This is a genomic window from Spirillospora sp. NPDC000708 (assembly GCF_040299565.1).
Taxonomy (GTDB): domain Bacteria; phylum Actinomycetota; class Actinomycetes; order Streptosporangiales; family Streptosporangiaceae; genus Spirillospora.
In genome coordinates, this window is the sequence record NZ_JBEPCJ010000045.1 from 1 (window position 1) to 56,354 (window position 56,354).

General features: G+C 73.8%; 51 protein-coding genes (1 of these 51 running past the window's edge). 28 read left to right on the top strand and 23 right to left on the bottom strand.

Going from position 1 to position 56,354, the window contains the following annotated elements; translation table 11 throughout:
* Positions 1 to 176: 176 nt before the first annotated feature.
* Complete coding sequence (locus ABT299_RS28480) at positions 177 to 977, bottom strand: SAM-dependent methyltransferase (protein ID WP_500252579.1); 801 nt, start codon at positions 975 to 977, stop codon at positions 177 to 179.
* 207 nt (positions 978 to 1,184) lie between these two features.
* On the opposite strand from ABT299_RS28480, the gene ABT299_RS28485 reads away from it, so the two are divergent.
* The 7 genes from ABT299_RS28485 (at position 1,185) to ABT299_RS28515 (ending at position 12,265) form a co-directional block, all read left to right on the top strand.
* Positions 1,185 to 3,281, top strand: coding sequence for a vWA domain-containing protein (locus ABT299_RS28485; protein WP_500252580.1), 2,097 nt, complete (start codon positions 1,185 to 1,187; stop codon positions 3,279 to 3,281).
* Positions 3,281 to 4,606, top strand: coding sequence for an extracellular solute-binding protein (locus ABT299_RS28490; RefSeq protein WP_500252581.1), 1,326 nt, complete (start codon positions 3,281 to 3,283; stop codon positions 4,604 to 4,606). The genes ABT299_RS28485 and ABT299_RS28490 overlap by 1 nt, the downstream gene beginning before the upstream one ends.
* 85 nt (positions 4,607 to 4,691) lie before the next feature.
* The gene (locus ABT299_RS28495) at positions 4,692 to 5,069 is read left to right on the top strand and encodes a DUF3054 domain-containing protein (protein WP_433239392.1); all 378 of its coding nucleotides are present in this window, start codon (positions 4,692 to 4,694) and stop codon (positions 5,067 to 5,069) included.
* A 130-nt stretch (positions 5,070 to 5,199) separates the two neighbouring features.
* On the top strand, positions 5,200 to 6,849 hold the full coding sequence (locus ABT299_RS28500) for an AMP-binding protein (protein ID WP_500252582.1): 1,650 nt from the start codon (positions 5,200 to 5,202) through the stop codon (positions 6,847 to 6,849).
* Positions 6,850 to 6,963: 114 nt separating this feature from the next.
* Entirely contained in the window at positions 6,964 to 9,984 is a 3,021-nt protein-coding gene (locus ABT299_RS28505) for an AMP-binding protein (protein ID WP_500252583.1), read from the top strand.
* Between the two features lie 104 nt (positions 9,985 to 10,088).
* Positions 10,089 to 11,459, top strand: coding sequence for a cytochrome P450 (locus tag ABT299_RS28510; RefSeq protein WP_190852645.1), 1,371 nt, complete (start codon positions 10,089 to 10,091; stop codon positions 11,457 to 11,459).
* Positions 11,456 to 12,265, top strand: a complete 810-nt coding sequence (locus ABT299_RS28515) for an SDR family oxidoreductase (RefSeq protein ID WP_433239383.1) — start codon at positions 11,456 to 11,458, stop codon at positions 12,263 to 12,265. Before ABT299_RS28510 ends, ABT299_RS28515 begins: the two co-directional genes overlap by 4 nt.
* On the opposite strand, the gene ABT299_RS28520 is transcribed toward ABT299_RS28515, so the two are convergent.
* The gene (locus ABT299_RS28520; protein ID WP_500252584.1) at positions 12,235 to 13,110 is read right to left on the bottom strand and encodes an oxygenase MpaB family protein; all 876 of its coding nucleotides are present in this window, start codon (positions 13,108 to 13,110) and stop codon (positions 12,235 to 12,237) included. The two genes, ABT299_RS28515 and ABT299_RS28520, sit on opposite strands and share 31 nt — an antisense overlap.
* Positions 13,111 to 13,214: 104 nt before the next feature.
* On the opposite strand from ABT299_RS28520, the gene ABT299_RS28525 reads away from it, so the two are divergent.
* Together ABT299_RS28525 and ABT299_RS28530 are read left to right on the top strand one after the other, a co-directional pair.
* Positions 13,215 to 13,883, top strand: coding sequence for a TetR/AcrR family transcriptional regulator (locus ABT299_RS28525; protein ID WP_500252585.1), 669 nt, complete (start codon positions 13,215 to 13,217; stop codon positions 13,881 to 13,883).
* Between the two features lie 75 nt (positions 13,884 to 13,958).
* Positions 13,959 to 15,431: a carboxylesterase/lipase family protein gene (locus ABT299_RS28530; protein ID WP_500252586.1), complete on the top strand. Its 1,473-nt coding sequence runs from the start codon at positions 13,959 to 13,961 to the stop codon at positions 15,429 to 15,431.
* Here ABT299_RS28530 and lhgD read toward each other — a convergent pair.
* The 4 genes from lhgD to ABT299_RS28550 form a co-directional block, all read right to left on the bottom strand.
* On the bottom strand, positions 15,428 to 16,609 hold the full coding sequence (gene lhgD / locus ABT299_RS28535; RefSeq protein WP_500252613.1) for an L-2-hydroxyglutarate dehydrogenase: 1,182 nt from the start codon (positions 16,607 to 16,609) through the stop codon (positions 15,428 to 15,430). The genes ABT299_RS28530 and lhgD overlap by 4 nt on opposite strands.
* A gap of 63 nt (positions 16,610 to 16,672) precedes the next feature.
* Positions 16,673 to 16,864: a tail-anchor membrane protein gene (locus ABT299_RS28540; RefSeq protein ID WP_151541353.1), complete on the bottom strand. Its 192-nt coding sequence runs from the start codon at positions 16,862 to 16,864 to the stop codon at positions 16,673 to 16,675.
* A 94-nt stretch (positions 16,865 to 16,958) separates the two neighbouring features.
* Complete coding sequence (gene hisN, locus ABT299_RS28545) at positions 16,959 to 17,762, bottom strand: histidinol-phosphatase (protein WP_500252587.1); 804 nt, start codon at positions 17,760 to 17,762, stop codon at positions 16,959 to 16,961.
* 51 nt (positions 17,763 to 17,813) lie between these two features.
* Positions 17,814 to 19,472 (bottom strand): IS200/IS605 family accessory protein TnpB-related protein, encoded by a 1,659-nt coding sequence (locus ABT299_RS28550; RefSeq protein WP_500252588.1) that lies wholly within the window; start codon positions 19,470 to 19,472, stop codon positions 17,814 to 17,816.
* A 252-nt stretch (positions 19,473 to 19,724) separates the two neighbouring features.
* Between ABT299_RS28550 and ABT299_RS28555 the strand changes: the two genes are divergently transcribed.
* Positions 19,725 to 20,597 carry a hypothetical protein gene (locus ABT299_RS28555; RefSeq protein WP_500252589.1) on the top strand — a complete coding sequence of 291 codons (873 nt, stop codon included), beginning with the start codon at positions 19,725 to 19,727 and terminating at the stop codon, positions 20,595 to 20,597.
* A gap of 58 nt (positions 20,598 to 20,655) precedes the next feature.
* Here the strand turns inward: ABT299_RS28555 and ABT299_RS28560 are convergent, their stop codons facing one another.
* The 7 genes from ABT299_RS28560 to ABT299_RS28590 form a co-directional block, all read right to left on the bottom strand.
* Complete coding sequence (locus tag ABT299_RS28560) at positions 20,656 to 22,233, bottom strand: serine/threonine-protein kinase (RefSeq protein WP_500252590.1); 1,578 nt, start codon at positions 22,231 to 22,233, stop codon at positions 20,656 to 20,658.
* 68 nt (positions 22,234 to 22,301) lie between these two features.
* The gene (rsgA, locus tag ABT299_RS28565; protein WP_387026868.1) at positions 22,302 to 23,267 is read right to left on the bottom strand and encodes a ribosome small subunit-dependent GTPase A; all 966 of its coding nucleotides are present in this window, start codon (positions 23,265 to 23,267) and stop codon (positions 22,302 to 22,304) included.
* Between the two features lie 75 nt (positions 23,268 to 23,342).
* Positions 23,343 to 24,650, bottom strand: a complete 1,308-nt coding sequence (gene aroA, locus ABT299_RS28570) for a 3-phosphoshikimate 1-carboxyvinyltransferase (RefSeq protein ID WP_500252591.1) — start codon at positions 24,648 to 24,650, stop codon at positions 23,343 to 23,345.
* 72 nt (positions 24,651 to 24,722) lie between these two features.
* On the bottom strand, positions 24,723 to 25,424 hold the full coding sequence (locus tag ABT299_RS28575) for an anti-sigma factor family protein (RefSeq protein WP_190852623.1): 702 nt from the start codon (positions 25,422 to 25,424) through the stop codon (positions 24,723 to 24,725).
* On the bottom strand, positions 25,421 to 26,866 hold the full coding sequence (gene tnpB, locus ABT299_RS28580; protein WP_500252614.1) for an IS607 family element RNA-guided endonuclease TnpB: 1,446 nt from the start codon (positions 26,864 to 26,866) through the stop codon (positions 25,421 to 25,423). The genes ABT299_RS28575 and tnpB overlap by 4 nt, the downstream gene beginning before the upstream one ends.
* Before the next feature lie 5 nt (positions 26,867 to 26,871).
* A complete protein-coding gene (locus tag ABT299_RS28585) occupies positions 26,872 to 27,468 on the bottom strand; it encodes a sigma-70 family RNA polymerase sigma factor (protein ID WP_190852621.1) in 597 nt (198 codons plus the stop codon).
* A 192-nt stretch (positions 27,469 to 27,660) separates the two neighbouring features.
* The gene (locus ABT299_RS28590; protein WP_500252592.1) at positions 27,661 to 28,767 is read right to left on the bottom strand and encodes a DoxX family protein; all 1,107 of its coding nucleotides are present in this window, start codon (positions 28,765 to 28,767) and stop codon (positions 27,661 to 27,663) included.
* Between the two features lie 52 nt (positions 28,768 to 28,819).
* On the opposite strand from ABT299_RS28590, the gene ABT299_RS28595 reads away from it, so the two are divergent.
* Together ABT299_RS28595 and ABT299_RS28600 are read left to right on the top strand one after the other, a co-directional pair.
* A complete protein-coding gene (locus ABT299_RS28595) occupies positions 28,820 to 29,614 on the top strand; it encodes an SOS response-associated peptidase (protein WP_387026871.1) in 795 nt (264 codons plus the stop codon).
* 103 nt (positions 29,615 to 29,717) lie between these two features.
* Positions 29,718 to 30,050, top strand: coding sequence for a TraR/DksA C4-type zinc finger protein (locus ABT299_RS28600; protein ID WP_190852617.1), 333 nt, complete (start codon positions 29,718 to 29,720; stop codon positions 30,048 to 30,050).
* Between the two features lie 21 nt (positions 30,051 to 30,071).
* Here ABT299_RS28600 and ABT299_RS28605 read toward each other — a convergent pair whose 3' ends face one another.
* The gene (locus tag ABT299_RS28605) at positions 30,072 to 30,875 is read right to left on the bottom strand and encodes a methyltransferase domain-containing protein (RefSeq protein WP_190852615.1); all 804 of its coding nucleotides are present in this window, start codon (positions 30,873 to 30,875) and stop codon (positions 30,072 to 30,074) included.
* Between the two features lie 445 nt (positions 30,876 to 31,320).
* Between ABT299_RS28605 and ABT299_RS28610 the strand changes: the two genes are divergently transcribed.
* The 6 genes from ABT299_RS28610 to ABT299_RS28635 all read left to right on the top strand — a co-directional run bounded on the left by ABT299_RS28610 (position 31,321) and on the right by ABT299_RS28635 (position 38,129).
* Entirely contained in the window at positions 31,321 to 31,926 is a 606-nt protein-coding gene (locus tag ABT299_RS28610) for a sigma-70 family RNA polymerase sigma factor (protein ID WP_151541343.1), read from the top strand.
* An 89-nt stretch (positions 31,927 to 32,015) separates the two neighbouring features.
* A complete protein-coding gene (rsrA, locus tag ABT299_RS28615; RefSeq protein WP_151541342.1) occupies positions 32,016 to 32,327 on the top strand; it encodes a mycothiol system anti-sigma-R factor in 312 nt (103 codons plus the stop codon).
* Positions 32,328 to 32,405: 78 nt separating this feature from the next.
* Positions 32,406 to 33,323, top strand: coding sequence for an NAD-dependent epimerase/dehydratase family protein (locus ABT299_RS28620; protein ID WP_433140338.1), 918 nt, complete (start codon positions 32,406 to 32,408; stop codon positions 33,321 to 33,323).
* Between the two features lie 617 nt (positions 33,324 to 33,940).
* Positions 33,941 to 35,287: an HD-GYP domain-containing protein gene (locus ABT299_RS28625; RefSeq protein ID WP_500252593.1), complete on the top strand. Its 1,347-nt coding sequence runs from the start codon at positions 33,941 to 33,943 to the stop codon at positions 35,285 to 35,287.
* Positions 35,288 to 35,298: 11 nt separating this feature from the next.
* On the top strand, positions 35,299 to 36,645 hold the full coding sequence (locus ABT299_RS28630; RefSeq protein WP_500252594.1) for an HD-GYP domain-containing protein: 1,347 nt from the start codon (positions 35,299 to 35,301) through the stop codon (positions 36,643 to 36,645).
* A 146-nt stretch (positions 36,646 to 36,791) separates the two neighbouring features.
* Complete coding sequence (locus tag ABT299_RS28635) at positions 36,792 to 38,129, top strand: acetyl-CoA carboxylase biotin carboxylase subunit (RefSeq protein WP_387026873.1); 1,338 nt, start codon at positions 36,792 to 36,794, stop codon at positions 38,127 to 38,129.
* 87 nt (positions 38,130 to 38,216) lie between these two features.
* On the opposite strand, the gene ABT299_RS28640 is transcribed toward ABT299_RS28635, so the two are convergent.
* Entirely contained in the window at positions 38,217 to 38,708 is a 492-nt protein-coding gene (locus ABT299_RS28640; protein ID WP_190852604.1) for a GNAT family N-acetyltransferase, read from the bottom strand.
* A gap of 215 nt (positions 38,709 to 38,923) precedes the next feature.
* Here ABT299_RS28640 and ABT299_RS28645 point away from each other — a divergent pair, with 215 nt between their 5' ends.
* Positions 38,924 to 40,585 (top strand): carotenoid oxygenase family protein, encoded by a 1,662-nt coding sequence (locus ABT299_RS28645; protein ID WP_500252595.1) that lies wholly within the window; start codon positions 38,924 to 38,926, stop codon positions 40,583 to 40,585.
* A gap of 36 nt (positions 40,586 to 40,621) precedes the next feature.
* On the opposite strand, the gene ABT299_RS28650 is transcribed toward ABT299_RS28645, so the two are convergent.
* A complete protein-coding gene (locus ABT299_RS28650) occupies positions 40,622 to 41,368 on the bottom strand; it encodes a hypothetical protein (protein ID WP_190852600.1) in 747 nt (248 codons plus the stop codon).
* A gap of 141 nt (positions 41,369 to 41,509) precedes the next feature.
* On the opposite strand from ABT299_RS28650, the gene bioD reads away from it, so the two are divergent.
* Entirely contained in the window at positions 41,510 to 42,235 is a 726-nt protein-coding gene (gene bioD / locus ABT299_RS28655; RefSeq protein WP_500252596.1) for a dethiobiotin synthase, read from the top strand.
* Between the two features lie 22 nt (positions 42,236 to 42,257).
* On the opposite strand, the gene ABT299_RS28660 is transcribed toward bioD, so the two are convergent.
* On the bottom strand, positions 42,258 to 43,067 hold the full coding sequence (locus ABT299_RS28660; RefSeq protein ID WP_347256527.1) for a GntR family transcriptional regulator: 810 nt from the start codon (positions 43,065 to 43,067) through the stop codon (positions 42,258 to 42,260).
* A gap of 37 nt (positions 43,068 to 43,104) precedes the next feature.
* Positions 43,105 to 44,271 carry an 8-amino-7-oxononanoate synthase gene (locus ABT299_RS28665; RefSeq protein ID WP_500252597.1) on the bottom strand — a complete coding sequence of 389 codons (1,167 nt, stop codon included), beginning with the start codon at positions 44,269 to 44,271 and terminating at the stop codon, positions 43,105 to 43,107.
* A 73-nt stretch (positions 44,272 to 44,344) separates the two neighbouring features.
* Between ABT299_RS28665 and ABT299_RS28670 the strand changes: the two genes are divergently transcribed.
* Complete coding sequence (locus ABT299_RS28670; RefSeq protein ID WP_190852574.1) at positions 44,345 to 46,039, top strand: histidine kinase N-terminal domain-containing protein; 1,695 nt, start codon at positions 44,345 to 44,347, stop codon at positions 46,037 to 46,039.
* Positions 46,040 to 46,225: 186 nt separating this feature from the next.
* On the opposite strand, the gene ABT299_RS28675 is transcribed toward ABT299_RS28670, so the two are convergent.
* Positions 46,226 to 46,486, bottom strand: a complete 261-nt coding sequence (locus ABT299_RS28675) for a WhiB family transcriptional regulator (protein ID WP_151541468.1) — start codon at positions 46,484 to 46,486, stop codon at positions 46,226 to 46,228.
* 295 nt (positions 46,487 to 46,781) lie between these two features.
* A complete protein-coding gene (locus tag ABT299_RS28680; RefSeq protein WP_190852566.1) occupies positions 46,782 to 47,723 on the bottom strand; it encodes a diacylglycerol kinase family protein in 942 nt (313 codons plus the stop codon).
* A 75-nt stretch (positions 47,724 to 47,798) separates the two neighbouring features.
* On the opposite strand from ABT299_RS28680, the gene ABT299_RS28685 reads away from it, so the two are divergent.
* Positions 47,799 to 48,344, top strand: a complete 546-nt coding sequence (locus tag ABT299_RS28685; RefSeq protein ID WP_500252598.1) for a hypothetical protein — start codon at positions 47,799 to 47,801, stop codon at positions 48,342 to 48,344.
* An 89-nt stretch (positions 48,345 to 48,433) separates the two neighbouring features.
* Here ABT299_RS28685 and ABT299_RS28690 read toward each other — a convergent pair whose 3' ends face one another.
* The 3 genes from ABT299_RS28690 to ABT299_RS28700 form a co-directional block, all read right to left on the bottom strand.
* On the bottom strand, positions 48,434 to 49,246 hold the full coding sequence (locus ABT299_RS28690) for an RNA polymerase sigma factor SigF (protein ID WP_190852562.1): 813 nt from the start codon (positions 49,244 to 49,246) through the stop codon (positions 48,434 to 48,436).
* Positions 49,243 to 49,671 (bottom strand): ATP-binding protein, encoded by a 429-nt coding sequence (locus ABT299_RS28695; RefSeq protein ID WP_151598884.1) that lies wholly within the window; start codon positions 49,669 to 49,671, stop codon positions 49,243 to 49,245. The genes ABT299_RS28690 and ABT299_RS28695 overlap by 4 nt, the downstream gene beginning before the upstream one ends.
* Positions 49,672 to 49,826: 155 nt before the next feature.
* On the bottom strand, positions 49,827 to 50,762 hold the full coding sequence (locus tag ABT299_RS28700) for a sugar kinase (RefSeq protein WP_500252599.1): 936 nt from the start codon (positions 50,760 to 50,762) through the stop codon (positions 49,827 to 49,829).
* Between the two features lie 53 nt (positions 50,763 to 50,815).
* Between ABT299_RS28700 and ABT299_RS28705 the strand changes: the two genes are divergently transcribed.
* The 6 genes in view from ABT299_RS28705 to ABT299_RS28730 are tightly spaced (at most 19 nt apart) and all read left to right on the top strand, a layout consistent with a single transcriptional unit that may run on beyond the window.
* On the top strand, positions 50,816 to 51,985 hold the full coding sequence (locus ABT299_RS28705; RefSeq protein ID WP_500252600.1) for a DUF5005 domain-containing protein: 1,170 nt from the start codon (positions 50,816 to 50,818) through the stop codon (positions 51,983 to 51,985).
* A 2-nt stretch (positions 51,986 to 51,987) separates the two neighbouring features.
* The gene (locus tag ABT299_RS28710) at positions 51,988 to 52,950 is read left to right on the top strand and encodes a DUF4432 family protein (protein ID WP_500252601.1); all 963 of its coding nucleotides are present in this window, start codon (positions 51,988 to 51,990) and stop codon (positions 52,948 to 52,950) included.
* Positions 52,947 to 53,756 (top strand): SDR family NAD(P)-dependent oxidoreductase, encoded by an 810-nt coding sequence (locus ABT299_RS28715; protein ID WP_190852555.1) that lies wholly within the window; start codon positions 52,947 to 52,949, stop codon positions 53,754 to 53,756. The genes ABT299_RS28710 and ABT299_RS28715 overlap by 4 nt, the downstream gene beginning before the upstream one ends.
* Positions 53,757 to 54,569, top strand: a complete 813-nt coding sequence (locus tag ABT299_RS28720) for an SMP-30/gluconolactonase/LRE family protein (RefSeq protein WP_500252602.1) — start codon at positions 53,757 to 53,759, stop codon at positions 54,567 to 54,569.
* Between the two features lie 19 nt (positions 54,570 to 54,588).
* Positions 54,589 to 55,764, top strand: coding sequence for a DUF5005 domain-containing protein (locus ABT299_RS28725; protein ID WP_500252603.1), 1,176 nt, complete (start codon positions 54,589 to 54,591; stop codon positions 55,762 to 55,764).
* A 4-nt stretch (positions 55,765 to 55,768) separates the two neighbouring features.
* A protein-coding gene (locus tag ABT299_RS28730; protein WP_500252604.1) for an alpha/beta hydrolase crosses the window boundary here: on the top strand, positions 55,769 to 56,354 show its 5' portion. It continues 380 nt past the right edge of the window; the window shows 586 of its 966 coding nt (coding positions 1-586); its start codon is at positions 55,769 to 55,771; its stop codon lies beyond the right edge, outside the window.

A 56,354-nucleotide genomic window follows, 5' to 3' on the forward strand; every position in this document is an offset into this window, starting at 1 on the left:
GGGGCTCCGCCCCCACGCCCCCGGCGCGCTTCGCGCGCTTTTGGGGCTTCGCCCCTTGCCCCCCTCGGGCTTCGCCCTCGCCTTTGGTGCTGGTTTTTGCTCTGCGCCCTTTTTGGGGCTTCGCCCCTTGCTTTCCTTGAGAGTGCGGGTTGTTGCTCTGCGGTCTCTCGGGGGTGTCAGGACAGGGGTTTGCGGGCTACGGCGCAGGCGCCCAGGCCGGTCGGCGCGTCGGTGGGGGTCGGCTCGCCGGGGGGCAGGTCGGGGCGCCACAGGTGCGGATCGACCAGTCCCGGCTCCAGCAGGTCGAAATCGCCGAACAGGGCGGTGATCTCGTCCCTGCCGCGCAGGGTGCCGAGGCCCATCGCGCCCTGGTACGCGTCGGCGACCTCGCGCAGGGCCGGGAGCACGTGGCTGATCGTCAGGAAGCTGCCGGGCGGGAGCCGGTCGCGGAGGCGTGCCAGCAGGTCGGCCGGCACGGGATCGGGCAGGAAGTGGAACAGGGCCAGCGCGCTGACCGCGACCGGGCGGTCGAAGTCGAGCGTCCCGGACGCCAGCTCGATGATGCGGTCGATGTCGGCGACGTCGGAGTCGACGTACCCGGTGCTGCCCTCCGGCCGGCTGGTCAGGAGAGCGCGGGCATGGACGAGCACGATCGGGTCGTTGTCGACGTACACCACCCGGGACTCGGGCGCGACGCCCTGCGCCACCTCGTGCAGGTTCGGGGAGGTCGGCAGGCCGGTGCCCAGGTCGAGGAACTGGCGGACCCCGTGGTCGCGCGCGAGCAGGCCGACGGAGCGGGCGAGGAACCTGCGGTTGGCGAGCGCCAGCGGCCGCAGCTGCGGGCAGATGCTCAGGATCTTCTCGCCGAACGCGCGGTCGGCGCCGAAATGGTCCTTGCCGCCGAGGTAGAAGTCGTACACCCGGGCCGGGTGCGGCACGTCCGTGCGCAGGTCCACGGGAGGTGAGGCGTCGGTCATGAGGGGCTCTTCCTGGGGAGGAGGGGGCCGAGGCCATCCGATCCTCCCATGATCGGCGACTGCCGGGCGTCGTCGCCGGGTGGGGCCTAATGGTGATTTTCTGTGTCCGAATCAGAATGATCGACTGTTACGAATACGTTGCGGGCAGTGCGGCGCGCCCTGCTTAGACTGGTCGGGTACCCGGGGGGACGCATTCTTGGGAGTGGGATGTCCTCGGAGGGTCCGCCGGCTCGAAGCGGTAAACGCCGCCGGGAGTTCTTTCCGGCGCTCGGGGCCGTCTACACCTTTTTCGGCCTGGCCACCACCGTCTTCAGCGGCCGGCTGCTCAGTATGCCGGCGTGGGGGCTGGTCCTCCTTCTCCTCGGCTTTTTGTTCGTGGGTTTCGTCGCCGCGTCCGTTCTGGTGTCCGACCTCTCCGGACTCAAAGTGCCCGCGATGGCGGCGGCCGTCCTCGCGCGGGCGTTCCGGCTGCTGTACCGGGCCGTGCGATGGTCCTGGCCCGGGATCGCCGCCGCCCTGGCCGTCGGCCTGGTGATCTTCAAGGCGCCGGTGCTGTGGGCGTACGCGACGTCCGGCGGGTCCTGCGCGGAGCCGATCGACCTGCGGGTCGTCACGGACGCCGAGAACGTCGCACCGCTGGCCGAGGCGGCCCGGCGGTACGCCGCGGAGAGGGCGGACCACGGCTGCCGCGAGGTGACGATCAACGTCGCGGGGGACGCGCCCACCGACGAGATCAAGAACGGCTTCGCCCGCGGATGGACGAGCCCGGGCGCCGAATCGGGCGGTGGCGACTGCTCGTCCCCGCCGTCCCGGGCGACCCTCCTCGGAGCGCAGCCCGACGTCTGGATCCCCGACAGCCTGACGATCGCCAAGGGTGTGCGGGACGACGTCGACGGCCGGACCCCGTGCTCGGGCAAGGCGAGCCACTTCATGGCGAAGGCCGACCTGGAGATCGGCCATGCGCCGTCGGTGGGCTCGTCCCCCCTGGTCCTGGCCGTGTTCGGCAACTCCGACAGGCCCGACCTGGCGGGCGACCCGGGAAGGCAGAGCCTGGAGTCGCTGGTGCACGAGCTCAACGCCGAACAGGTCCTGACCTCCGTCGCGCGCCCCTCTCCCGACACCTCCGACTCCGCCCTTCTGGCGACCCCGCTGCTGCACCAGGCGCTGCGGACCGGATGGGCGGGCGGCGACAAGGGGCCGTTGGAGAAGATCTTCGACGAGAGCAATATGTCCGGCAGGGACGCCGTTTCGCTGGTGTGCGGGTTCCGGGCGAAGGACAATGGCGGAGAGAGCCCTCCCCAGGGGACGGCGGTCATTCTCCCTGAGAGCGTTCTGGCGAGATATGATCACGGTGACGCGCTGGGGGCGGGGTGTCCGGGCAGGAAGCCCTCCTCGCAATGGTGGCTCTATCCGTACTACACGAATGACCTTCCCGTCCTCGATTATCCGTTCGTGCACGTACGCTGGCCGGGCGAGGACTCCGCCAGGCGGGACAAGGCGGTCGCGGCTTTCCGGAAGTGGCTCGGGAAGGACGAATTCGCGAAAGCCGGCCTTCGCACCGCCTCCGGCCGGATCTCCGCCGCCGGAACGGCGGTGCGGAGCCTGCGGGACCCCAGGCACCCCGTCCCCGAGAGCATGCCGCCCCACCCCCTGCGCGGCGACGGCACCTGCCTCGCCTCGTTGCAGGCGCTCCTGGGCTGCTACGGCGACGCCCGGCCGAAGCCTCCCGTGGGCCTGCTGATCGACGTCTCCGGCTCGATGGCGAACACCGTCGGGCAGAACGGCCCGAGCCTCGGGCGCGCGCAGGCGCTGGCGACGCGCATCCTGGCCGACACCAGGCCCACAGCCCCGACGTCGCTGTTCTTCTTCTCGCGCAGCAGCAGCCCGGAGGCCGGGCCGGTGGCCTCGTCCACCGACGAGGCGGGGCGTCTCAAGGTGGCCGCCGCGCTCCAGCGGGCCGTCACGAACGACTGGGACATGCCGCTCACGACGGCGATCCGGCAGGCGGTCGCGACCCGCCTGCCGCCCGGCAAGAAGACCCTGGTGGTCCTGACCGACGGTCAGGCCCCCGCCAGCGATCCCGGCGCGGCCGACCAGGCCCGCGAACTCGCCGGGACGCTCAGGTCCGAGGACCGCGCGCTGCACGTCCTGATCGTGCTCACCGGGCAGTCGGACTGCACCGCGGAGCCGGTCGCGTCGATCGCCGCCGCCTTCGGCCGCGATTCGTGCATCGGCGGGCCGAGCGGCGACATCGAGGACCTGGCGCCCCGCGCGGTGGCGCGGATCCTCTGGGGGGACGACTGATGGCGGCGCCCGCCGGCGGCCTGAACGGCTACGTCACGCGGCACAGGCGCCTCGTCGCCTCCGTCGTGGCGTTCGTCCTCGTCCTGGGCGCCGCGGCGGGCACGCGGTGGTCGGCCGGCTACCGCCCGGCCTTCCGCGGATGCGGGGAGCACCGCGGCCTGACGATCGCCACGGACATCGACATCAGCCCGGACTTCCAGCGGCGCGCCCTGGTGGAGGGCTGGAACAAGCTGCACCCGGACGAGCAGGCGACGCTCGTGGAGGTGTCGCGGTCGACGGACGCGACGCGCAGCCAGCTCGTCGCCGCCCTGGACTCGGGAAGCTGCGCCTACGACGTGCTCGTCGTCGACATCGCCTGGCTCCCCGAATACGCGCAGCGCGGCCTCCTCGCCGAGGTCGCGGACGACTGGATGGAGGACCCGGCCGACTTCTTCCCGGTGACCATGCTGACGGGGCAGTGGAAGGGGCGGCAGTACGCGGTGCCCTGGTTCACCGATGCCGGGCTGCTGTACGTGCGGCGAGGCGAGAGGACGCCGGCCTCATGGGACGAGCTGCTGAAGAAGGGGTACGCGGCGCAGCTCGGATACTACGAAGGGCTCACCGCGAACGCGCTGGAGGCCGTCTGGAACACCCAGAAGGGAGCGGTCCTGAGCGGCACCATCGACAAGGTCGACGTGAGGACGGCCCAGGTCGTCCTCCGGGGGCTGGACCGGCTCGCGACCGGCGGCCCCGCGCTGGCGGACTCCCGCGCCTCCATGGAGGACGGCTCCCTCGACGCGTTCGCCGGGGGCCGCGCCACGCTCATGCGCAACTGGCCCTACGCCTTCAGGACGCTGACGGCCGACCCGCGCGTCGGCGACGGCTTCGATGTCGCCACCCTCCCGGCCCCGGGGTACAGCGTGCTCGGCGGATGGGACCTGGCGGTCTCCGCGCGGTCCAGGCATCGGGCCGAAGCGGGGCGGCTCGTCGACTTCCTCGGCAACGCCGAATCCCAGCACCAGCTGTTCGCCTGCGGGGGGTTCACCCCGACCAGGCTCTCGGTGCTGCACAACCCGGCGCCGTGCAGGGATCCGAAGTACCGGCCGGAGGAGCTGCCTTCGGCCAAGCGTTTCGCCGCGTTCGCCACCACCGTCCAAGGTGCGCTGGACCTGGCGCGCCGCCGGCCGGTCACGCCGTACTACGCGCAGTTCAGCGAGACCTTCCGTGGCTGCGTGGAGCAGGTGCTCGACGCGCACGCCGTTCCGCCGCGGGCCCGGGAGCCGAGCGCCGCGACGCTCGCGAAGGTGCTCACCGCCGCGCTGAAGGGCGAGCACAGCGGCTGCTAGCGCGCGGTGTCGATGATCTCGGCTGCGATACACGATCTGACGGGGGCGTCTCAGGGCTGCGGGGAAGCGGACATAACCTGGGCGTATGCGGAATGTGGTGGCGGGTGTGCTCGATGTCTGCTGCGTGCTCGTGTTCGTGGGGATCGGGCGCAGCTCGCATGACGAGGCGGCCAGCGTGACGGGGTTCCTGAACACCGCGTGGCCGTTCCTGGTGGGGCTCGCGGCCGGGTGGGCGGTGCTGCGGGCGTGGCGCCGGCGGGCGGACGCGGTGGTGCCGGTAGGGGTCGGGGTCTGGCTGTCGGCGGTCGCGGTGGGGATGGTGCTGCGGGTGATCTCGGGGCAGGGGATCGCGTTCACGTTCGTGCTGGTCGCGCTCGTGTTCCTGGGGCTGGTGCTGCTCGGCTGGCGGGGCGTGGCGCGGGGTGCGGCGGCGCTCCGGGGTGACAAACCCGAGCGTGTCTGAGTTGTTGGATCTCTCCAAATGACCGGGCGGTCTGTTTGCCGGTCGGGCCGGTTGACGCCGGGCGCGCGGTGCTGGTGAAGTTACCCGCGAGTCACGTGGGTGACCGAGCAAGCATGTCGAAGGGGACACGATGGCATCTGCGCTGCGGGACTGGCTGGACAAGCCGAACACCGGACGCGGCGTACACCTGGCCGCCGACGACGGCGGCTGGGACTTCCGCGGCTACGGTGAGCTGGCCTCCGCCGCGCGCCGCACGGCCGGAGCGCTGATCGAGGAGGGCGTCCGCCCGGGCGACGTGGTCTGCCTGATCCTGCCCACGGACTTCACCTGCATCGAGACCTACTTCGCCGTGTGGGCCGCGGGCGCCACGGTCTGCCTGATCACCCCGCCGCTGTTCCAGGACGGCGACGACTACGTCGCGCACGTGGCCGCGATCCTGCGGCAGGCGAAGCCGGTGCTGGTGGCCGCGTCCGCGGACCTGGCGGACTACGCGGGACGGGCGATGGCGCAGGCCGGCCTGCCCGGCGAGCCGTGGCTGCCGCGGCAGGCGGCGGCCGAGGCCGAGGTGCAGCCCGCCGGGGAGCTGGCGCTGCTGCAGTTCACCTCGGGGTCCAGCGGCGCGCCGCGCGGCGTCATGGTGACCTGGGACAACCTGGAGGCCAACAGCGAGCTGATCGCCCGGTCGGCGGGCTTCGAGGACGACGACGTCGTCGCGTCGTGGCTGCCGCTGTACCACGACATGGGGCTGATCGGCTGCTTCCTCACGCCGATCGCCCGGCAGGGGAAGCTGCGGCTGATGCGCCCCGACCACTTCATCCGCGACCCCGCACGCTGGATCCGCTGCTTCGCCGAGGCGCAGCACACGGCGGCGCCGCCGTTCGCGTACGCCTACTGCGCGCGGCGGGTGAAGCCGGAGCAGCTGGAGGGCCTGGACCTGTCCGGCTGGAAGATGGCGCTGATCGGCGCGGAGCCCATCGACCCGCACTCGCTGGAGGTGTTCGCGGAGCTGCTGGAGCCGTTCGGGTTCTCGCGGACCGCGTTCCGGCCGGCGTACGGGATGGCCGAGACGACGCTGCTCGTCACGATGGACAAGGAGCTGCGCGACCCGCTGGCCGTCCGGCCCGACCCGGAGTCGCTGTCGTTCGGGAAGCCCGTGCGGATCCTGGAGCAGCACTCGCTCGGGCCGCGGTCGATCGGCGCGAAGGCGGGCTGGATCGTCGGCTGCGGGACGCCCGAGGAGGACGTGCCCGTGCGGATCGTCGACGACGAGGGCCGGACGATGCCGGAGGACGTGCTCGGCGAGATCGTCGTGGGCGGCGCGTCGGCGTGCCCGGGCTACTTCGCGGGCGCCGAGGCCAAGTCGACGCGGTTCGTCGACGGCGAGGTCCACACGGGCGACGCGGGCTTCTTCCACGAGGGCCAGCTGTTCGTGCTGGGGCGGATGGGCGACAGCATCAAGGTGCGCGGCCGGTCCGTCTACGTGGAGGACCTCGAATCCAAGATCGCCGAGGTGTCCGGGCTCGGCAAGGGCCGCATCGTGGTCGTCGGGGTGCCGGGCGCCGGGCAGAAGGGCCTCGCGCTGTTCGCCGAGACGCTGGACGACGCGTGGGTGCCCGAGGTGCGCGAGATGCTGCGCCGGCGGGTCGGCGAGGACGTCGAGGTGACGATCGTGGTCGGCACCGGGCTGATCCAGCGCACGTCCAGCGGCAAGCCCCGCCGCCGGTACATGTGGGAGCGGCTCAAGGACGGCAAGATGGACGGCGCCCGCGTCGTGGACTGAGCCCGCGCGGCGGCCGGGGGGGCCGGCGTTGTGAGGTCAGCCTCTGAACGGGGCGTCCAATTGCTAAAGCCGGTGATAACGGACAACATGGGTTGACGCTCTGAGAGGTCGACGATGCCGTCTGTTGCCACGACGCTTTTTCGCCTGGGTTCCCGCCTGGGTTCCACCGCCCAGAACGCCCTCGAGGTCGCCCGTTTCGGCGGCCTGGACACCGAGGAGGACGCCTCCCCGTTCGAGGTGGTGACCGAGCAGCGCGTGTACCGCCTGCGGCACTACTTCCCGCGGGCGGCGGACGGGCCGGTGGTGCTGCTCGTCCCGCCGCTGATGATCACGGCGGAGGTGTACGACATCTCCTCGCGGGTCAGCGCGGTGGGGGTGCTGCGGGACCTCGGCGTGGACCCCTGGGTGGTCGACTTCGGCGCGCCCGAGCGCGAACCCGGCGGGCTGGAGCGGACCGTCACCGACCACGTGGTGGCGGTCAGCGACGCGATCGACCGGGTCCGCGCGATCACCGGGCGGGACGTCCACCTCGCGGGGTACTCGCAGGGCGGCATGTTCGTCTACCAGGCGGCGGCGTACCGGCGCAGCGAGGGCGTGGCGTCGATCGTGACGTTCGGCAGCCCGTCCGACACCAGCGTCGGGCTGCCGTTCGGGCTGCCGAGCTGGATCGCGACGGAGGGCGCCGAGCGGATCCCGGACTGGATGCTCGGCGGGTTCGCGGTGCCGGGCTGGGTGACGCGGCTGGGGTTCCAGCTGCTCAGCCCGGTGAAGTCGGTGCGGTCGCGGGCCGAGTTCCTCATGCAGCTGCACGACCGGGAGCGGCTGGCGCCGCGCGAGCGGCAGCGCCGGTTCCTGGAGCGGGAGGGCTGGGTGTCGTGGCCCGGCCCGGCGCTCGCGGAGTTCATCCGGCAGTTCGTCCAGCACAACCGGATGCTGACGGGCGGGTTCGTGATCGGCGACCGCCTCGTCACGCTGGCCGACATCACCTGCCCGGTGCTGACGTTCGTCGGCGAGGTCGACGAGATCGCGGCGCCGCCGATGGTGCGCGGGATCCGGCGGGCCGCGCCGCGCGCGCAGGTGTACGAGGCGTGCCTGCGGGCCGGGCACTTCGGGCTCGTGGTGGGCGGCCTCGCGATCTCCCGGACGTGGCCGGCGGTCGCGGCGTGGGCGCGGTGGCGCGAGGGCGACGGGGAGCTGCCCGAGATCGTCGCGCCGGTGACCGGGGACGAGGAGGTCCCGCCCGCGTCCCTTCCCGGCGGGCCCGCGGGTTACGGCCTCCAGCTGGCGATGGGCATCGGGACGAGCGCGGCGCGCTCGGCGTTCCGGACGGCGGCGCGGGCCGTCCAGGGGACGCGACAGCTGAGCGGGGAGGCCGCGCAGAACCTGCCGCGGCTGGCCCGGCTGGAGCGGATCCACTCCGACACGCGGATGTCGATGGGCCTGCTCCTGGACGAGCAGGCCCGGCGCATGCCCGGTGAGGTGTTCTTCCTCTACCAGGGGCGCGCGCACACCCACGACGCCGCCAAGCGGCGCATCGACGCGGTCGTGCGGGGGCTGATCCACATCGGCGTCCGGCACGGGGACGCGGTGGGCGTGCTGATGGGCACGCGGCCGACGGCGCTGGCGCTGGTCGCGGCGCTGAGCCGGCTCGGCGCCGTCGCGGTGCTGCTGCGCCCGGACGGCGACCCGGCGGCGGAGGCGCGGCTGAGCGGGGTCACCCGGGTGATCGCCGACCCCGAGCACGCGGCGCGGGCCGCCCGCCTGGACGGGGTCGAGGGCCACGTGCTCGGCGGCGCCGGGCGCGGCGACCGGCCGGGCGGGCGCGGCCCGCTGCCCGACATGGAGCTGATCGACCCGGACGCGGTGGAGCTGCCGCGCTGGTACCGGCCGAACCCGGGGCGGGCCGGCGACCTCGCGTTCGTGATCTTCAGCGGGGACGGCGAGCACCTGCGCGCGAACCGGATCACCAACCGGCGGTGGGCGCTGTCGGCGTTCGGCACGGCCTCGTCCGCCGCGCTGTCGCCGGCCGACACCGTCTACAGCATCACGCCGCTGCAGCACCCGTCCGCGCTGCTGATGAGCCTCGGCGGCGCCGTCGCGGGCGGCGCGCGGCTCGCGCTCGCCAGCGGCTACGACCCGGAGACGTTCTGGGACGAGGCGCGCCGCTACGGCGTGACCGTCGCGTCCTACACCTGGACGCTGCTGCGCGACCTGGTGAACGCGCCGCCCGACCCGGCCGAGCGGCACCACGCGGTGCGGCTGTTCATCGGGTCGGGGATGCCGCGCAACCTGTGGCGGCGGGTCGAGGACCGGTTCGCGCCCGCGCGGGTGCTGGAGTTCTACGCCTCGACCGAGGGCGAGGCGGTCCTGGTCAACCTGAGCGGCAAGAAGCCCGGCTCGCTCGGCCGCCCGCTGCCCGGCAGCGCCGAGGTGCGGCTGGCCCGCTACGACCTGGAGAGCGGGCGCCTCGTCCAGGGGCCGGACGGCCTCGGGGTCGAGTGCGAGCCCGGCGAGATCGGCATGCTGCTCGCGCGGGTCCGGCCGTCGGCGCTCGGGGCGGCGGCGCGGCCGGTGCGCGGGGTGTTCCGCCCCGAGGACGCGTGGACGATCACCGGCGACCTGTTCCGGCGCGACGCCGATGGCGACTTCTGGCCGGTCGGGCGGGACGCGGAGCTGATCCGCACGGCGGAGGGGATCGTCCCGCCGGGGCCGATCCGGGACGCGCTCGGCGACCTGCCGTACATCGACATCGTCGCGGTCTACGGCATCCCGGTCGGCGACACCGAGCTCGCCGCCGCGGCCGTGAGCCTGCGCGACGCCAAGCGCGGCGAGGCGGGCGCGGCGGGCCGTCCCGCCGCGGACGGCGCCGAGCTGAAGCCGGTGGACCTGTCGGAGGCGCTGCTGCGGGTGGAGCCGGGGCTGCGGCCGGCGATCGTCCGGGTGGTGGACGAGGTGCCCGTCACGGCCGGGCGGCGGCTGCGGACGGCTCCGCTGCGCGCGGAGGGCGTCCCGGCGGTGGCGGACGGGCGGACGTACTACCGGGACAAGGCGGGCGCGTACCGGCCGCTGACGGAGGCGGCGCGGCGGCGGCTGCTGCGCGCCCCCGCGTCCGGCGGTGTAACTCACCTGCCGTAAGCCTGGACTTACGGCCGTCCGTTGCGTTACAACAAAGCGACAGAAACTGCACTTTTGTTGCACGCCGCCCCGGCCCCCGCCCGGGCGGCGCGTCCGGAGGGTTCATGACGAGCGTGCTCGCGCCGCCGCCGGAGGGCAGCGGACTCAAGGCGGTCCCCGGCGTCCCCGGAATCCCGTACGTCGGCAACACCCTCAGCGTGATGCGCGACCCCATCGGGATGGCCCGGCGCCGCTACGAGGAGTACGGCCCGATCGCGTGGGGTTGGCTGCTCGGCATGCGGACCTGCACCGTCCAGGGGCCGGAGGCCGCCGAGGCCGTCCTGGTCAACCGGGACAAGGCGTTCGCGAACGGCCCGGCCTGGAGCTACTTCATCGGGCCGTTCTTCCACCGCGGCATCATGCTCCTCGACTTCGAGGAGCACCTGCACCACCGCCGCATCATGCAGCAGGCGTTCACCCGGCCCCGGCTGCAGGCGTACATGGAGGCGATGGCGCCCGGCATCGTCCGGGGCGTCGAGGCGTGGGACGCCCGGTCCGGCTTCAAGGTCTACGACCACGTCAAGCAGCTCACCCTCGACCTCGCCACGGACGTCTTCATGGGCGTCGAACTGGACCGCGCCGAGGCCGACCGGGTCAACGGCGCGTTCATCGACGCCGTCCGCGCCGGCACGGCCTACGTCCGGTTCAACGTCCCCGGCCTGCGCTGGAACAAGGGCCTGCGGGCGCGCAGGGAGCTGGAGGCGTTCTTCTACCAGCACCTGCCCGCCAAGCGCCGGGACGGCGGCGACGACCTGTTCGCGGCGCTGTGCGAGGCGGAGACCGACGACGGGCAGCGCTTCACCGACGAGGACGTCGTCAACCACATGATCTTCGCGCTGATGGCGGCGCACGACACCACCACCATCACGCTCACCACGATGGCGTACTACCTCGCCAAGTACCCGGAATGGCAGGAGCGGCTGCGGGACGAGACGTTTGCGCTCGCGGAGCGGCTCGGCCGGCCGTCGCTGGAGTACGCGGACCTCGACGCGCTGACCGGCATCGACATGGTGATGAAGGAGTCGCTGCGGATGGTCCCGCCCGTCCCCGCGCTGCCGCGCCGGGTCGTCAAGGACACCTCGATCCTCGGCTACCACATCCCCGCCGGCACGACCGTCGTCGTCCCGATGCTGAGCAACCACCACATGTCCCAGTGGTGGAAGGACCCCGACACGTTCGACCCCGAGCGGTTCTCGCCGGACCGCCGCGAGGACAAGGTGCACAAGTACGCCTGGTCCCCGTTCGGCGGCGGCGCCCACAAGTGCATCGGCATGTACTTCGCGGGAATGCAGGTGAAGACGATCCTGCACCAGGTCCTCCAGCGGTACCGGTGGAGCGTGCCCGGGCGGTACGAATGGCCGCTGGACACCACGTCGCTGCCGTCCCCGAAGGACGGCCTGCCCGTCCGGCTCGACCGGCTTCAGGAGGCCCCGTGAGCAAGGTCATCGCGATCACCGGCGCGGCGCGCGGCATCGGGCTGGCGACCGCCCGCGCGCTCAGGGCCCGGGGCGCCGCCGTCGTGATCGGCGACGTCGACGAGGCCGCCGTGAAGGAGGCGGGCGAGTCGCTGGGCGTGGCCGCCTTCCCGCTGGACGTGACGGCGCGCGAGTCGTTCGAGGCGTTCCTGGCGAACGCCGAGGACGCGGCCGGGCCGCTGGACGTGCTGGTGAACAACGCGGGGATCATGCCGATCGGGCCCGTCACCGGCGAGAGCGACGCCGACGCCCGCCGCTGCCTGGACGTCAACGTGCACGGCGTCATGCTCGGCACGAAGCTGGCGCTGGGCCGGATGCTGCCGCGCGGGCGCGGCCACGTGATCAACGTGGCGTCCGTCGCCGGGGTGCTGCCGACGCCGGGCCTCGCGCTCTACAACGCCAGCAAGTCCGCGGTCGTGGCGTTCACCGAGGCGGCGCGGCTGGAGGTGCGGGGAAAGGGCGTGCACGTCAGCGCGGTGCTGCCGACGTTCACCAACACCGACCTGATCGCGGGGACGCGCAGCCCGAAGGGGATGCGCAACTGCGAGCCGGAGGAGATCGCCGCCGCCGTCGCCGGGCTGATCGCCCGCCCGCGCCCGCAGGTCGTCGTCCCGAAGGCGCTGGGCCGCCAGATCAGGCTCGGCGCCCTCCTGCCGGACCGGCTGAAGCAGGCCGTGTCCCGCCGCTACGGGCTCGACACGCTCTTCCTGGACTACGACCCGGAGGCCAGGAAGGCCTACGACGCGAGGATCCGCTCCGCCCCCTGACCGCTGCGGGCGGCGCGGGCGCGGCGGAAGGCGCGGCGGGCCTGCGGAAGGTAGCGGGCGGCCTCGGGGAGCAGCGGCCACAGCCGGTTCCCGGCGCGGACGGCCGCGGCGAACCGGCGGTACCGGCGCTCGTCGGCCGCGCTCCAGGGCAGCTCCAGCAGCTCGCGCATCCGGGGGTGCAGGCCGCCGACCGTGATGAACCGGGCGACCGCGTTCAGCGGCGGCGACACCGCCCGCCACACCGGCGCAGGCACCTTCGGCGGCGCGGGCAGGCCCTTGGTGACGTAGCCGACGCCGTAGCGGGCGGTCTTGTGCGCGACGATCTCCTCGTCGAGCATCCGCTTCCAGTACGCCTGGAACGCCTCCCAGTCGTCCGGCATGGCCCGGTCGCTGACCCCGTACATCCGGAACCAGGTCTTGGACTCGTCGTAGATGCGGCGCTTCTCGTCCTCGGCGAGCGGCCGGATGAACGTCTCGATGCCGTAGAGCATGTTGTCGAGGAAGGTGGCGTGCGCCCAGTAGTAGGTCTCGGGGTCGAGCGCGTGGTAGCGGGAGCCGTCCGGCATCGTCCCCTTGATGCCGACGTGGTAGTCGCGGACGCGCCGTCCCGTCTCGGGGGAGCGGTCGCCGCCGTAGACGGTGTCGAGGATCGGGCCGGCGGAGCGCTTCAGCCGCGCGAACGTCTCGGAGAAGAACACCGAGTGGTCCAGGACGCCCTGGCCGAGCGCCGGGAGCATGTTCTGCAGCACCGCGGCGCGCGGGCCGACCAGCAGCATCCGGGTGTCCCCGAAGTACCGCCAGGTCAGCGAGCCGGGGCCGAGAGGGGTGGGCGCTGGATCGGGCATGGACACCGCCGAGGGGGGACGAGGATGGAACAGAACGACAGTAATTGTAGCTGTGTCGCGCGGAATGTCACGGAAGGGGCCCCGGGGGCGGTTAAGGTGCGTCCATGACCACGGACGCGACCTCGCTGACCGGTGCCCGGCCGTCTGAGCGCGGCGACGGCGGGCTGCTCGCCCGGCTGTCCGATCCCGCCGCCGACGGCGACGACCTCGACGCCCGGATCCTCGACGCCGCGCTCGGCGAGTTCGAGACCTACGGGCTGCGCCGGGTCAGCGTCGAGGACGTCGCCAAGCGCGCCGGCGTCGCGCGCACCACGATCTACCGGCGGTTCACCAACAAGGAGCAGCTGCTCCAGGCGGTGATCCTGCGCGAGTGCCGCCGTTTCCTCACCGGCATCGCCCGCGCCACCGAGGGGCTCGCGTCCCCCGAGGACGCGGTGGTCGAGGGCTTCGTGGCCGGGTTGCAGAGCGCTCGGACGCACCCGCTGATGACGCGGGTCCTGCAGAGCGAGCCGGAGGCGTTCCTGCCGCAGCTCAGCATGAACGGCGGCGCGGTGATGATCGCCGCCCGCGACGTCCTCGCCGGCCGGCTGCGCCGCGCCCGCCCCGACCGCGCCGACGAGCACAACGCCGTCGCCGAGGTGCTGCTGCGGGTCGCGGTGTCGCTGCTGCTGGTGCCCGGCGGCGGGCTCGCGCTGGACGACGAGGACGACATCCGCGCGTTCGCCCGCGGCTACCTCACCCGGATGCTGCGGCCGGGGGACGGCACCGGCTGAATCGCCCATTCCGCCCCGGGCGGCCGTCCCGTACCCTCTGATTGTCGAATTTCGTTCTAGAATCGGAGGCGGGCCATGGCGGCGGTCGTTCGGACGGCGTACGGCGAGGTTCGCGGCACCACCCGGGACGGCGTCACCGCCTTCCTCGGCATCCCCTACGCGGCGCCGCCGTTCGGCGAGAACCGGTTCAAGGCCCCGCGGCCGCACGAGCCCTGGGACGGCGTCCGCGACGCCACCGAGTACGGGCCCACCGCGCCCAAGCCCGGCTACCCGCGCCCCTACGACCGGCTGCTGCCCGATCCCGTCGTCCCCGGCGACGACTGCCTCAACCTCAACGTCTGGACGGCCGATCCCGGCGGCTCCGGGCTGCCGGTCATGGTGTGGATCCACGGCGGCGCGTTCCGCAACGGGTCCGGCGCCGTCGACGTCTACAACGGGCACACCTTCGCCCGCGACGGCGTCGTCTGCGTCAGCGTCAATTACCGGCTCGGCGTCGAGGGCTTCGCGCATCTGCCGGGGGCCCCCGCCAACCGCGGGCTGCTCGACCAGATCTTCGCGCTGGAATGGGTCCGCGACAACATCGCCGGGTTCGGCGGCGACCCCGCCCGCGTCACCGTGTTCGGCGAGTCCGCGGGCGCGATGAGCGTCAGCACCCTGCTCTCCCTCGACCTCGGCCTGTTCCACCGCGCGATCGCGCAGAGCGGCGCCGGCTCCATCGCGCAGGACCCGGCGGACGCGCTGCTCGTCACCAAGGAGATGGCCGCGCGGCTCGGCGTCGAACCCACCGCCGAGGGCTTCGCCGCGCTCGACCCGGCGGCGATCCTGCCCGTCCAGTCCGCCGTGGCCGCCGAGGTCACCGCGCTGCCCGACCCCGGCCGCTGGGGCGCCACCACCGCCGCCGGCGGCATGTCCCTCACCCCCGTGCTGGACGGCGAGCTGCTGACCCGGCGGCCCGAGGACGCCGTCGCCGCCGGCGCCGGACGCGACGTGGACCTGCTCACCGGCTACACCTCCGAGGAGTTCCGGCTGTTCCTGATGCCGACCGGGATCGCCGCCGCCCTCACCGACGACCTGGTGTTCGCCGCGACCGCCGGGATGGGCGTGCCGCCGGCGGTGGCGGCCGCCTACCGCGACCGGCACCCGGGCGTCCCGTCCGGCGAGCTGATGGCGACGATCATCACCGACCACCTGTTCCGGATCCCCGCGAACCGGCTCGCCGAGCGGCACGCCGCGTCCGGCGGCACCGGCGGCACCTGGATGTACGAGTTCGGCTGGCGGTCCCCGAACCACGACCTCGGCGCCTGCCACGCCCTGGAACTCGGCTTCGTCTTCGACAACCTCACCGCCGAGCCCGAGGGCCTCTCCGGCCCGAACCCGCCGCAGGGGCTGGCCGACCGGATGCACCGCGCCTGGGTGGCGTTCGCCTCCGGCGGCGACCCCGGCTGGGAGCGGTTCGAGCCGTCCGGCCGCGCCGTGAAGCTCTTCGACCACCCGTCCGACGAGATCGTCCACGACCCGCGCGGCGACGACCGGAAGCTGTGGCCCTAGAGGCGGGCCGTGACGTGCTCGGCGATCGCGAGGGACGAGGTCGCGGCCGGAGAGGGCGCGTTGCGGACGGTCACGACCGGGCCGACGCGGCCGATGCGGAAGTCGTCCACCAGCGAGCCGTCCGCGTCCACCGCCTGGGCGCGGACGCCCGCGGGCGCGGCGACGACGTCGTCCGCGGTCAGCTCCGGCACGAACCCGCGCGCCTGCGCGACGAACGCCCGCTTGACCGCCGACCCGTACAGCTCCTTCGCCCCGGTCCGCCAGTGCCGCCGAGCGAGATGCCGGAAGCCGGGGAAGCGCAGCGTCTCCCACAGATCGGCGGGACGGACGTCGCGGCGCCGGTAGCCCTCCCGCGCCAGCGCCAGGACGGCGTTCGGGCCGACGTCGACGCCGCCGTCCACGCGGCGGGTGAAGTGGACGCCGAGGAACGGGTACCGCGGGTCGGGCACGGGGTAGATCAGCCCGCGCACCAGGTCCGTCCGGGACGGGACGAGCCGGTAGTACTCGCCCCGGAACGGGACGATCGCCGGCTCCGCGGCGTCGCCCGCCAGCCGGGCCACCCGGTCCGACTGGAGGCCGGCGCACACGATCAGCAGGTCGAACACCAGCTCCTCGCCCCCGGGCGAGCCCACCCGGACGCGGTCGCCCGCCCGGCCGAGCCGCACCACCTCGAAGCCCAGCCGGACCTCGCCGCCGCCGGCGGCGACGTCGTCCGCGAACGCGCGCGCCACCGCCGGGAAGTCGACGATGGCGGTGGTGGGCGAGTGCAGCGCCGCGACCCCGGCGGCGTGCGGCTCGATCTCGCGAAGCTCGGCGCCCGTCAGCCGGCGAAGGCCGGGGACGCCGTTGGCGGTCGCGCGGCGCTCGATCTCCTCCAGCGGGCCGAGTTCCCCCGCGTCCCGCGCCACGACGACCTTGCCGCACTCCTCGTACGGCAGGCCCTTCTCCGCGCAGTACTCCTTCAGCAGGCCGATGCCGCGGCGGCACAGGGTCGCCTTGAGCGACCCCGGCGCGTAGTAGAGGCCCGCGTGGGCGACACCGCTGTTGTGGCCCGTCTGATGGGCCGCGATGCGGGCCTCCTTGTCCAGGACCGTCACGTGCGCGCCGGGCCGCGTCGCGGTCAGCCGCCGCGCGACGGCCAGTCCGAGGATCCCGGCCCCGACGACACCGATCCGCATCTCCGCCACGAGGCGAATGCTACGGCGCGGCGAACGCCGCGGCGTGGCGGGGCCGGGCGGGGATCAGCTGCCCAGCCGCTTGCGGCCCTGCGCGCGGACGCGCTTGCGCTGCGACGGGTCGAGCATCAGGTAGCCGGCGAGCGGCGCCCCGAGGACGCCCAGGATGATCAGCGCGCTCAGCCACCACGGGAACACGAACAGGGTCAGGAAGCCGACGACGACTCCACCGATCACTACCTTGGTCTTGGTCGACATCTGGTACCTCCGTTGACGGGCCGCCATCTGTTACAACGGCCGTCCCGCGACCGCTGTTCCACGATATGTCGCGAGTCCGCCCGGAGGCCAGCCGTCAGACCCGCAGGGACAGCTGCCCGCCGCCCAGCGCGCGCAGCACCTCGGCGTGCAGCCGCCCGTTGGTGCACACCACGCTGCCGCCGTCCGGGCCCGGCACCCCGGACAGGTCGGTGAACATCCCGCCCGCCTCCTCCACGATCACCTGGAGGGCGGCGAGGTCCCACAGCGACACCTCCGGCTCGGTGGAGATGTCGATCGCGCCTTCCGCCACCATCATGTGCGACCAGAAGTCCCCGAACGCCCGCGTCCGCCACACCTGCCGCGTCAGGTCGAGGAAGTGGGGGAGCCGGCCCTGCTCCTCCCAGCCGCTCAGGCTGGAGAACGACAGCGACGCGTCCGACAGCTCCGTCACCGCCGACACGGTCATCCGGGTCGCGCGGGTCAGGCTGCGGCCCGTCCAGGAGCCGCCGCCGCGCGCCGCCCACCAGCGCCGGTTCAGCGACGGCGCCGACACGACCCCGACCACGATCTCGTCGTTCTCCATCAGCGCGATGAGCGTCGCCCACACCGGGACGCCGCGCACGAAGTTCTTCGTGGCGTCGATCGGGTCGATGATCCAGCACCGGTTGCCGTATCCGGTCCGCCCGTACTCCTCGCCGAGCACCGCGTCCCTCGGCCGGGCCCGCTTCAGCGTGCCGCGGATCTGCTCCTCCACGCTGCGGTCGGCGTCGCTGACCGGCGTCAGGTCCGGCTTGGTCTCGACGCTCAGGTCGAGGGCGCGGAAACGCCTGGTCGTGATGTCGTCGGCCCCGTCCGCCAGCACGTGCGCGAGACGCAGGTCATCGGAATAGCCCGCCACGGCGTGCCACGCTACCGCGATCACGGCCCGCACCGACACACTCACCGTTCCTCAACAGTGTCCAGGAGTGAGTTCTGAACCCATGTCCCGGTGCTGCGCGTGTCCCGAACGGTGTTGGACGCGCTGGTTCCCCGCGTTCTGGTTGCCCGCGTCCGGGGGGCCTGCATCGTGTACGGGCTCCGTGACGGGGTGGCAGGGTCCCTCACGCCCCAGGGTACCCGGTCCGGTCTGGACGGTCCGATGCCCGCGATCATCGCTCTGGTGATGGCGGGGTGGTGCCGTTCGTCGCCGGATCGGGTGCCCCAGGGCGCGTCGCCCGATCGCGATGCTCGCCGCATCGTGCCGGGAAACCCTCCTGGTCTTACTGCTCATCGGTTCACGCCAGTGCTGGGCGCCCCAGGTGGAGGTGTAGGCGGGGTCCACCGCCACGATCGCCAGCCCGGCTTCGGCCGCCATCGCCACCAGCCTGGCCCTCAGTCGCCCGGTGGGCATGCCGGAGATCAGTTGCCGGAACCGTTTGCGGCGACCGTGCTTCTCCCGGGTCTTCTCGGCGGCGAAGTCGAGGTCCTCGATGGCGATCGCGGCGACCCCGCAGTCGGCGGCCCAGTGCAGCAGGCCGGTGATGGCGTGCCGGACTTGGGCGTCGCGGTGCGCGGCGTCGCCGGACAGGTCGTAGCCGAACCGCTTGGGGTCGCCGACGGGGTTTCCGTGCCGGTCCAGGTGCCAGGCGGCGAAGTGGTCGGCGTTGGTGTCGACCCCGATCATGCCACGTACGCGCGCGGTCTCCAGCGGGGGTGTCGGTGCGGTGACGCGCTGCCAGGACGCTGTGATGTACCAGCGGCCTCGCTCGACGTCGAGGTGGATGCGGTAGGCCACCGCCCGGTCGGCCGTGATGCGGTCGGCCCACTCGGTACCCCGGTGCCGGAAGGCGACGCGGGCCGCCAGGACGTACCGGCCGTGCGGTGCGTTCGCCAGGTACCCCAGCGGGGCCGGGAGCCGGATCGACACCTCCCCGCCCGGGGCGATGCGGATGGTCTCGTTGCCGTACCGCTTGCCCGACTCGCCATCGGCGCGCAGGAACCAGCGTCGGGCCTCCCACCGCTCCCGCCACTGCTCCTGCGTGAGCCCGGCCTCATTCAGATGGTGCCGGGCGTTGAGGAGCCGGTGGCCGCCCCGCACCACATGCACACGCCCGGCGTCCCAGTCGGCCCGCTCGGCGGCCAGCCGGTCCCGCAGCACACCCAGGCGACGGGACTTGGCGAACCACTCCCGTCTGGAGCGGTAGCCGCCGGGCGCCCGCTTGCTGCCCGGCGCGCCGATCGGCAGGGACAGCCGATGCTCGATCGTCGCCACACCGGCCTCAAGCGAGCGCAGATGCGCCAGCAGGCCACGCCGCGCCAGCGCCCACTGGTCATGGGTGGCCTTGGTGATACTCCCGGCCCACCGCGCCGACGACTCGCCCGTCAACTCCCGCTTGCGCACCGCCCACCGCTGCGCGTCATGCTCCAGGCCGTCGGCGCAGCGGACCTTCAGATCACGGCCGGCCAGCGACCCCAGATGCGCACCGGTCAGCCGCAGCACCCGCTCGTCCTGGGCGGTCAGGCCCTTGAGGCGGTCGCGCACCGCCACCCCCGACGGCCCCGCCACCACGAACGGCGCGGCGAACGCGCCGGTGGCGGCCCTCTCACCATCGGTGGCGGACTGTTTCATGGCCGATACTTTAAGTGACTGCATTCGAACGTGCAATCGATATGTCACTCGCCGCACACCGCAACCGACCCCACTGGCCCGGGCCGCCCTGACCAGCCCTACGGGAACACGGCTCCGCCCAACACACGCCGGCACTCCACCCTGGACACTCACACGCCAGCAGTCCAGAACCCCCCGGCCGTAACGGCTTTTCGGCCCGCCCCCGAGGCGCGGCGGGCGGTGCCGCGCGCGGGCACCTGGCAGCATGGGCGCATGGCCCACGATCTACCCGGGTGGGTCGCCGAGCTGACCGATCCGCGCCGCGCGCGGACGCTCGACGAGCTCGCCGACCGCCTCGTCCCCCTGGCCGAGCACGCCATCGACGTCTCCCGCCGGCTGCAGGCGCAGCTGAACGAGCTGAACGACCCGTTCAAACGGGAGGCCCTGTACGGGCGGGTCGAGCGGCTGAAGGCACGCGCCGGCGAGGCGCTGGAGGAGATCACGGCGGAGATCGCCGCGTCCGGCGACGAGCGCCTCGAACGGCTCTGGGCGGACTGGGCGGAGCGCGCCGGGAGCGACGGGACCGGCGGGCGGGACGCCCGCGAGGAGGAGCTGCGCCGCCGCCTCGACCGCGACGTCGTCCCCGTGCTGTCCCGCAGCAGGCAGGACGTGGCCGAACGGGTCGCCGCGCGGACGTCCGGCGCGCTGGAGGAGGCGACGCAGACCCTGCTCACCCGGGTCGAGGAGCTGGCGAGGGCCGTCACCGACCTGATCACCGAGGTGCTGCCGCTGGCCCGCGAGGGCCTGGCGCTCGCCAAACGCGTCTCCGGCCTGTCCGCGCAGGCCCGCAAGGCCGGGCGCGGCCCGATCCCCGAGGAGCTGAAGGACGCCGGCGCCGGGACGGCCCGCGCGTTCGACGAGGCCGTCGCGCGGCTGGAGCTGGAGTGGGCCGCGCTCGGCGCCCGGTCCGCGACCGTGCGGGCCGCGCTGCGCGCCGCCGAGGAGAACGCGTTCAGCCACGTCACCGAGGAGATGACCCGGTGCGTGGAGGAGCTGGCGCCCGAGCACGTCCGGGCCCTGAACGAGGCGGAGGCGCGGGCCCGCGCCCTGTTCGGCGACCTCGCTCAGGAGCGTCCGGCCACGTGAACTTCCGGCTGAACGGCCGCGCCGCCCGGCCGGTCAGGGCGTCCGTGCGGGCGCCGGTTCAGCCAGAGGAGCGGAAGCTCGCGAGGAACGTCTCGTACACGGGGACGGTCGCGTCCCAGTGCGCCTGGTCGGCGGCCAGGATCACCTGGTAGAGCGCGCCGTCGAACGGGAAGACCCGCACCCGCGCCCGTCCGGCCGTGCCGTTCTTGGTGAACGTGAACTCGATCTCCGCCGCGTCCCGGCCCAGGTACGGCACCTTCCGATTGAAGTACACCTGCTTGTAGTCGGTGTAGTCGAAGTCCTTCGTCGCCGCCGCGAGCGCGTCCCCGGGATCGCTGGTGTCGAAGGGGCCGGGCTTGGCCCGCGTCACGGCCAGGCCGCGCGTCGCGCCCTTCCCGGGCGCGGTGAAGGTGACGTCGTCGCCGGAGCCGTCGGCCGTCCAGCCGTCGGGCACGGCCGCCACGAACGCCGACCCCTCGTACCGGTGGTAGCCCGGCGGGACGCCGGAGCCCGCGCTCGGCGACGGATGGGCGCTCGGCGTGCCGCGCGGGCCGCCGTTCCCGCCGCCGTCGACGAAGACCGCGAACACCACGGCCGCCGCGACCAGCGCGACCGCGAAGATCCCCGCCGGGACGATCAGCTCCCACCGCCGCCGCGCGGGCCGGGGCGGCGGCGATTCGGGAAGCGGCGGCGGCTCGGGTCCGGGCGCCGGGCCGGGCGGCTGCGTCCCTTCGCCGCCCTGGCCAAGGGTGGCGTTGAGGCCTCGCGGCTCCGGGTTCGGCAGCGGGCCTGGCGGAATCGGGCCTGGAGCGGCCGGGCCGGGCGTGGGCTGCGCCGCGATCGCGCGCAGAAGCCGTTCGGCCTCGTCGTAGCCGAGCCGTTCCTGCGGGTCGCGGCGCAGCAGCCCGCGCAGGACCGGTTCCAGAGGCCCGGCCCGGCGCACCGGGTCCGGGTCCTCCCGCAGCAGCGCCCCCATCAGGGCGTAGATGTCAGGACGCTCGAACGGGCGGCGGCCCTCGACCGCCGCGTACAGCGTGGCGCCCAGCGACCACAGGTCGGACGCCGCGGTGGCGTCCTCGCGGCGCGCCTGCTCGGGCGACAGGTAGGCGGGGGAGCCGACGATCGCGCCGGTCTGCGTGAGCGTCTCGTCGCCCGCGATGGTGGCGACGCCGAAGTCGGTGAGCACGGCCCGCTCGTCGGTGAGCAGCACGTTCCCCGGCTTGACGTCGCGGTGCACCACGCCCTCGGCGTGCGCCGCCCGGAGCGCGCCCAGCAGGTCCAGCCCGATCCGCGCCACCCGGTCCGGGGCGAGCGGGCCCTCCCGCCTGATCACCGCGTCCAGAGCGGGCGCCCGCACCAGCCGCATCACGATCCAGGGGCGGCCGTCCTCCCGGACGACGTCGTGCACCGTGACGATGCCGGGATGGTCGAGCTGCGCCGCCGACCGCGCCTCCCGCATCGTCCGCGCGTACACGTGCTCGGTCTGCGTCCCGTCCAGGCCGCGCGGCGGGGACACCTCCTTGATCGCCACCTCGCGGTGCAGCACCGTGTCGCGGGCGAGCCAGACCACGCCCATACCGCCGCGGCCGAGCTCCTCCAGGAGCTCGTAGCGGCCCTCGTCGATCGTGCGCGGCATGCAGGCGACGATACCGACGTACCACACGGAGTGAAGCGCCGTTCTCGCCCCGTTTCCGGGGCATGCGGCTACTCCGGCTCGCCCTCCCGGCTGGCGAGCAGCCGGCGCAGCGAGTCCAGCCGGGCCCGGCTGGCGTGCCCGTCCGCGACCCATCCGTCCAGGCCGCAGGACTCCTGGAGGTGGTCGCAGAGCGGCGGGCAGCGCTCCGCCGCGCCCTCCGCCAGGTCCTCGAAGGCGTTGATCACGTTCTCCGGCTCGACGTGCGCCAGCCCGAAGCTGCGCACCCCCGGGGTGTCGATGATCCAGCCGTCGCCGCCGGGCAGCTCCAGCGCGATCGCCGACGAGGACGTGTGCCGGCCCCGCCCGGTCACCGCGTTCACCCGGCTGACGGCCCGCTCCGCGTCCGGGACCAGCGCGTTGACCAGCGTCGACTTGCCCACGCCCGAGTGCCCGACGAGCACGCTCATCCGGCCGGACAGGTGCCCGCGCAGCTCGTCGAGGTCGCCGCCGCGCCGCGTCACCACGTACGGGACGCCGAGCGGCGCGTACTCGGCGACGAGGCCGTCCGGGTCGGCGAGGTCGGCCTTGGTGAGGCAGAGCAGCGGGTCCATTCCGGCGTCGTAGCCGGCGACGAGCTGCCGGTCGATCATCCGGGGCCGCGGCTCCGGGTCGGCCAGCGCCGTCACGATCACCAGCTGGTCGGCGTTCGCGACGATGATCCGCTCGAACGGGTCGGTGTCGTCGGCGGTGCGGCGCAGCGACGACGCCCGCGGCTCCACCCGGACGATCCGGGCGAGGGTGTCCGTCGCGCCGGACACGTCCCCGACCAGCGCGACCCGGTCGCCGACCACCACGCCCTTGCGGCCGAGCTCGCGGGCGCGCATCGCGGTGACGGGCCGCTCGTCGCGGGTCCCGGCGTCCACCAGGCAGCGGTACCGGCCGCGGTCCACCGCCGTCACGAACCCGGCGGAGGCGTCCTCGTGCGCCGGGCGGCGGCGGGTGCGCGGCCGCGACCCGCGGCGCCCGGGCCGCACCCGGACGTCGTCCTCGTCGTAGTCCTGTACTCGTCGTGCCAGTGGTCGGTCTCCGTTCTCCGGCCGGCGCCGCTCTCAGGCGGACGCCAGCATCGACGCCCACAGCTCCGTGAAGCCTGGAAGTGTCTTGCCCACCGTGGCGGGATTCTCCACCTCCACGCCCGGGACGGCCAGCCCCAGCACCGCCGCCGCCATCACCATCCGGTGGTCGTCGTAGGTGCGGAAGACGCCGCCGTGCAGCGGGCGCGGCCGGATCTCCAGGCCGTCCGGCAGCTCCCGGACGTCCCCGCCCAGCCCGTTGATCTCCGTGACGAGCGCCGCCAGCCGGTCGGTCTCGTGGCCGCGCAGGTGCGCGATCCCGGTCAGCCGGGACTGGCCGTCGGCCAGCGCCGCGAGCGCCGCCAGCACCGGGGTCAGCTCGCCGACGTCGTGCAGGTCGGCCTCCAGCCCGCCGAACCCGCTGCCCCCCCGGACGGTCAGCCCGTCCGGGCCGGGCGCCACGTCCGCGCCCATCCGGGCGAGGAGGTCGCGGAGCGCGTCGCCGGGCTGGGTGGTGTCCGACGGCCAGTCCGGCACGGTGACGCGCCCGCCGGTGACGAGCGCGGCGGCCAGGAACTGGGCGGCGTTGGACAGGTCGGGCTCGATCACCCACTCGCCGCCGCGGACGGGACCCGGCGCGACCCGCCAGACGTCGGTGTCCGTCTCGACCGCCACACCGCGGTCGCGGAGCATCCGGACGGTCATCGCCAGGTGCGGCGCGGACGGCACCGGCGGCCCCTCGTGCCGGACCTCCACGCCCTTGCCGAACCGCGGCGCTGCCAGCAGCAGCCCGGACACCAGCTGCGACGACCCGGACGCGTCGATCGTGACCGGCCCGCCGTCGACCGCGCCGGTCCCGTGCACGGTGAAGGGCAGCGCGCCGCGCCCGCCGTCGTCGATGGCGACGCCGAGCGCGCGCAGCGCGGCGATGATCGGGCCCATCGGCCGCTTGCGGGCGTAGGGGTCGCCGTCGATGGAGACCTCGCCCGCGGCGAGCGCCGCGACGGGCGGGACGAACCGCATCACCGTCCCGGCGAGCCCGGTGTCCACCCGCGCCGGGCCGCGCAGCTCCTGCGGCACGGTCTGCCAGTCGGCATCAGCGTGGGGCGACGACCCGACGGCGTCCGCCTTCGAGTCCTCCCCGATGCTCGCGCCGAGCGCGCGCAGCGCGTCCGCCATGAGCTCGGTGTCGCGGCTGTGCAGCGGCCGGGTGATGCACACCGGGTCCTCGGCGAGCGCCGCGAGGATCAGCGCCCGGTTCGTCATCGACTTGGAGCCGGGCAGCCGGACCGTGGCGTCGACCGGGCCGTCGGCGACCGGGGCGTTCCAGTGCGGAGAGGGCATGCCCCAAGGTTATCGGGCGGCCGCGGGGGCGGCGCGAACGTTTTCGCGGGCCGGACCGGGACGCCTCGCGGGTCAGAGCGGGATGGTGAGCAGCGTCCCCCCGCCGTCCACCACGACCTGGAAGCGGCTGATCTCGCTGCGCGACAGCGCGGTCGCACCCTGCATCGCGAGCGGCTTCGGCGACCCGGCGACGCCGTACCCGGGCTCGGGAACGCGCCAGCCGCCGACGACCGACCGCGCCCCCGACGTCGACACCGCCTCCAGATGGCACCTCAGCGGGCCCTTGACGTGGGTCAGCTCGAACGTCACCTGCGTGCCCCACTTCTTGTCCACCAGGCCGACGGTGCCGGACGCGCCGGTCCGCGCGTCCGTCGCCTGGTGCCGCTCGCCGACGATCGCCTGGGGCTGCGGCTGCGGCCGGGGCTTGCCCTCGTCGTCGCCCAGCGTCGTCCCGACGCCCACCCCGATCGCCACCAGCGCCGCTGCCGCCGCCGCGCCCGCCCCGTACGCGACGCGCCGCGTCCGCCGGTCCCGCGCCTGCTTGCGCCGGACCATGTCGATCACCGGCGCGGGCGGCCTCGCGGGTTCCCCGGGGGGCTCGGCCTCCGCCGGATCGATCCCGGAGAGCGCCTCCGCCAGCCCGCCCATCTCGCGCAGCTCGGCGCGGCAGACGCCGCACCCCGCCAGATGCGCCTCGAAGGCCCGCCGATCGTCGGCTTCGAGGAGCCCGAGCGCGTAGGCGCCGACATCGGTGTGCTCGACCTGCGAACTCATGAGGTCACCGTTACCTGGAACGTGAGCGGATGCGGGCATCCGCTGTTCGGGTAGCCGCCGCTTGCACGGCGGCGGCCCCGGTCATGCCCGCGTTCGCGGCCGCCGGGTTCCTGCTTCGCGGGCGGTTGCCCGGCAAGGCCGGGTCTTACAGCGCCTCCACAGGCGTTTCGCTTCTCCGCCCCACTGGCGGCGAGGTCACGCAGGTTGATCGCGGCGTTGACATCGCGGTCCAAGGTCAGGCCGCAGGCGTCGCACCGGAAGGTCCGCTCGGACAGCGACAGGCTTGGCTTTCGCCCGCCGCAGCCCGAGCAGGTCTTGGACGAGGGGAACCACCGATCGGCCACGACCAGACCGCCGCCGTTCCAGCCGGTCTTGTACTCCAGCATCCGCCGCGCGGCTCCGAAACCCTGGTCGGCCACGGCGCGGGCGAGCCGCCGGTTGGCGATCATCCCGGGGACGTTGAGGTCCTCGACCACCACGGTTTCGTACCGGGCGGCCAGATGCGTGGTGGCCTTGTGCAGGGCATCCGCGCGGATGTCGGCGACGCGGGCGTGGTGGCGGGCGAGCCGCTTGGCGGCCTTGGCACGGTTGGTCGAGCCGCGCTGTTTACGCGAGTGGGCCTTGCCGAGCCGCCGCAGTTTGCGCAACCCGGTCCGCAGCGCCTTCGGCCCGGCGATCCGGGTCACGCGGCCATGGTCGTCCACAGCGGTCAGCAGCGTCTTCACTCCGAGATCGACGCCCACCGCACTGCCCGGCCGGACGTGCCGCTCGGCGACGATGCGGTCGAGTTGGACGGTGAAGGAGACGTACCAGCGGTGCGCGGTCCGCGACACCGTGGCCGACAGGATCCGCGCCGTCCCGTTCTCCAAACGGCGGGCCAGCTTGCGGGTGGACTCGTGCGTGTGGATCGTGCCCAGGCGCGGAAGCGTCACCGTCCGGCCGCCGCAGCGCATCGCACCGGCGCCGAATCGGAACGAATCACGGCACCGTCCGCGCTTCTTGAACCGGGGAAACCCCAGACGGCGGCCCTTGCGAACGCCCTTGCGGGACCGGACGAACTCCCGCAACGCCCGGTCAAGGTCGCGGAACGCCTCCTGGTACACGCACTTGGAGTTCTCGCTCCACCACCCGAGGCCCGGATCGGACTTCTTCTCCCGGTTCCACAACCGGTGCAACTCGGCGCCCGACCACCACTTGCCCTCAGCGTCGTAGCGGTCCCGGCAGGCGGCCAGACCCCAGTTCCACGCGAACCGCGCTGCCCCCGCATGCGACCACAACCCCCGCTCCTGCCGGGAAGTGGGGTCCAGCGCGAACCGGTACGCCTGCGTCACCATCACAACCCGTACCGTAATCGGGGCCGCCGACAAAACCCTGGCGAAGGTGCCTTGGCGACGGCGAGGCTCGGATGACGCATACGCGCAGACGCGCGCGTTCGTCTGCATTTCGGTCACCTGTCCCGCACCCCCCTCTCCTCCAGGGCGACGCGCAGTGCGCGAAGCGCGTAGTACACCCGGGACTTCACCGTCCCCACGGGGATCCCGAGGTGCTCCGCCGCCTGGTTCACCGTCCGGTCGCGCAGGACCGTCTCGGTCAGCGCCTGCCGGTGCGCGGGCGACAGCGAGGCCAGCGCCTCGGTCACCACGACCTTGCGCAGCAGGGCGTCCATCTCGTCCGCCATCGGGAGGTTCTCCAGGGGGGCGTCGCCGACCTCGGGCGGCCGGACGTCGCGGTGCCGACGGTCGTCGATCACGATACGCCGCGCCACGGTGGCCAGCCAGGGCATCAGCGAGGTCGAGCGGACGTCGAGCCGGTCCGCGCTGCGCCACGCCCGGATCATCGTCTCCTGCGCGACGTCCTCCGCCCACTGCCGGTCGCCGCCGGTCAGCCGCAGCACGAACGACATCAGCGGCCGCTGGTACTCCCGGTACAGCTCCGCCACCAGCTGCTCGCCGGCCGGCGCGGGGGGCGGTCCGCCGCCCGGACCCGGCCTGCGGAGCAGGCTCCGCAGGCCGCCGGTCCGGCGGGTCGATCCGGGTGCTGCCATGGCCGGGCGTCTCCGTGTCGGTCGAAGGACCCAGGTAGCGGGCGGTCACCAGGCAGTACGCGGGCGACCCGGTGCGCGGTTCAACGGATTTGAGGCCGCGTTAAGGCTCGCTTCGGGAAACCGGCGCCAGTCCGGCTCCCGCGCGGGCCCGGGTCCGGCATCGCCGGGGTGGGGCGTCCGGGGGGCGCGGGCTCAGTGCTTGACGGCCTGCAGCACCTTGCCGGCCTGCACCGCCGTGCCGGTCCCGACGGTCCGGCCCGCCTTCGCGGCCTTCGCCGCCTGCGTCGCGGTGCCCGCCTTGACCGACTTGCCGGCCTTCGCGGCGCGCGCGGCCTGCGCGGCGGTCTGCGCCTTCACCGTCTTGCCGGCCTGGGACGCGATGCCCTGCGCCTTCCCGGCCCGGCCGACGGCCTTGCCGCCCAGCAGCCCGAGCCTGCCGCCCTTCTTGGACGCCTTGCCGAGCTTCAGCCCGCCGAGCAGCGCGCCGCCACGGCCGGAGGCCCTCCCGGACGCCCGGCCGAGCTTCATCCCGAACGCGGCACCGCCGCCCCGGCCCGCCTTCGCCGCCTTCGCGGCCTGCGTCGCCGCGCCGGCCTTGATGGACTTGCCGGTCTGCGCCATCATCCCGGACGCCCTGCCCGACGCCTTCCCGGCCTTGGCGGACGCCTTGCCCAGCTTCGCGCCGAGCAGCGCGCCACCGCCGCCGCCGGTCTTCGCCGCCTTCGCGGCCCGCCTCGCGGCCTTCCGGCCGCCCTCGGCGCGGGCCACCCGGACCTGCCGGGCCGCCTCGCGGCGGGCCTCCCGCAGCGTCACCGCGGCCTCGCGGCGCATGGCCTTGGCCTCGGCGCCCGCCCTGATCTGGGACTCGCGCGCGGCGCGGCGCAACTCGGCGAGGCGCGGGGGGCGCCGGGGCTCGGTCGCCGAGATCAGCAGCGCGCCGAACAGCGCGGCGTTCTTCAGCAGGTGGGAGCGCTCTTCGGCGCGGCGGTCCGGGTCGTCCTCGGTCCAGTAGCGGTGCTCGGTCGCCAGCGCGGGCACCATCTGGGCGGCGAGCAGCAGCGTCGTCAGCCGCCGGAACTTGCCCATGACCAGCAGCGCACCGGTCCCGACGCTGATCGCGCCCTCGATCCGGACGAGGGTCTCGGGGTCCTTCGGCATCCAGTCGATCCGGTCGGCGATCGGTTTCACCGAAGGCCCGACCTGCTCGGCGCGCGGGCGCGGATCGCGGACCGCCTCCAGACCGGTCATGATGAACGGGGCCGCCACCAGGGGGCGGGCCAGGGTCTCGATGGGTCGCATGACCCGCTACATGCCCGCCACGATGCGCCTCAAGCGCGGCAGGATGGGGACCATGTGCGGTCGATATGCCACCACCCGCGCGCGTCAGGAGCTCCTGGACGAGTTCCAGGTGCAGGTCGACGCGGCCGGCGGGGAGATCCAGCCCGACTACAACGTCGCCCCGACGAAGCAGGTCCCGGCGGTCCTCAGCCGGCGGCCGAAGGACGCCCCGGAGGACGAGGAGGCGGTGCGGCAGCTCCGGACGCTGCGCTGGGGCCTCGTCCCGTCCTGGGCGAAGGACCTGTCGATCGGCTCCCGCATGATCAACGCGCGGGTCGAGACCGTCCACGAGAAGCCGTCCTACCGCCGCGCGTTCGCCCGGCGGCGCTGTCTGCTGCCCGCCGACGGCTACTTCGAGTGGTACACGCTCCAGGACGCCGACGACCCGGCGGACGGAGAGAAGAAGGCGAAGAAGAAGCCGCGGAAGCAGCCGTTCTTCATCCGTCCCAAGGACGGCGGCGTCATGGCGATGGCGGGGCTTTACGAGCTGTGGAAGCCGCGCGACGAGGAGGACGCCGACTGGCTGTGGACGTGCACGGTGATCACCACCGACGCGCCCGACGACCTCGGCCGGATCCACGACCGGATGCCGATGGTCGTCCGGCCCGACCAGTGGGACGCCTGGCTCGATCCCGAGCTGACCGACCCGGACGGGGTGCGCGGTCTGCTCGTTCCCGCGATGGCCGGCACGATGGACGCCTATCCCGTGTCGAAAGCGGTCAACAGCGTGAAAAACAACGGGCCGGAACTCATAGAACCGTCCAGTGATGGGGATAGTTCCGACAACCATTCCGGCGCGCTGTTCTGACCGCCGCCGCCCCGGCCCCTCCCGGTTCCGGCGGCCGGAACCGGGCCTCCCGTTCGCCGGAGGGCTTTGCCCGGAGACCCCCACCGGGAGGAGTTCGGACCTCGTGGACGCAGCCGCAGCCCGTTCCCGACTGGAGGCGATGGTCGAGGATCTGGATCGTTCCATCGCCATTCTGCGGGGGGAGAGCCCGGAGCGCGACCATTCCGCGGCGGACGCCGGCTCCGGCCTTTCCGACCGCGACCGGGTCGAGGCCGCGCTCGACTCCCTCCGCCGGCACCGCGCCGCCGTCCAGGCCGCCCTCGACCGCGTCGCCGCCGGCTCCTACGGCCGGTGCGTGGGCTGCGGGGACCCGGTCCCGGAAGGGCGCCTGGAAGCCCGTCCCGACGCCGCCAGGTGCGTGCGGTGCCAGGCCCGGTACGACCGCCGCGGACGGTAGGAACGGGCCTCAGGGGCCGTCCTAGAGGCGCCTGGCGCTCGCCAGGAGGTGGAAGCCCAGGGACTCGTCCCCGGGCGGGGCGTTCAACTCGGTCCGGACGAGACGCGGCAGCGCGTCCGGCGACGAGGACAGCACGTGCTCCACCGTCGACGGGGACAGCGCCGTGCGCGGCCTGATCCAGGAGACCTCCAGCCCCACCTCGGCGAGCAGCTCGCGGAGCTGGTCGGCGCCGAAGCAGCGGGTGATCGTCCCGTCCGGCCACGGCACCAGGACGACCTCCGCGCTCGGCACGTCCGACAGGTGCGCCCAGTGGCTCTGCTCGGCCAGCAGCGCCATCCCGAGCGTCAGCGAGTCCACGCACAGCAGCACGCGCCCGCCGGGCCGCAGCACCCGCGCGATCTCCGCGATGGTCTCCTCGGTGGCCAGGTGCCGCGACAGCACCCGGTTCTCGGCGAGGACGGCGTCCATGGACGCGGCGCCGAGGAAGGCGAGCGAGCCCGAGTCGCCGAGGACCTTGGTCGTCGCGGGGCCCGGCCCGGAGGCCCCGTCGCCGGACGTCCCGGCCGCGAGCGCGCCGGCCGTGCGGCGCTCCAGCAGCGGGTCGCGGACCTCGACGACCGTGTGGCCGGCCTCCGCGGCGCGCTCGGCGCACCGCCCGTGATCGCCGGAGATGTCCAGGAGGCGCGACGGCCTGCGCGGCAGCCAGCGCGCCAGCTGCGCGTCGGCCACCGCCCAGTAGAACCTCCAGTAGCGCGCCAGGGCGTCGCCCTCCGTGGGGGAGTCGCGCAGGCTGGCGATGGTGGGCTCGGGAGGTCGCGCCGGCACCGGTAGCAACGGTTTGCTCCTGTTCTCGCCGTGTACGTCAGTTCTTTCCCCGTCAGGGCCCGGTCATCACCCTCCGTGCAGGCCGGGCGGGTTGGCCCGGTCCGCTCGGGGACGTCCGGAATCTTTTCCGCGTGCGGCTCCCGGTCGGGGAATCGGCGGGCGCGTCCCGGCGTTGCACCGTCTCATAACCGTCCGCACACGTGTCGCGGCACGACCGGACGGACGGCCTTGTCCGCGCTCGCGGGCGAGGCGATGGACGAGCACACAGCGGAGGTGCAGGCCGATGACCACAGCCGTTGCCGATTACCCGCGCGGCGCGGGGGTAGTGTCCCCGCCCGGCGGCGCGCGCGCCCCCGAGGGCGTGATGAGGCAGCGCGGCCCGATATCGTCTGTGGGATACGACGCCACCAGGCCGGCCAAGGCCAAGGGCGCCACAGTCAAGGGGGTGGGTCAGGTACCGGGCACCACGGAGACCGTTGAGCAGCGCCAGGAGCGGTTCCAGCGCGACGTGCTCCCGTTCTTGGACCAGCTGTACTCGGCCGCGCTGCGCATGACGCGCAACCCGGCGGACGCCGAGGATCTCGTACAGGAGACCTTCGCCAAGGCGTTCGCGTCCTTCCACCAGTTCAAGGAAGGCACCAACCTCAAGGCGTGGCTGTACCGCATCCTGACCAACACGTTCATCAACTCCTACCGCAAGAGGCAGCGCCAGCCGCAGCAGTCCGCGACCGAGGAGATCGAGGACTGGCAGCTCGCGCGCGCCGAGTCGCACACCTCGAGCGGCCTGAAGTCCGCCGAGGCGGAGGCGCTGGAGCACCTGCCCGACTCCGACGTGAAGCGGGCGCTGCAGGAGCTGCCCGAGGAGTTCCGCATCGCCGTCTACCTCGCCGACGTCGAGGGCTTCGCCTACAAGGAGATCGCCGACATCATGGGCACGCCCATCGGCACGGTGATGTCGCGGCTGCACCGGGGCCGCCGGCAGCTGCGCGGGATGCTGGAGGACTACGCTCAGGACCGCGGGCTGACGCGCGCCACCGGGGGGCCGGCATGAGCCGGGGGAGCGCCGGACGCGTAGAGCGGAGCGACATGCCGGACACCGCGGCCGGGCGCGGCGCGGTGAGCGAGAGGGGTGCGTGAGCCATGAGCTGTGGCGACCACCACGAGACGTCCTGCGAAGAGGTCCTCGCGCGCGTCTACACCTACCTTGACGGCGAACTCGACCAGGGCGGCTGCGGCGAGGTGCGCGAGCACCTCGACGAGTGCGGGCCCTGCCTGCGCGAGTACGGCCTGGAAGAGGCCGTCAAGAAGATCGTGAACAAGTCCTGCGGGTGCGAGCAGGCCCCGGCCGAGCTGCGCTCGAAGGTGCTCGGCCGGATCGAGGAGATCTGCGGCGAGATCAAGGCGTCCGGCGGCGTCGCGTCCGGCGGCACCGGCGCCTCCGAGTCCGCCTGACCGCCCCTTCCGGGCCCGCCTGACCGGGCCCCGGCGGCGCGCATGATCGGGAGCGCCGCGGCTGGGTATCGTGCTGGGGTGCTCGCTCTCGTCACCGGCGCGGCCGGCTTCATCGGGTCCCATCTCGTCGACCGGCTCCTCGCCGACGGCCACGAGGTCGTCGGCGTGGACGACCTGTCGTCGGGGGCCAACCGGAACCCGGCCATCGAGCTCTGGCGGATGGACGTGGCCGACCCGGCGCTCGCCGAGCGGATGGCGGCGCGCCGCCCCGAGGTCGTCTGCCATCTGGCGGCGCAGGTGAGCGTGCGCGCCAGCGTGGCCGACCCGCTGCACGACGCGCGGGTCAACGCGCTCGGGACGGCGAACGTGCTGGAGGCGGCGCGGGCGGCGGGCAGCCGCAAGGTCGTGTTCACCTCCAGCTGCGCGGTCTACGGGGTGCCGGACGCGCTGCCCGTCCCGCCGGACGCGCCGCTGCGCCCCGCGTCGCCGTACGCGGCCTCGAAGGTGACCGGCGAGGTGTACGCCGGGATGTACAAGGCGCTGCACGGCCTCGACTACACGACGCTGACGCTGGCGAACGTGTACGGGCCGCGGCAGACGCCCGAGGGCGAGGCCGGCGTGATCTCGATCTTCACCGACGCGCTGCTGGCGGGCCGCCCCACGAAGGTGTTCGGGGACGGCCGGCAGACCCGCGACTACGTGTACGTCCTGGACGTGGTGGACGCGTTCGCCCGCGCGACGGGAGAGGCGGGCGGCGGCGGCCGCTTCAACGTCGGGACGGGCCTCCAGACGACCGACCGGGACCTGCACGCGCTCGTCGCCGCCGCGGTGGGCGCGCCGGACGAGCCGGAGTTCGCGCCGCCGCGCCTCGGGGACCTGCCCGCGATGGCGGTGGACCCGGGCCCGACGCGAGAGGCGCTGGGCTGGGAGCCGCGGGTGAGCCTCGCCGACGGCCTCGCCGAAACGGCCGCCTGGGCGCGCGCCCGCACCGCCTGACCGGACCGCGCCGCCTGACCGCCGCACCGCCTGAACGGCCGCTCCGTGCCGTTGGCCGGCGGCACCGCCCGACCGGTGGCCCCGTGCTGGGATCCGTGCCGGAGAGTAGAGGAATGCGGCTTGGTGCCATTGATGGGACGATTCTGGCTGATTCAAGAATGCCATTTGCAGATGCACGTGCATTGAGATTGTGCAGCGGCATTGTGCGGGTACGCTGAGTACATTAATCCCCGGGAATTGATCACTTAAAGTGACACTTGCTTCACGCTTTGCTCACGATTCCCGGCATGCCTGTGTGACCTGGGCAGTTCGCGTTAGGCTGGGGTCGAAATCAGCGACGGGAACGCGGTGCACGCCCCCGAATTCGGGGTATGTGCGAACCTGGGAGACCGGGCCGAGCGGTTCCGGCGGGCCGGCGCCGCGCGCCGGCCGGACCCGGTCGACGGGGGGAGGCGGAAGCCATGCTCGAGTGCGGCAATCCGGCCGGACGAGGCCGGTGCCAGGACGCCACGGGATCGTCGCTGATGATGCCCGAGGGCGTTTCCTGGGTCTAGTGCCGGCAGGCACGGTCGATCCCGGCGGCGGCCCGCTCGTTCGTCACTCCCTAAGGGGCGGCAATGCGTGGACTACCTCTCGCTGCCTGGGCGTACGTGTGCGGGGTGGTCGCGCTCGCGGCCGCGGTGATCGCCACGTCGTCCTTCACGGGGGTGGACTGGACGAAGCTGGCCGTGCTGGCCCTGCTCTTCCTCATCTGCGACTCGGCGCCCGCCCGGCTGAACGTCGAGCGGGCCCGCGTCTCGCTGAGCTTCGCCGCCAGCCTGGCGGGGGTCGTGCTCCTCGGCCCGGCCGGCGCGGCCCTGCTCGGCCTCAGCGCCCTGGTCACCGGGCAGCGGTTCTTCGCGCCCGAGAAGCGCGCCTTCAACGGCGCGCAGTTCGCGCTCAGCGGCTTCTGCGCCGGCACGGTCTTCGACCTGCTGGGCGGTGACCGCTTCCACCCCGAGCAGTCCCGCTGGGTGGAGAACGTGATCGGCCCGTTCCTCGGCGCCCTCGTCACCTTCGTCCTGGTGAACCTGCTGCTGATGGCGGGCGTGCTGCTGCTGTCCCGGCAGGCCGCGCCGCGCGAGCTGCTGCACGAGAGCGGCCAGCTCGCCGTCGGCTGCCTCGGCTACGGCATGGTCGGGCTGCTGATCGCCGGGCTGTGGCCGCGGATCGGCGCCTTCGCCGCCGTGCTGGTGCTGCTGCCGCTGTTCATCGCCCGGTGGGCGATGGACCAGGCGTACGCGCAGCAGCAGGCGCACGCCGCCACCCTCGCCGCGCTCTGCCAGGCCGTCGAGACCAAGGACTACTACACCCGCGCCCACTCCGAGCGGGTCTCCCGCGGCTCGGTGATGATCGCGCAGGAGATCGGGATGCGCGCCGACCGGGTCGAGGCGATCCGGTACGCGGGGATGCTGCACGACGTCGGCAAGCTCGGCGTCCCGACGAAGGTGCTGCAGAAGTCCGGCTCCCTCACCGAGGAGGAGTTCGCCGCGATCCAGCTGCACCCGATGCGCGGGCTGGAGATCGTCCGCGAGATCGGGTTCCTGGACGAGGCGCTCGCCGGGATCATGCACCACCACGAGAAGGTGAACGGCCGCGGCTACCCGATGGGCCTGGCCGGCGACGAGATCCCCGAGTTCGCCCGGGTCATCTCCGTCGCGGACGCGTTCGACTCGATGACCTCGACCCGCTCCTACCGGGCGGCCCGCACCGTGGCGGAGGCCGTCGCGGAGCTGCGCCGCGGCATGGGCGACCACTTCGACCCGGTGATGGTGGAGGCGTTCCTGCGTGCGCTGGACCGGGACGGCTGGGAGCCGCCGCGGCCCGTCGTGCTGCCGGACGACGACGTCGTCGAGACCACCCAGCAGGACCATGACGACCCGAGCGCGCCGCTGCGGGTCGCCGGAGACGAAGCACGGCGGTGACGGGACCTCCCATGAGCAGCACCCAGATCCGGGCCCGCCGCGAGCGGGCCGCATGGCAGACCATCGACTCCGGCCAGCTGCTGCTGATCGCGACCGCCGGGCTGTTCGTCGTCGTCGCGATCGCCGAGGTCGCCGCGGCCGGGCTCCGGCAGCCCAACGTCGCGATCATCTTCGGCGTGCTGATCGCGCTCGGCGAGCTGTTCCGGATGGTGATGCCCGGCAACCGGGAGGTCGCGCCGATCGCCAGCGCCGGCGCGATGGGCTACGCGCTGCTGGTCGGCATCGGCCCCGAGGGCGCCCCGCCGGACGCGCCGCTCGGCGTCGTCCCCGCCGAGCACTCGCCGCTGCAGGTCGTCGCGGTGACGTCCGTCGGGATGCTGGTCGGCTCGCTGCCGCACATCCTGGTCGGCCGGTCGCCGCGCCCGGACGCGATGGCGCGCCGGCTGTTCACCGTCGCGGTCGTGGCGCTGTGCTTCCGGCCGATGCTGTCGCTCGGGCTGCCCTGGCAGCTGCTGCTCGCGGTGATGGGCCTGGTCGTCGTGCTGTCCTGCTTCACCGACGTGCTGATCGCCGCGATGATCCGGGCGGAGGCGGTGCGGGCCCGGTTCGGCATCGCGCTGCGCGACGAGATCGACGCGAAGATGGCGCTGTGCGCGGCGACCAGCGCCACCGCGATGCTGATCGCGGTCGCCACCACGGCGATGGGCGAGGCCGCGCTGCTGATCTTCACGGTGCCGATCCTCGTCACCCAGTTCGCGTTCCGCCGGTACGCGGGGATCCGCGCGACGTACCTGCAGACCGTCCGGGCCCTGTCGCGGGTCACCGAGGTCGGCGGGTACGTCGAGACCGGGCACTCGCGGCGGGTGTCGCGGCTGTCGGTCGCGATGGGCCGGGAGCTCGGCATGTCCGAGGAGGAGCTGCTGGAGCTGGAGTACGCGGCGCTGATGCACGACATCGGGCAGCTCTCGCTCGGCGACCCGATCCCCGGCGGCGCGACCGTGCTCGCGTCGCCCGCCGAGCAGCGCCGCATCGCCGAGCTCGGCGCCGAGGTCATCAAGCAGACCGGCGTGCTGGACCGGGTCGCGCACATCGTCGAGCTGTCGTCGCACCCGTACCGGACGGGCCCGGAGACGCTCGCGGGCTCCGGCGAGGCGGCCGAGCGGCCCGCCCCGGCGCCGCCGCTGGCCGGGCGCATCATCAAGGTCGCGAACGCCTACGACGACCTGGTGGGCGACTCCGTCGACCGCGACCGCGGCGCCGCCGTGCTGGAGCGGCTCCGGCTGGACTCGGCGGCCGAGTACGACCCGACGGTCGTGGAGGCGCTCAGCCGCGTCGTCGACCGCCGTCCCCGCCCCTGACCGGCGGTTCCCCGCCCGCTCGCGGGTGCGCGGCCGGCCGTTCATCGCACGTACGGGCGGACGCGGCGCGGCGCGGACGCTAGGGTCGGCGGGGCAGGTCCGCCGGCGCCGCCGGCGGGAGCAGATCTCCGAGGAGGAGTCCGCGAGTGTTCGAGTCCGTGCTGGTGGCGAACCGGGGCGAGATCGCCGGCCGGGTCGTGCGCACCGCGCAGGCCATGGGCCTGAAGGCGATCGCGGTGTACTCCGAGGCCGACGCCGACCTGCCGTACGTCGCCGAGGCGGACGAGGCGGTGCTGATCGGCCCGGCCGACCCGGCGCGCAGCTACCTCGAGGCGGCGGCCGTCCTGGAGGCCGCGCACCGCACGAACGCGCAGGCCGTCCATCCCGGCTACGGGTTCCTCGCCGAGAGCGCCGCGTTCGCGCGGGCGGTCGCCGAGCGGGAGCTGGTCTGGGTCGGGCCGCCGCCGCTCGTCGTCGCCCGGATGGGCGACAAGATCAACGCCCGGAACCTGATGAAGGAGGCGGGCGTCCCGGTCTCGCCCGGCGCGTGGGAGCCCGTCCCGGACGCGGCGACCGCGCTGGAGGAGGCCGAGCGGATCGGCTATCCGGTGATGGTGAAGCCCGCCGCCGGCGGGGGCGGCGCCGGGCTCGGCGCCGCGTACGACGAGGCGTCGCTGCGCGCCGCGTTCGAGGCGGCCCACGCCGCCGCCCGGCGGCTGTTCGGGCACGGCGACGTCCTGCTGGAGCGGTACATCGAGGGCGCCCGGCACGTCGAGGTGCAGATCCTCGGCCTCGCGGACGGCACCGTCGTGGCGCTGGGGGAGCGGGAGAGCTCCGTCCAGCGCCGGTTCCAGAAGGTCGTCGAGGAGAGCCCGTCGCCCGGCGTCGCCCCGGCGCTGCGGGAGCGGATGCTCGCCGCGGCGGTCCGCGCGGGCGAGGCCGTCGGGTACCGGGGCGCCGGGACCGTCGAGTTCCTGCTCGACCCGGTCGCGCAGGAGTTCGCCTTCCTGGAGATGACGACCCGGCTCCAGGTCGAGCATCCGGTGACCGAGCTGGTCACCGGCGTCGACCTGGTCGAGCAGCAGTTCCGGATCGCGGCCGGGGAGCGGGGCGCGCCGGCCGCCGCCGCGCCCGGCGGCCACGCGATCGAGTTCCGCGTCCACGCCGAGGACCCGCGGGACTTCCGGCCCGCGACCGGCGAGATCAAGGTGTGGGAGGAGCCGGTCGGCGACGGCATCCGCATCGACGCGGGCTACCACGAGGGCAACACCGTCACGCACCACTACGACTCGCTGCTGGCCAAGCTCTGCGTCCACGGCGAGGACCGCGCGCACGCGCTGGCCCGGGCCCGCGCCGCGCTGGGCGCGTTCCGCATCGAGGGCGTCGCCACGAACCTGCCGTTCCTGGCCGAGCTGCTCGACCACCGCGAGTTCATCGACGGGACGTACGACACCGGCGTGGTGGCGCGCATGCGCATCCGCTGAACCGCGCGTTCCGGTGCGGGACGGCGGTCCGGCGGGGCGGCGGTCCGGCGGAAGGGCGATCCAGGCTGGGTCGCGGGGGGCCGGTGGCTAGAAGGCCAGGGCGTAGGTGAGCAGGCGGAGTCCCGGTATCGGGGACCAGTCCCGGTCCGGGGTGCGGACGAAGCCGAGCCGCTCGTACATGCGGTGCGCGGCCTCCATGTTCGCCTGCGTGGACAGCCGCAGCCCGGTCAGTCCCGCGGCGCGGGCGCGCGCCGCGCACTCGCCGACCAGGGCGCGTCCCGCGCCGCTCCGCCGGGCCTTCGCCAGCACGGCGAGCATCCGGAACTCGGCCTCGTCCGGGCCCGCCAGCTCGGCGTACGGGCTGCCGGGCGGGCAGTAGGCGACGGCGCCCGCGACCTCCCCGCCGATCTCCGCGACGAGCAGCTGCGACTTGGCGGCCCGGTCGGCGGCGTCGCGGAGCTTGCCCACGTAGGACGATTCGGGCGAGACCAGCCCGCCGTGCACGTACACCTCGACGGTCAGCTCGCCGATCAGGTCGTACTCGTGGGGGCGGGCGTCGCGGACGGTGACGTGCTGCATCGGGTGCTTCTCCAGGCGGGGGAGCCGTTGGGGCCGGATCATCGCGACCGGACGGCCGCGACATATCAGGCTATCCGTATCCCGCCGGGACGCTCGCCCGGCGGGCCGGCCCGGGCGCCGCGCTAGTCGTTAGCTACTTGACTACTAGCCCCGGCGCCGTGTTGATTGGCGGGTGCCCGTCAGGGTGGCGGCCCGCCGAACCCCCAGGAGGCGCCATGCCGGTCCCCCGCTCGATCCTCGGCACGCAGGACGTCGGCGACCTGGAGCTCGCGGTCGTCGCCGGCGCGTGGCCGGACGACGTCCGCGGCCACTTCGTCGTCAGCACCTCCGACCAGCGCACCCATCCCGTGCACGCGTTCTTCGGCGACGGGATCATCGCGCGGCTGCCGCTCCGGCCGGACGCGGACGGCCGGTTCCGCTGGCGCGCCCGGGTGATCGACACCCCGTCCGTCCGGCTGCGCCGCCGGCGTCCCGAGCTGTTCACCGCCGGGCCCGTCGGCACGAGCTCGCCGTGGGGGTTCGTGAACGCCGCCAACACCGCGCCGCTGCCCTGGGGCGACCGGCTGTTCGCCACCTGGGACGCGGGCCGGCCCGTCGAGGTCGACCCGGTCACGCTGGGGTTCGTCGCCGAGGTCGGCCACCGCGACGACTGGAGGCCCGCCATCGACCAGGCGGTGCTGCCGCTGATCTCCACGTCCGCGCACCCGGTGATCGACCCCGAGCGCGGCTGCCTGTGGACGGTCAGCCGCGACGTCATGACCGGCGCGGTCGCGGTGATCCGGTACGCGGGGGAGGGGAGCCGGGTCGAGCGCTGGGACGTGGAGGGCGCCGTCCTGCCGCAGGCCACCCACACCATCACGCAGACCCGCGACTGGCTCGTGCTCGCCGACACCGCCTACAAGATCGACACCGACGAGGTGTTCGGCGCGGAGCGCACCGTCGCGAACAACCCCGACGGGCCCGTCCTGCTGATCCGCAAGGACGACCTGCGCCCCGGCGCCGGCACCGTCGCCTGCAAGGAGTTCCGGATCGCCCCCGAGGTCAACCACTTCTACGCGAAGTACGACGACTCTGACGGCGTCCAGGTCGTCATGGAGCACACGCCCGGCGTCGACATCGGCATGTACCTGCGCGAGGACGACCTCGACGCGTTCGGCCGCCCCGTCGACCCGGCGCTGCGCGGCATGTACTGCCACGGCATGACGCCCGCGCTCACCACCGTCCTGCTGTTCGACCCGGAGACCGGGACGGTCGGCGAGCGCGCCCGCGCCCGCGACCCGGAGCGCTGGTGGCAGGCCGAGCTGTCCGCGATCGACTGGAGCATCGAGGGGCAGACCGCCCCGACCCGACACCACCTCGTCTACCTGGGCTTCCACCCCGAGGCCATCAACCAGCGGGCGCTGCGCAACTACACCGGCCGCATCGACGCGGACCTGTTCCCGCCGGAGGAGACCCCGGCGGTCCTGGTCAGCCACGACCGCGACGACCTGAGGCCGCTCGCCGAATGGACGTTCGCGCTCGACGACTACCCGACGTCGCCCTCGTTCGTCCCGCGCGGGCGCGGCGGCAGCCGCTACGCGGGCGCCGACCCGGGCGGGCACGACGGCTACCTCGTCGTCGCCGTCCACAACGACGACCGCTTCCGCGTCGAGCTGTTCGACGCCGCCGACGTCGGGCGCGGCCCGCTCGCCGTGCTGGCGCCGCCGCCCGGCACGACCGTCCCGTTCCTCATCCACTCCGCGTGGATGCCGGAGGCCGTCCCCGCACCCGACGTGGAACGGCTCCGCTTCGCCGACGACCTGGACGCGCGCCTGGACCAGCTGGCCCCCGACCTGCGGGCCGAAACCCGCGAGGTGGCCGCCGAGCTCTCCTGCTGAGCAGTGGCGCGCCGCAAAAGGGCGGCACGCCGCAACTCACCGGGGACGGAGGTCGGCGCAGGTGTGCTCGTCGGGGAGCAGGGGGCGCAGCCGGACGGTGTAGGTCTTGCCGCCGCTGCGCCAGGCGGTGCCGGGACCCGTCGCCGGGACCTTCGCCGGGGCGGCGAGCGTGCAGACGGCCCCCGGGAGCGTCGTGCCCCGGCCCAGCGGCGCCAGCGGCCAGGTGCGGACCGGGCCGTCGGCCACCGCGCCCTCCGACGCGAGCACCGCGACCTTGCCCGGGGCGTACGGCCGCGCGCCGGACGCGAGGTCGGCGGCGGGCCACCGGGCCGGATCGAGGCGCGCCTGGAACCGCACCCCCGGGTCCGACTGGGACTCCGGAAGGACGATCTTCGTATGCGCGCCGCCCATGGTGAACTCCAGCACGTTCGCGTCCGCGACCTGCCCGGCGCTGACGGTGTGCGAGCGGCCGAGCCCGGCGGCGCGCGCCTCATGCAGCAGGCGGTCCAGCGCCGCGGGTTTCAGCCGGTACTCGGTGACCTTCTCCCGCGCCGCGACGAGCGCGCGACCCGTCGAGTACAGCGAGAAGTCCGGCAGCCCGCCGCCGAGACCGACGATGCCGCCGGTCCTGCGCATCCGCAGGACGAGATGCTCGCCGCGCGGCGAGTCCTTCGCGGAGTGCGTGGCGGTGCCGGTGGACGGCAGCGCGTGCGGCGGCTTCTCCACCCCGGAGGCCCCGCCGCAGGCCGCCACCGTGCCCGCGCAGGCGAGCGCGGCGATCAAGCTGGTGCGAGTGTGCGAACCGGCCATGCGTCTTCGACGCGCCGCCGCCCCGCCCGGTTCCCCCGGCTACAAATCCGATGGCGGAAAGACTGTGGAGTCTGCGACCGGCCGGCTCCCGCTCCGCACGCTAGGGTGCCGGGCGTGAGTGTGCTCGTAGTGACCGGGACCTGTACGGGCGTCGGCAAGACGATCGTCACCGCGGCTCTGGCCGCCGTCGCGGCCGCGCGCGGCGCGTCGGTCGCCGTGGTCAAGCCCGGGCAGACCGGGATGGGCGGCGGTGAGCCCGGCGACCTCGACGAGGTGCGGCGGCTCGCCGGCGTGGAGGACGTGCACGAGTCCGCGCGCTTCCCCGACCCGCTGTCGCCCGCCGCCGCGGCCCGCCGCGCCGGCGTCCCGCCCGTCCGGCTGCCCGACGTCGCCAAGCACGTCCAGGAGCTCGCCGCGACCCGCCGGCTCGTGCTGGTGGAGGGCGCGGGCGGCCTGCTCGTCCGCTACGACGAGGAGGGCACCACCATCGCCGACCTCGCCCGCTGGCTCGGCGCCGCGGTCGTCGTCGCGACCCGTCCCGACCTCGGCACCCTCAACCACACCGCGCTCACGCTGGAGGCGATGGCGCACCGCGGCGTGCAGCTCGCCGGCGTGGTCATCGGGGCCTGGCCGGACGACCCGGACCTGGCGATGCGCAGCAACATCCGGGACCTGGAGACCATCGCGGCGCGGCCGCTGTCCGGCGCGCTCCCGGCCGGCGCGTCCGCGCTGGACCCGGCCGAGTTCCTGGTCGCCGCGCACCGCGGCCTGGCCCCGGCGTTCGGCGGCTCCTTCGACGCCGCCGCCTTCCGCGAGGCGCACGCCCCCGAAGCGGACTGACGCCCGCCCGGCCTTCGTAAGATCAGGTGTCCCGGCGCAGGCGGGTGATGAACTTGTACCGGTCGCCCCGGTACATGGACTGCGCCCACTCGACGGGCTGGCCCGTCGTGTCGAACGCGTGCCGGGACAGCAGCAGCATCGGCAGGCCGACGTCGACGCCGAGGAGCTGCGCGTCGTGCGGGGTCGCCAGCACCGTCTCGATCGTCTCCTCCGCCTCCGTCAGGTGGACGTCGTAGGCGGTCGCGAGGGTCTCGTACAGGGACCGGTGCCGGGGCAGCTCGCGGCGCAGGCCGGGGAAGCGGCGGGCCGGCAGGTGCGAGGTGTCGACCGACATCGGCTCCCCGTCGGCGAGCCGGAGCCGGTGGACGCGCAGCACCCGGCCGCCCGGCCGGATGCACAGCAGCGACGCTAGGCGCTCGTCGGCGCTGACGTAGCCGGCGTCCAGGATGCGGGTCTCAGGGCGCAGCCCGTGGTGCCGCATGTCCTCGGTGTAGGAGACGAGTTGGAGCTCCTGCGACACCTTCGGCTTGGCGACGAACGTGCCCTTGCCCTGGATGCGCTGCAGGCGCCCCTCGACGACGAGTTCGGCGAGGGCCTGCCGGACGGTGGTCCGGGACGTCTCGTACTTCTCCGCCAGCGCCCGCTCAGGAGGCAGCGGGCTGCCCGGCGGCAGCGACTGGATGAGCTCGACGAGGAGTTCTTTGAGCTTGTAGTACTTCGGGATGCGCGGCGCCTGGTTGGTGTGGTGCTTGCCCAGGTCGCCGAGTACCGCCCGATCGAATCCGCGCTCGAATCCGTCCCCGTGCCGGGGCCCGCCCCTGACCTCCGTCACGGCCTCTCCTCACGTTCATCATCGGTTTCCCCCGATGTTATGCGTGAAGACTACGGCCGGTAGAGAGGGCGATCTCCGCCAGGGCCGTCCGCAGCCTTGTGAGGTCGGACTCGTCGACCGTGGCGCGCGCGGTGAGCCGCAGGCACGCCCGGCCCTTCGGGACGGACGGGGGACGGAAGCAGCCGACGCGCAGCCCGTGCTCAGCGCAGATCCCGGCCGCGCGCACCGCGTCGTCGGGCTCGCCGAGGAACACCGGGACGACGGCGGCGGCCGGGTCGGCGGTCTCCAGACCGGAACCGGCCGCGAGGTTTGCCATCCGGCGGGCGGTGGCACGCGCCCGGCCGGGCAGGCCCGGGTCGGCCTCCAGCACGTCGAGGGCGGCGAGGGCGGCGCCCGCGGCGGGCGGGTTCAGGCCGGTGTCGAAGATGAACGAGCGGCCGGTGTCCAGCAGCGCCTGGACCACCTCGGGCGCGCCGAGGACGGCGCCGCCCTGCGCGGCCAGCGACTTCGACAGGGTGAGCGTGAGGACCACGTCGGGCTCGCCGGCCAGGCCCGCGGCGTGCGCGGCGCCGCGGCCGCCGTCGCCGACGACGCCGAGCGCGTGCGCCTCGTCGATCACCAGCAGCGCCCCGTGCGCCCGCGCGGCGCGGTGCAGCTCCGCCAGCGGCGCGAGGTCGCCGTCCACGGAGAACACCGCGTCGGTGACGACGATCGCGTGGTCTTCGTCACGTTCGGCGAGGGCCCGCTCGACGGCCCCGGCGTCCCGGTGCGGGACGATCGCCACGCGGGCCCGCGACAGCCGGCACGCGTCCACGATCGAGGCGTGGTTGACCTGGTCGGACACCACCAGCGTGCCGGGCCCCGACAGCGCGGTGACGGCGCCGAGGTTGGCCAGGAAGCCGGAGGAGAACACCAGCCCGGCGGCGCTGCCGGTGAACGCGGCGAGCCGCCGGTCCAGCTCGGCGTGCAGCGCTGTCGTGCCGGTGACCAGCCGGGAGCCGGTGGACCCGGTGCCCCACTCGCGCGCGGCGGCGGCCGCGCCCGCCACCAGCCGGGGGTCGCGGGACAGGCCCAGGTAGTCGTTGGACGCGAGGTCGGCCAGGCCGTCGTGGTCGGCGGCGCGGGGGCGCAGCGTCCGCCGCAGGCCCGCCTCGGCGCGCCGGGCGGCGGCGTCCCGGAGCCTGGCGAGGGGGTCGTCGGTCATGCCCGAATCCTGCCAGGTCGGGGGCGGCGGGCACGGCGCCGGGGCACCGGAACGGATGGGCGATGATGGTCGTGTGCCTACCTTGACCGATCTGGTCCGCGACCACACCGACCTCACCGAGACCGATGTGGAGTGGCTGCACGCGCTGGTGTCGGACTGGCAGCTCCTCGCCGACCTGTCGTTCGCGGACCTGCTGCTGTGGGTGCCGCTGCGGTCCGGCGCGAAGGTCCCGGCCGACGGCCCGCCCGCGCGGGGCGGGCGGCGCGGCGGCGGCACGATCGACACGGGCGCGGCCGTGCAGGGCTGGGTGGCGATCGCGCAGATGCGGCCGACGACCGGCCCCACCGCCTACCCCGAGGACCTGGTCGGCAAGGTCGTCCGGACGGGCCGGCGCGGGCTGATCGACGTGGCGTGGCGGGAGCGGCGGATCGTCCGGGAGGGCGACCCGGAGTGGGGCAGCGGCATCCCGGTCCGGGAGGAGTCGATCCCGGTGCGCCGCGGCGCCAAGATCCTCGGGGTGATCCAGCGCAGCACCAACCTCAGCTCGGCGCGCACCCCGTCCCGGCTGGAGCTGACCTACCTGCAGAGCGCCAGCGACCTCGCCAAGATGATCTCCGAGGGGCGGTTCCCGGTACCGGGCGAGGAGCCGAACATGGTCCGCTCGCCGCGCGTCGGCGACGGGCTGATGCGGCTCGACCGCGCCGGCGGCGTCGTCTACGCCAGCCCGAACGCCCAGTCCGCCTACCGGCGCCTCGGCCTGCCGTCCGACCTGGTCGGCGAGTCGCTCGGCAAGGTCACCGCCGATCTGTGCGACACCGGCGAGCCGCTGGAGGAGGCGCTCAGCGTCGTGCTCAGCGGGCGGGCGCCGCGCGAGGTGGAGGTCGAGGCGAACGGCTCGGTCATGCAGCTGCGGACGATCCCGCTGGTGGTCGGCGGCACCCGGATCGGCGCGATCGTGCTGTGCCGGGACGTCACCGAGCTGCGCTGGCGCGACCGGGAGCTGATGACCAAGGACGCCACCATCCGGGAGATCCACCACCGGGTGAAGAACAACCTGCAGACCGTCGCGGCGCTGCTGCGGCTGCAGGCGCGCCGGCTGCGGATCCCGGAGGGGCGGGCGGCGCTGGACGAGGCGGTCCGCCGCGTCGGGTCGATCGCGATCGTGCACGAGACGCTGTCGCACACCCCGGACGAGCTGATCGACTTCGACGACATCGCGGACCGGGTGATCATGATGGCGGGGGAGGTGTCCACCCCGGAGACCAAGGTCGCCCCGAAACGGACCGGCAGCTTCGGGGTGCTGCCCGCCGAGGTCGCGACGCCGCTGGCGATGGCGCTCACCGAGCTGCTGCAGAACGCGCTGGAGCACGGGCTCGCCAGCCGGTTCGGCACCCTGGAGGTCGTCGCGCACCGCTACGGCGAGGGCGGCGCGGCCCCCGAGCCGGCCGGTGTGGCGGTCTGGGGCGAGTGGCCCGGCTCCGACGCGCACGACCCGCGCGCCCGGAAGGAGCCGCCCGTGGCGCGCGAGCCCGTCTCCGGCCCGCGGCTCGTCACGATCGTCGCCGACGACGGTGTCGGCCTGCCGCCGGACTTCGACGTGGAGAGCAGCAACAGCCTCGGGCTGCAGATCGTCCGCACCCTGATCGTCGGCGAGCTGGGCGGCAGCCTCGACTTCCGCGACCGGCCCGGCGGCGGCACCGAGGTCATCGTCGACGTCCCCCTCGACTACAGCAACCGGCTCCACGCGCCCCGCTCGGCCCAGTCATAGGACGGGGTCTGGCGCACGGCTTGGGGGTTCGGCCTGGGGAAACGCCTCTGGAGACGCCGAGTGCCCGCGGCCTGTCTCCAGGCGGCGGGCACGTCGAGGCGAGATGCGGGCGGCGCCGGGGTTTCCGGCCCTGGGGGTTCGGAGGCGGCGCCGCTCGGTGCTGGGGGTGAGGGTGGTGCGAGTGGATCAGAGACCGGCGTTGGCGCGGGCGCGGGCGCGGCTGGCGCGGCGCTTGAGGGCGCGGCGCTCGTCCTCGCCCATGCCGCCCCAGACGCCCGAGTCCTGGCCGGACTCCAGCGCCCAGCGCAGGCAGGCGTCGGTGACGTCGCAGCGCCGGCAAACCTGCTTGGCCTCTTCGATCTGCAGGATCGCGGGCCCGGTGTTGCCGATCGGGAAGAACAGCTCGGGGTCCACGTCACGGCAGGCAGCGCGGTGGCGCCAGTCCATGCGGTCCACTCCTTCGTCAGGTGGTGTGAGACACTCCACGTTTGTGAACGGTTTCACATGTCGCGAACGCCCGGAGCGGCGGTGGCCGGCGATCCGAGGGTGATTGTTCCGCGGCGCTGCGATCAGGAGGCGGACGACGTTGGGGCCCCTGTCGGCTGGCGCACTTTGAGCGTGTCAGCCGGGCGCGGGCAGACGCAAGACCTTTGAGAAAGGATTCTCAAAGTATGGGTGTCGCATGTGTCACACCTGTGGGTCGGCCGTGTTACTTGGCTCTCAGCATGGCGTGACGGCGGTCTCAGATGAGGATGCGGACCGCCTTCGGCACCGAGCGGAACGTCACGCTGCGCTGTTCCCCGAGGTAGTCGCCGTCCAGCTGAAAGGCGATCGGACGGTCCGCGCGCAGGGTGACCTCCGTCGCGTCGTGCACGTTCACCACGTCGCGCCCCTGCACCGGACGGGTCCGCACCAGCATCATCTGCGCGAGCGCCCCCAGGATGGGACCGGCGGCCATCGTGCGCATCCCGAACACGTCCAGCCCGCGCGCGAAGTTCGACTTCGGACTGGGATTCACCGGCAGCCGCCCCATGAAAGTCCACGGCGCCGTATTGGAGACGAACGCCAGGAACAGGCCCGCTTTCGGGGGGCGTCCCGGCACTTCCAGCGTCAGGGCCGGATGGCGCCGATCCGTGCCCGTGAAGAAATGGCGGACCGCGGCCCGCACGTACAGTGACGGATCCGCCTTCGCGCCCGCGCCGCGGCGGCGTTCCACCTCCCGGACGACCTCCGCGTCCAGCCCCACGCCGGCGTTGAAGGTGAAATAGCGCTCCACGCCGTCCGGCAGGCACGCCGCCCCCAGCCCGACCGTCCGGTACCGCCCGGCGCGCACCGCCTCCAGCACCGCCCGCGTCGCGCCGACCGGGTCGTTCGGCAGCCCGAGCGCGCGGGCGAACACGTTCGCGCTCCCCGACGGCAGGACCGCCAGCGCGGGCAGGTCCGGGGACGGGCCGTTCGCCAGCAGGCCGTTCACCGTCTCGTTCACGGTACCGTCCCCGCCGAGCGCGATCACCGCGTCGTAGCCCTTGTCGGCGGCCGCGCGGGCGAGCTCGGTCGCGTGCCCGCGGTGGGCGGTCTCGGCGATCTCGAGGTCGAGATCGCCGGTGAAGGCCCGGACGAGGATCTCGCGGGCTCGCCGGGAGGTGGAGGTCGCCTTGGGATTGGCGATGAGCATGGCGCGCACGGCGCCAGCGTATCGAGCGTTTCCCGTGCGTTTCCCCACGCATCGGCCGCGGCGGCGGGCGAGTAGGGTTTCGTTGTGACCGATCGTCCCAACACCGTGCGGGCCGCCGCCGCCCTGGAGGGCGCGGAGGGCCTCGGCGCCGTCGCGTTCGGCGTCTACACCGGGGTGGAGACCGCCGCGGGCGCCGCCGTCGACCCGGTGAGCGCGATCGGCGTGACCGTCCTCGCCCTCGCCGGCGGCGTGGGCATGCTCGCCTGCGCCCGCGGCCTGCTGCGCGGCGCCCAGGGCAGCCGCGCCCCCACTGTCCTGACCCAGCTGTTCGCGCTGCCCGTGGCCTGGTCCCTCTGGCAGAGCGACCGGCCCGAGATCGCCCTGCCGATGGGCCTCGTCGCGGTGCTCGCGCTGGTCGCGGTGCTGAGCCCGCCGAGCACCGCCTGGCTCGTCCGCGATCATGACGAGGACGAGGAGGAGGACGGCGCCCCGTCCGGCGCGGAGCCCGCGCCCCGCGCCGCGGAGCCGCGCCCCCGGGACGACCGGTCCCTCGGCCAGAAGCTCATGGACCGCCTCAAGGAGCAGCCCGCGAAGGACGCGCCCGCCAAGGGCACGTCCGCGAAGAACTGACCGGCGGCCGGAAGCCCGGCGGCCGGAGGACCAGCGAACGCCGAGGGGCCCTGGGGAGACACGTCCCCGGGGCCCCTCGGCGTTCGGCGTCACTCGTCGGCGGTGAGGCCCTCGCGCAGCTGCGCGAGCGTGCGGGCCAGCAGCCGCGACACGTGCATCTGCGAGATGCCGAGCTCCGCGGCGATCTGCGACTGCGTCATGTTGCCGAAGAACCGCAGCAGCAGGATCTTCTTCTCCCGCGCCGGCAGCTTCTCCAGCAGCGGCTTGAGCGACTCGCGGTACTCGACGCCCTCCAGCGACTCGTCGATCATGCCGAGCGAGTCCGCCACGGCGGGCGCGTCCTCGTCGCCGGAGTCGGGCGCGTCGAGGGACACCGTGGAGTAGGCGTTCGCCGACTCCAGGCCCTCCAGCACCTCCTCCTCGCTCATCTGCAGGTGGGCGGCCAGCTCGCTGACCGTCGGCGCCCGGCCCTCGCGCTGGGCGAGGTCGCTGATCGCCTTGGTCAGCGACAGCTTCAGCTCCTGGAGCCGGCGCGGCACCCGCACCGCCCAGCCCTTGTCGCGGAAGTGCCGCTTGATCTCCCCGACGATCGTGGGCGTGGCGTAGGTGGAGAACTCCACGCCGCGTTCCAGGTCGAACCGGTCGATCGACTTGATCAGCCCGATGGTGGCGACCTGGATCAGGTCGTCCAGCCACTCGCCGCGGTTGCGGAAGCGGCGGGCCAGGTACTCCACCAGGGGCAGGTGCAGCTCGACGAGCTGGTCGCGGATGCGCTGCCGCTCCGGGTCGCCCTCGGGCAGCTCGGCGAGGCGCTCGAACAGCGCGCGGGCCCGCGCGCGGTCCGGTACGCCGCTCTCGGACCGCTCGTTGCTCGCGCCGGCGATGGTCGTCTTCTCTGTCACGGGGCCCCCGCCGTACCGCGCCGCTTCTGCAGCGTCACGGTCACCCGGTCGTCGGAGCCGATCTGGGCGTCGACCTCGCCGGCCAGCGACGACAGGACGGTCCAGGCGAAGGTGTCCCGGTTGGGCTCCTGCCCGTCCACCGTGATCACCGACACCGAGATGCGCATGGCCTCCCCGGTCAGCTCGAACTCGCACGACAGGTCCGTCCCGGGGACGGCCTGGGAGAGCAGCATCGCGCACGCCTCGTCGACCGCGATGCGCAGGTCTTCTATCTCGTCCAGCGTGAAGTCCAGCCTGGCGGCCAGTCCCGCGGTGGCGGTTCTGAGCACGGACAGGTAGGCGCTCGCGGCGGGCAGCTTCACTGTCACCACGTCGCGCACGGACAACTGTGTACTGGCAGGCATGGCAGCGGTTTCCTCGGTCACGTCACTCCCTCGCAGGATGGTCCCGCTGCTTCCGAAACTACCGCCTGCGGCGCCCACTGCGAGACTCCGGCGCGCACAGGTTTCGACCGGTTGTCCGAGTATTGACTAAATGACTTGGTCTCTGAGGGGGGCTTCGGGCCGCCGAACGGCGGGCGTCACGGTCCGGGACGGTGGGCCGGGAGAGGCGGTAGGAGCGCGCCGGGATGGCCGATCACGTCGGCGGCCAGGCGGGTCCCGGCCTCGGCGGCGGCGCGCCGGTCCCGGCCGGCGAGCCGTGCGGCCAGGTAGGCGCCGTTGAACGCGTCACCCGCCGACGTGGTGTCGACCACGTTCACGTCCGGGACGGCGGGGACCGCCTCCACCGCGTCGCGGTCGGCGATCACGCAGCCCTGGGCGCCGAGCTTGACGACGATCTCCGGGACGCCCGCGTCGCGGAGCCGCTCGACGCAGGCCCGCGCGGACGCGTCGCCGTGCACGATCCGGTCGTCGTCCAGGGACGGCAGCGCGATGGAGGTGTGCGCCAGCACGGCCGCGGCGGCCCCGGCCGCCGCGCCGGGGGAGGGCCAGCCGCTCGGCCGGTGGTTGCCGTCGTAGGCGACCAGCCCGCCGCGCCGCCGGGTCTCCGCCAGCACCTCGGCCAGCCGGGCGCGGGCCGGCCCCGTCATGATCGAGAGGGTGATGCCGGACAGGTAGACCAGGTCGTGGCCGGCGATCGCGTCGTCGATCGCGGCGGGCTGGTCGGGGCCGAACAGGTCCCGGGCGGGCGACTCGCTCCGGTAGTGCTGGAACGTCCGCTCGCCGTGCTCGTCGGTGCGGATCAGGTAGAGGCCGGCGCGGCCGCCGGGGCGCACCCGCGCGTACCGGTCGCCGACGCCGTGGGCGTGCCAGCGCGCGCGCATCTCCGCGCTGTACGGGTCGTCGCCGGTGACCGTGACGAACTGCACGTCCAGCGCGCCGGGCGCGGCGCTGCGCGCGAGGTAGGCGGCGGTGTTGAAGACGTCTCCGGCGTAGCCGAGGGCGAGCCGGTCCGGCGAGAGATGCCGCAGTTCGATCATGCATTCGCCGATGAGGGCGACCCGGGGAACGTTCACGGACCGCACGATACATCTAGACAACAAGTCATCTGATGACCAGACTTCTGGCCGTGCGCAGAAGATCCCCCTGGCGCGGCCTCGCCGCCGGCGTTCTCACCCTGGCCCTGTCCACGACGACCTTCACCGCTCCCGCCCGTGCCACCGCCACCGCCGCGCGGGCGTGCGGCGGCACGCCGACCCCCGCCTTCCGGAGCTCGGCGCCGGACGCCGGGCTGAACACCCTGTTCACCCGCTACGGGAACGACAACCGCCGGACCGACGACTGGACCGGCGCGGACGGCACGTTCTCCACCACCCTGCCCGGCGGGCGGGTGGCGTTCGTGTTCTCCGACACCTTCCTCGGCAAGGTCGACGCCGACGGCGGCCGGTCGCCGGTGGTCGAGGAGGGCGGCACCACCCCGTTCATCAACAACTCGTTCGTGGTGAAGTCCGGCGACCGGCTCAGCACCGTGCACGGCGGCACCCGCGAGCAGCCGAAGGCCGTGATGCCGCCGCGCGACGACAAGCACTGGTACTGGGCCGGCGACGCGATCACCGCCGGCGGCAAGGTCCAGGTGACCTACCAGGAGTACGAGCGGTTCGGGCCCGGCATCTGGGACTGGCGCTGGCTCCGCAACGTCGTCGCGAAGTTCCGGCCGGACCGGCTGTCCGCGCCCGTCGGTGTGACCGCGATCCCGTCGTCCAAGGGGATCTCCTGGGCGTCCTGGCTGGAGCGGTCGGGCGGCATGATCTACGTCTACGGCGTCGAGGACCTCGGCGACACCAAGTACATGCACCTGGCCCGCGTCCGCGGCACCGACCTGACCAGGCCGTGGGAGTTCTACGCGGGCGGCGGCGCCTGGTCGCCGAACGAGGCCGACTCCGCGCGGATCATGGACGGGGTCGCCAACGAGTACAGCGTCACCCGCATGGGCGGCGCCTACATGCTCATCACCCAGGACACCACCGAGAAGTTCAACACGAACATCGTCGCGTACTTCTCGTGCTCGCCGCAGGGCCCGTTCACCGGCAAGACCACCGTCTACTCGACGCCCGAGACCGGCGCGAACGGCAGCTACGGCAACCCCAACGTCTTCACCTACAACGCGCACGCCCACCCGGAGCTGAGCCGCCCCGGCAGCGTCGTCGTGTCCTACAACGTCAACAGCTTCGTCAACACCGACCACTACAAGGACGTCACCATCTACCGGCCCCGCTTCGTCGACCTGAAGTTCGGCTGACGATGGCGTACCGACGGCATCGCCCGGCCCGCAACTGGGGCGCGCGCCTGCACGAGATCACCTGGTTCGGGATGCGCGCCGTCGTGCTGGAGAACGAGCTGCTGCGCGTGACCGTCCTGGCGGACAAGGGCGGCGACGTCGCCGAGTTCTGCTACAAGCGGCGCGACATGGACTTCGTCTGGCTCGCGCCGGACGGGATCCGCAACCCGCGCGACGTGGCAGGCGGCGCGGGCGACGACGTGGCCGCGTTCCTCGACCACTACGAGGGCGGCTGGCAGGAGGTGCTGCCCAACGGCGGCGAGCCGAGCACCTACCGCGGCGCCGCGCTGGCGCAGCACGGCGAGGTCGCCGGGCTGCCCTGGGACGTCGAGATCGCGGCCGACGACCCGTCCGAGGTCGCGGTGCGGCTGACCGTGCGGGCGCGGCGCGTGCCGCTGCGCGTGGTGAAGACGTTCCGGCTGGCGTCCGGCGAGGCGGAGCTGCGCGTCGACGAGGAGCTGACCAACGAGTCGGGGGTGGAGCTGGAGGTGATGTGGGGCCACCACATCGTCTTCGGCGCCCCGTTCCTGCGCCCCGGGCACCGGATCCGGTTCCCGGACGGGGTGGCGGCGGGGCCGGAGCTGGCGGTCGTCCCCGAGCGCGGCGCGCCGAGCGACATCCACTACCTGTCGGGGTTCCGGGACGGCCGCTACGAGATCATCGACCCGGACGCGGGCCTCGGCCTGCGGGTCCGCTGGGACGCGGCCGTCCTGCCGGACCTGTGGCTGTGGCGGGAGCTCGGCGCGACCCGCGAGGCGCCCTGGTGGGGCCGCGCGTACGTGGTGGGGCTCGAACCGTTCGCCGGACGGCCGACGGAGGGCCTCGCCGAGGCGGTGCGCAACGGGTCGGCGCTCACCCTGCGGCCGCACGAGACCAGGCCGCTGTGGCTGCGCGCGGCCGTGATCGAGGGGGAGGAAGCGCGATGAGGGCAGGCGGCGGGGAGTTCGCCGGCAAGGTCGCCGTGGTCACCGGAGGGTCGCTCGGCATCGGCCGGGCGGTGGTGCGGCGGCTCGCGGAGGACGGAGCCGCGGTCGTCTTCTGCGGCGTCGACGAGGACGGCGTCCGCGCCGCCGAGGCGGAGCTGCGCGGCGCCGGCCTGGACGTGACCGGCGTCGTCGCCGACGTCACCGACGCCGCGCAGATGCGCGGCCTCGTCGGCCGCGCGGTCGACGCGCACGGCGGGCTCGACACCGTCGTCACCTCCGCCGGGATCCAGCGGTACGGGACGGTCGAGGACACCCCCGAGGAGCTGTGGGACGAGGTCCTCGACGTCAACCTCAAGGGCGTCTTCCTGGTCTGCAAGGCGGCCGTCCCGGAGCTGCGGCGGCGCGGCGGCGGAACGATCGTCACGGTGTCGTCGGTCCAGGCGTTCGCGTCGCAGGACCGGGTCGCCGCCTACACCGCGAGCAAGGCCGCGATCAACGGGCTCACCCGGGCGATGGCGCTGGACCACGCCGCCGACGGCATCCGCGCCAACGTCGTGTGCCCCGGCTCCGTCGACACCCCGATGCTGCGCTGGGCCGCCGACCTGTTCCGCGGCGGGACGAGCCAGGACGACCAGGTCGCCGAGTGGGGCCGGGCGCATCCGCTGGGCCGCGTCGCGCGGGCGGAGGAGGTCGCCGAGGTGGTGGCGTTCCTCGCCGGCCCGCGCTCCTCGTTCATCACCGGGGCCGAGCACCGCGTCGACGGCGGCCTGCTCGCCCGCAACCCCGCCGCACTCCCGGAGGTCTGAATGCCCGCCGCCCGCGTCTTCTTCGACGGCCTGTTCAGCAGCCCGCGCCTCGACCACCCCGAGTGCGTCGCGGTCCATCCCGACGGCAGCGTCTGGTGCGGCGGGGAGGCCGGCCAGATCTTCCGCGTCGACCCGGAGGGCGGGAGCGTCGAGCAGGTCGCGACCACCCACGGGTTCGTGCTCGGCATCGCGTTCGACGCGTCCGCCACCCACCTGTACATCTGCGACATCCAGCATCCCGGCGTGTTCCGGCTGGAGCTGGCCTCGGGCGAGGTGTCGCTGTTCGCGGACGGCGCGGACGGCCACCGCTTCGCCAACCCCAACTACCCGGTGATCGACGCGGACGGCCGGATCTACGTCTCCGACAGCCGGCAGATCGACGCCCCCGGGCCCTCGGTGTTCCGCTACGGGCCGGACGGCACCGGCGAGGTCTGGGACGAGCGTCCGATGGCGTTCGCCAACGGCCTCGCGCTGGCGCCGGACGAGTCGGCCCTGTACGTCGCCGAGTCGTTCCTGCCCGGGATCACCCGCGTCGAGATCCGGGCGGACGGCACCGCGGGCGACCGCACGACGGTCGCCGAGCTGCCCGGCACGGTCCCCGACGGCATCGCGTTCGGCCCCGACGGCCTGCTCTACGTCGGCCTCTACGAGCCCAGCGAGGTGCTGCGGCTCACCCCGGACGGGCGGCCGGAGACGGTCGTCCGCGACCCCACCGCCCACCTGCTCTGCCACCCGACGAACCTCGCGTTCCGGGGCACCACGGCCTTCGTGGCGAACCTCGGCCGCTGGCACATCAGCGCGTTCGACCTCTGACACCCCCAGGAAGGTCCGCATGCGTCTTCTCGTTCGTGCGGCCGCGGCTTCGACGCTGGCCGCGACCGCACTGCTCGCACCCTCGGCCGCGGCCCATGCCGCCGCTCTGACCTGCGGCGGGAGCGCCGCGCCGACGTTCGGGACGGCGACGCCCGACACGTCGCTGAACGCGCAGTTCACCTCGTACGGCAACGGCAACGCGCTGCTGGACGACTGGACCGGCGCCGACAGCACCTACTCGGTGAAGCTGCCGGACGGCCGGACGGTGTTCGGCTTCTCCGACACCTTCCTCGGCAAGGTCAACGCGGACGGGTCCCGGCCGATGGCCGTCGCCGACGGCGGCACGACCCCGTTCGTGAACAACACGTTCGTCGTGCGGTCGGCGGCCGGCGCGCTGACCGGGACCGCGCACGGCGGCACCGCCGCGAACCCGGCGGCCCTGCTGCCGCCGCGCGACGCGTCGCACGTCTACTGGGCGGGCGACATGACGATGAACGGCGGCGAGATCCAGCAGCCGTACCGCGAGTACAAGGTCGGGTCCGGCGACCTGGACGTGACGTGGGACGCCAACGTCCTCGCGCGGTTCTCCACGAGCGACCTCACCCGGCCGACCTCGGTGACCTCGCTGCCGTCCGGCAGCGGCGTCATGTGGGGGTCGGCGCTGCTGCGGGACGGCGGCTACACCTACGTCTACGGCACCGAGGACCTCGGCTCGGGCGGCAAGCACATGTACGTCGCGCGGGTGGCGGGCACCGACCTGCGCGGGACGTGGAGCTACCTGGCGGCGGGCGGCGCCTGGTCGCCGTCGGAGTCGGCGGCCGTGGAGGTGCTGGGTGGCGTGTCCAACGAGTTCAGCGTGAGCAAGCGCGGGAACTTCTACATCCTGCTCACGCAGGACACCAAGGACGCGTTCAGCGCGCAGATCGACACGTACCTGTCCTGCTCGCCGGCCGGGCCGTTCACCGACGAGAAGACCGTCTACAACACGCCCGAGGGCGGGCCGTTCGGCTCGTACGGCGACCCGGACGTCTACACCTACAACGCGCACGCGCACGCCTCGCTCACGACGGCGAACAGGCTCGTGGTGTCGTACAACGTCAACAGCCTCGACACGACCACGGGGCCGACGCGGGACGTGTACCGCGACGTGAGCATCTACCGCCCGCGCTTCGTCGACGTCCCCGTGACGGGCTGATCCGATGGATCCCGAACTGTCCGAGGCGCTCGGCGGGATGCCGTATGTAAGCCTCGCCGACCCGGTCAAGGCGCGCGCCGCGATGCGGGACCTGGCGGCCACGCTGTCGGGGGAGCCGGCGGCCGACGCGCGCGTGGACGTCGTCGACCGGACGGTCCCCGGCGGCGTGCCCGTGCGGGTCTACCGGCCGCGGCGGCCCGCCGGTCCGGCCCTGGTGTACTTCCACGGCGGCGGGTTCGTCACCGGCGACCTGGGCAACGAGCACCGCCGCTGCCTCGGCTTCGCCGCGGAGCTCGGCATCGTCGTGGTGTCGGTGGACTACCGCCTCGCGCCCGAGCATCCGTTCCCCGCGCCGTTCGAGGACGCCTGGGCCGCGACCGCCTGGACGCACGCGCACGCGGCCGAACTCGGCGCCGATCCCGGCCGGATCGCGGTCGGCGGCGGCAGCGCGGGCGGCGGGCTGGCGGCGGCGGTGGCGCTGCGGGCGCGCGACGAGGGCGGGCCGCCGCTCGCCTTCCAGCTGCTGCTCTACCCGGTGCTCGACGACCGCATGGACACCCCGTCGATGCGGGCCTACACCGAGCCGCCGC

Excerpts from the sequence above, each read along its gene's own strand:
- ABT299_RS28550 (WP_500252588.1), bottom strand. The coding sequence starts at position 19,472 with ATGAAACAGTCCGCCACCGATGGTGAGAGGGCCGCCACCGGCGCGTTC.
- ABT299_RS28560 (WP_500252590.1), bottom strand. The coding sequence starts at position 22,233 with ATGCCGCGCACGATCGACGAGGGCCGCTACGAGCTCCTGGAGGAGCTC.
- ABT299_RS28520 (WP_500252584.1), bottom strand. The coding sequence starts at position 13,110 with ATGCCCGATCCAGCGCCCACCCCTCTCGGCCCCGGCTCGCTGACCTGG.
- lhgD (WP_500252613.1), bottom strand. The coding sequence starts at position 16,609 with ATGCGGATCGGTGTCGTCGGGGCCGGGATCCTCGGACTGGCCGTCGCG.
- ABT299_RS28505 (WP_500252583.1), top strand. The coding sequence starts at position 6,964 with ATGCCGTCTGTTGCCACGACGCTTTTTCGCCTGGGTTCCCGCCTGGGT.
- ABT299_RS28555 (WP_500252589.1), top strand. The coding sequence starts at position 19,725 with ATGGCCCACGATCTACCCGGGTGGGTCGCCGAGCTGACCGATCCGCGC.
- ABT299_RS28715 (WP_190852555.1), top strand. The coding sequence starts at position 52,947 with ATGAGGGCAGGCGGCGGGGAGTTCGCCGGCAAGGTCGCCGTGGTCACC.
- ABT299_RS28710 (WP_500252601.1), top strand. The coding sequence starts at position 51,988 with ATGGCGTACCGACGGCATCGCCCGGCCCGCAACTGGGGCGCGCGCCTG.
- ABT299_RS28530 (WP_500252586.1), top strand. The coding sequence starts at position 13,959 with ATGGCGGCGGTCGTTCGGACGGCGTACGGCGAGGTTCGCGGCACCACC.
- ABT299_RS28725 (WP_500252603.1), top strand. The coding sequence starts at position 54,589 with ATGCGTCTTCTCGTTCGTGCGGCCGCGGCTTCGACGCTGGCCGCGACC.
- ABT299_RS28495 (WP_433239392.1), top strand. The coding sequence starts at position 4,692 with ATGCGGAATGTGGTGGCGGGTGTGCTCGATGTCTGCTGCGTGCTCGTG.
- ABT299_RS28510 (WP_190852645.1), top strand. The coding sequence starts at position 10,089 with ATGACGAGCGTGCTCGCGCCGCCGCCGGAGGGCAGCGGACTCAAGGCG.
- ABT299_RS28645 (WP_500252595.1), top strand. The coding sequence starts at position 38,924 with ATGCCGGTCCCCCGCTCGATCCTCGGCACGCAGGACGTCGGCGACCTG.
- ABT299_RS28595 (WP_387026871.1), top strand. The coding sequence starts at position 28,820 with ATGTGCGGTCGATATGCCACCACCCGCGCGCGTCAGGAGCTCCTGGAC.
- ABT299_RS28575 (WP_190852623.1), bottom strand. The coding sequence starts at position 25,424 with ATGAGTTCGCAGGTCGAGCACACCGATGTCGGCGCCTACGCGCTCGGG.
- ABT299_RS28640 (WP_190852604.1), bottom strand. The coding sequence starts at position 38,708 with ATGCAGCACGTCACCGTCCGCGACGCCCGCCCCCACGAGTACGACCTG.
- ABT299_RS28590 (WP_500252592.1), bottom strand. The coding sequence starts at position 28,767 with ATGCGACCCATCGAGACCCTGGCCCGCCCCCTGGTGGCGGCCCCGTTC.
- ABT299_RS28500 (WP_500252582.1), top strand. The coding sequence starts at position 5,200 with ATGGCATCTGCGCTGCGGGACTGGCTGGACAAGCCGAACACCGGACGC.
- ABT299_RS28525 (WP_500252585.1), top strand. The coding sequence starts at position 13,215 with ATGACCACGGACGCGACCTCGCTGACCGGTGCCCGGCCGTCTGAGCGC.
- ABT299_RS28625 (WP_500252593.1), top strand. The coding sequence starts at position 33,941 with ATGCGTGGACTACCTCTCGCTGCCTGGGCGTACGTGTGCGGGGTGGTC.
- ABT299_RS28665 (WP_500252597.1), bottom strand. The coding sequence starts at position 44,271 with ATGACCGACGACCCCCTCGCCAGGCTCCGGGACGCCGCCGCCCGGCGC.
- ABT299_RS28490 (WP_500252581.1), top strand. The coding sequence starts at position 3,281 with ATGGCGGCGCCCGCCGGCGGCCTGAACGGCTACGTCACGCGGCACAGG.
- ABT299_RS28675 (WP_151541468.1), bottom strand. The coding sequence starts at position 46,486 with ATGGACTGGCGCCACCGCGCTGCCTGCCGTGACGTGGACCCCGAGCTG.
- rsrA (WP_151541342.1), top strand. The coding sequence starts at position 32,016 with ATGAGCTGTGGCGACCACCACGAGACGTCCTGCGAAGAGGTCCTCGCG.
- ABT299_RS28485 (WP_500252580.1), top strand. The coding sequence starts at position 1,185 with ATGTCCTCGGAGGGTCCGCCGGCTCGAAGCGGTAAACGCCGCCGGGAG.
- aroA (WP_500252591.1), bottom strand. The coding sequence starts at position 24,650 with ATGCCCTCTCCGCACTGGAACGCCCCGGTCGCCGACGGCCCGGTCGAC.
- ABT299_RS28480 (WP_500252579.1), bottom strand. The coding sequence starts at position 977 with ATGACCGACGCCTCACCTCCCGTGGACCTGCGCACGGACGTGCCGCAC.
- ABT299_RS28720 (WP_500252602.1), top strand. The coding sequence starts at position 53,757 with ATGCCCGCCGCCCGCGTCTTCTTCGACGGCCTGTTCAGCAGCCCGCGC.
- tnpB (WP_500252614.1), bottom strand. The coding sequence starts at position 26,866 with ATGCAGACGAACGCGCGCGTCTGCGCGTATGCGTCATCCGAGCCTCGC.
- ABT299_RS28585 (WP_190852621.1), bottom strand. The coding sequence starts at position 27,468 with ATGGCAGCACCCGGATCGACCCGCCGGACCGGCGGCCTGCGGAGCCTG.
- ABT299_RS28540 (WP_151541353.1), bottom strand. The coding sequence starts at position 16,864 with ATGTCGACCAAGACCAAGGTAGTGATCGGTGGAGTCGTCGTCGGCTTC.
- ABT299_RS28630 (WP_500252594.1), top strand. The coding sequence starts at position 35,299 with ATGAGCAGCACCCAGATCCGGGCCCGCCGCGAGCGGGCCGCATGGCAG.